A 56906-nucleotide genomic window follows, 5' to 3' on the forward strand; every position below is an offset into this window, starting at 1 on the left:
TTCTTTCGGGCTGTGAGCCCCGGTAAGCAAACGGGCTACCGCTTCCAGTGAACGGAAAGGATCAGTTTCCGGACACTGCAGTCAATATACAAGTAGGCAAAGAAAGCGGGCTCAAACCGCCAGCTTTTAGCAAGTCATCTCTCTTTTTAACCGGAAACGGCCCAATACGAGACGCTCTCTCGCATAACACCCGTTATTGACAAAGCCGTCATTCGCTCCAGCGTCGCGCTGCGCGCCCCGCCGTCGGGCACAACCCCTTCTGCATGCGTCACTTCAGACGCCAGCGTCGTTCACTTATATTGTCCGCCCGCGCGAAAGGCCAAAACCATAATGAAACCATCAATCCCAAAAATCAATAAAACCAAAATCAGAATAGTCACGATAAAATCAAAATCAAAACCAAACCCAAAATAATGGATAAATCCAAAAAAATCAAAAAACCACCACAACATTGATCAGAAAAACGAACAAACCAAATAGTGAACAACAAAAAATCCCACATTTCACCAAATATCGCCATAAACAAACGACAAAAAAGCAAAACTTAACGGCATCCGCTATAGTCACTTTTTCTTACAGCCCAAACAGCGCACAGGCGAGTGAAACGGCGATGAAAATCGCCAATCTCACCGAACCGCGAACGGCACGTCAATCAGAAACACCAGCCCGCGCCGTACGGCAAAAGAAACCCGTTATCAGCCACAGAGCCAGCGGCCAGCACAGCCACCCCGACAAGCAGGAGAATCAATCAACATGAACGCCCGCGAACCCGCTTTTATCGCCGCTTCCCGCAGCAGCCGTCTGCGCCAGATGCTCACCAGCAACCAGCTCGAATTCATGATGGAGGCCCACAACGGCCTCTCCGCGCGTATCGTCCGCGAAGCCGGCTTCAAGGCCATCTGGGCCTCCGGTCTCGCCATCTCCGCCCAGTTCGGCGTGCGCGACAACAACGAAGCCAGCTGGACCCAGGTCGTCGATAACCTCGAATTCATGGCCGATGCCAGCGATCTCCCCATCCTCCTCGATGGCGATACCGGCTACGGTAACTTCAATAACGTCCGCCGCCTCGTCCGCAAGCTAGAACAACGCGGCATCGCCGGCGTCTGTATCGAAGACAAGCAGTTCCCGAAGACCAATAGCTTCATCAACGGCGAACGTCAGCCGCTCGCCGAAATGGATGAGTTCTGCGGCAAGATCAAAGCCGGTAAAGACTCGCAAACCGACGAACACTTCTCCATCGTCGCGCGCGTCGAAGCGCTCATCGCCGGCTGGGGCATGGACGAGGCCCTGCGTCGCGCCGAAGCCTATCGGCAAGCCGGCGCCGACGCGATCCTGATCCACAGCAAACTGTCGCGTCCCGACGAGATCCTCGAATTCGCCCGCGAATGGGCCGGCCGCGGTCCGCTCGTCATCGTGCCGACCAAGTACTACAGCACCCCCACGGAAGTGTTCCGCGAAGCCGGTATCAGCACCGTCATCTGGGCGAATCATCTGATCCGTGCGTCGACCTCGGCCATGCAGGCCGTCGCCAAGGAAATCCACGCCAGCGAAACGCTCGTCGAAGTCGAAGACCGTATCGCGTCCGTCAACGAAATCTTCCGCCTGCAGGACGCCGACGAATACTCGGAAGCGGAAAACCGTTACCTGTCCGCTTCGCGCGCTTCGGCGTCCGCCGTCGTGCTCGCCGCTAGCCGTGGCGCCGGTCTCGAAGCGGTGACGGCGGATCGTCCCAAGGTCATGCTGCCGATCGCCGGCAAGCCGCTCTTGCGCTGGCTCGTCGATGCGTTCAAGAAGCAGGGCGTCAACGACATCACCGTGGTCGGCGGCTATCGCGCCGACGCCATCGACACCGCCGGCATCAAGCTGGTCGTCAACGAACGGCATGCGCAAACCGGCGAGCTGGCGTCGCTCGCCTGCGCCGTCGACGCGCTCAAGTCGGACACGGTCATCTCCTACGGCGACCTGTTGTTCCGCAGCTATATCGTGCGCGATCTGGTGGAAAGCGAAGCGGCATTCAGCGTCGTGGTCGATTCGTCGCTGACCGAACCGGTCAACAAGAGCGTGCGCGATTTCGCATGGTGCTCGGCACCGGACGATCGCGGCCTGTTCGGCAACAAGATTCTGCTGCAACGCGTATCCAGCGAGCTGCAAACCGCAGGCTCGAACGAAGCCCGGCTGCCGGATGGCCGCTGGGTCGGTCTGTTGAATGTGCGTGGCGAGGGTCGTGACCGTCTGCAAGCGGTGCTCACGACGCTGCGCGCGCGTCCGGATTTCGACACGCTCGATATGCCCGCGCTGCTCAATGCGCTGATCGAAGCCGGCGAAGCGATCGAAGTGCAGTACGTACACGGCCACTGGCGCGGCGTCAACGATCTGGAAGACTTCCGTCGTGCCGGCGATTTCGCGCACGCGCAAGCGCCGCTCGCTTCGGGCGCAGCCGGCGGAGAGGCGCAATGATCGAGGCTGCACAGTTTGTCGAAGCGGCGCGCGAGCGCGGCTTCGACTGGTATGCCGGTGTGCCCTGTTCGTATCTGACGCCGTTTATCAACTACGTGCTGCAGGATCCGTCGCTGCACTATGTTTCCGCAGCCAACGAGGGCGACGCGGTCGCGCTGATCGCCGGCGTCACGCTCGGCGCGCAGAACGGCCGGCGCGGCGTCACGATGATGCAGAACTCCGGTCTCGGCAATGCGGTAAGTCCGCTGACGTCGCTGACATGGACGTTCCGTCTGCCGCAACTGCTGATCGTCACGTGGCGCGGCCAGCCCGGCGTCGCCGACGAGCCGCAGCATGCGTTGATGGGACCCATCACGCCCGCCATGCTCGACACCATGGAAATTCCGTGGGAGACCTTCCCGACCGAGGCCAACGCCATCGGCCCGGCGCTCGACCGCGCGATTGCGCACATGGACGAAACCGGCCGCCCGTATGCGCTCGTGATGCAGAAGGGCAGCGTGGCGCCGTACGAGTTGAAGCCAGGCGAGGGCGCCGCGCGTCGCACGCCTTGTGCGCCCGCAGCGCAGTGGCACGACATGGCAGCGGATGCGCTGCCGACCCGTCAGGCGGCATTGCAGCGCGTGATCGCGCATACGCCGCCGGCGTCGACGGTGGTGCTCGCATCGACCGGCTTTTGCGGTCGCGAACTGTACGCGCTCGACGACCGTCCGAACCAGTTGTACATGGTCGGTTCGATGGGCTGTCTGACGCCATTCGCACTCGGTCTCGCGCTGACGCGTCCTGACCTGCACGTGGTCGCGATCGACGGCGACGGCGCCGCGCTGATGCGCATGGGCGTGTTTGCGACGCTCGGCGCCTACGGGCCGGCCAATCTGACGCACGTGCTGCTCGACAACGGCGCGCACGATTCGACCGGTGGCCAGGCAACGGTGTCCGCGCAGGTGTCGTTTGCCGGCGTGGCGGCGGCTTGCGGGTATGCGTCGGCTGTCGAAGGCGACGACCTCGCCCTCCTCGACGAAGTCTTCACGTCGCCGAAGCTCGACGGTCCGCGTTTCGTGCGCCTCGCGATCCGTCGCGGCACCCCCGACGGTTTGCCGCGTCCCACCATTACCCCACCGGATGTGAAGACGCGCCTGATGCGCCACATCGGCACCCCGCAAGGAGCCCAATGATGCTGCTGCTCAATCCCGGTCCGGTAACGTTGACGGAGCGCGTGCGGCAGAGTCTGCTGCAGCCCGACCTGTGCCATCGCGAAAGCGAGTTCTTCGATCTGCAGGAAGAAGCGCGCACGCGTCTGCTGGATATCTACAAGCTCGATCCCGCCGAGTGGCAAGCCGTGCTCATGACGGGTTCGGGCACGGCCGCGGTGGAAAGCATGATTGCCGCGCTGGTGCCGGAGAACGGCAAGCTGCTGGTGATCGAAAACGGTGTGTACGGCGAGCGCATCACGCAGATCGCCAGCCAGTACCGCATCGCGCACGAAGCGCTGAAGCACGACTGGATGCAGGCGCCCGACCTCGAGCGGATTGCCGCGCGGCTCGATGCCGGCGCAGGCTTTACGCATGTGGCGGTGATTCATCATGAGACCACCACCGGCCGCCTGAACGATCTGCAGGCGCTGGCGGGCGTGTGCCGCGAGCGCGGCGTGCGTCTGCTGGTGGACGGCGTCAGCAGCTTTGCCGCCGAGGCGATCGACTTCGCCGACAGCAGCATTGCCGCTGTGGCGGCCACGGCCAACAAATGTCTGCACGGCGTGCCGGGCGCATCGTTCGTGGTGGTGCGGCGCGAGGCGCTGAAGCAGGCGGCGAGCCGGACGTACTATCTGGATCTCGGCCGGCTGGCAAAGCTGCAGGATCAGCGCAACACGCCGTTCACGCCGTCGGTTCACGTTTACTACGCGCTCGTCGAGGCGTTACGCGAACTGGCTGACGAAGGCGGCTGGAGCGCGCGTCACGCGCGCTATGCGGCGCTTGCCGAACAGGCGCGCGCGGGTCTTGCCGCGCGCGGTATCGAGAGCGCGTTGCCGCCGCAGCAGTCGTCGGTGGTGCTGCGGGCCTACCGCTTACCCGCTGGGGTCAGCTACGTGCAACTGCACGATGCGCTGAAGGCGCGTGGCTTCGTGATTTACGCGGGGCAGGGCGGTCTGTCGGCGGAGTTGTTCCGTATCTCGACGATGGGCAACCTCCATCCCGCGGATATCGACCGCCTGTTGCAAGGCTTTACCGAGCTGACGCGCTAAAGGCGCCGCGCCGTCGTCAACCGTCCTGGGCCGGAATCGATCGGATCAAACCGGATCTTTATCCGGCGGCCCGTCGGGCCGCTGCGGCTCGTCGTTGTGGTGGCCCGGCGAGGGCGGCGCCAGCGGGTCGCCCTCCGGGTCGCGCGTCGGGTCCGCCAGCGGGTCGGGAATCGGACTGGTATGCATGCGGTACATCATGGCCTCACCTCGCGGGATGGGAGCGGCGGACGCTCGCTCGGGACACGCTCAACTGCCAGTAGCGTTCGGCGTTAAACACATCCTCGTAGCCTTGCGGCCCGAACGCACGTAACTGGCTTTCGTATGCAGCAACCGCTTCGCGCTTGAGCGACGTCTGGCGCTCCGCGTCGATCGTGTGATCGGCCGACGGATGGGCCGGTGTCGCCACGATGCCGCGTTGCGCCAACTCGTCGAGGCGCGCCTCGACGACGCCCGGCTGACGTCGGTGGATCGCATCTTCGTAGGCAAACCACGTCAGGTGCGACAGCCGCGGCAGAATTTCGCAGCAGGCGTCGTGGACCAGCGCGTGATCGGCATGATGCAGACCGAGCGGCATCACCAGCGTATTCGCGGTCGAGCGGTAAATGATTTCTTCGAGTGCAGCCGCCAGCCGGCTGATCGACGGCGAGTCGAGATACTGGCCGTCGCGAAACGGCATCCTGACCGGGACCGCGTCGAGCAGTTCGAGCGCCCGATTGTCTTCCAGCGTACGCGCATTGACCGATTCCTGCGCGCTCGAAAAGCCGGCCAAGGTGTCCCATTCAGTCTGCATATTCTGCTCGGGCGCTGCTGCGAAGACCGTGCAGACGACGGCGTCGGGATGGGTGGCGAGCAACGCGCCGCAGCTGAACACGGCGTCGTCGAAATGGGGCGAGACGATAAAAAGACGCGGGCTGGTTTCGCTCATGGGCATCGAAATGGGTTCTCGGAGGCGCCTGGCTGCATCCGGGATGACGACGGAACGGCGTCACCTCAGCTTAGACCGTATTGCAGTGTCTTGCGCGGAACCTGCTGGGCTCCGCAAGGCACATGCCTGAGCGCACGCGCCTCTCCGCTATAGGCCTTGCAAATCTTCGCGCGTATCGACATCGCGCAGAATGCCCGGATCGGCGACATCGAGCCGCGCGATCTGATGCGATGCCAGCAGGCCGCGGGCGCCGGTGTCGCCGTCGAGGCCCATCAGGGCGTCACGATGCTCTGGGCCGAAGCCGACCGGGTGTCCCCGTTGCCCCTGATAGAACGGTACGACGATGGAGGCACCGCCGTCGAGTGTGCGCGCCACCGCTTCTACGGTGGTCACGGCAATGCGCGGCATGTCGGCCAGTGCGACGATCCAGCCTTCCGAGTCGGCGCTCGCTTCGATGCCTGCGGCGAGACTTGCGCCCATGCCGCGTTCGGCGTCGCTCGAGAACACCACGTCGCAACCCGCGTCGTTCAACATGCGGGCCAGCGCCTCCGAGCCTGGCCGCACCACTGCCAGCACGCGCGTGACGACCAGCAGGAGCCGATGCGCGGCCTCGTGGGCGACCTCGGTGCCGTCCGGCATGCGGGCCAGCAGTTTGTTGTGCAGACCGTCCGGATCGAAGCGCGACCCGTAGCCGGCGGCGAGCAGCACGCCGGTGGCGAGTGAGGCATAGGCCATGGGGCGGCACCTGGAAGGGGAATGACGCCAATTGTGCGGTGCAACCGGCGAGCAGGCAAGCGGCAATGTGGGCGCATGAACGTGCGGGTGGAGGGCGTCATGCTGGGCGGTTGATTCATACTTGCCGCTCGTTTGCCGCCCGATTGCTTCTGATTCGCCGCCCAATGCCGCCAGTCCCTCCCGCAACGCCTCCCCGCTCAGACGCGAACCGTCGGCATCAACACCTTGTCGAGCGTGATGGGCAAATCGCGCACCCGCACGCCGGTCGCGTGATAGACCGCATTCGCCAGCGCGGCCACCACGCCGGTCAGGCCAATCTCGCCAATCCCCCGCACGCAGAGCGTGTTGATGTGCGGATCCGGCTCGTTGATAAAACTGATGTCGAGCGTGCCGATGTCCGCGTTCACCGGTACGTGATACTCGGCGAGATTCATATTGACGAAGCGGCCGTAGCGTTCGTCCAGCAAGGTGTCTTCTTCGAACGCGGCGCCGATGCCCCACACCATGCCGCCCATCATCTGGCTACGCGCGGTTTTCTCATTGAGGACGCGGCCCACGTCATACACGCCCACGATGCGCGGCACCCGGATCGTGCCGAGGTCGGCATCCACGTGGACCTCGGCGAACACCGCACCGAACGAGTGCAGCGAATACTCGCTGCGTTCCTGGCCAGGTTTCACGCTCACCACGGCCTCGATGGGCTTGCCGCCTGCGCGCGCCAGAATCGCAGCCGCCGGGTCGCGCAGGGACGGATTCGCGCGGCTCACCACCCAGCCGTCCGCCACGCTCACATCGGATGATTCCATGCCGTGCACCGGCGACGCGCTATCGGCTACCGCAAGCGAGATCAACTGGTTGCGCACCTGGAGGCAGGCGTCGTGCACCGCCGGCGACACGCTCGCGGCCGATTGCGAGCCTCCCGAGCCGGGCGCCTGCGGCAAGGTCGAATCGCCTAACGCGAAGTGGATTTTTTCGGGCGGAAAGCCGAGCGCGTCGGCGGACACCTGGGTCATCACGGTATAGGTGCCGGTGCCGAGATCCTGAGTGCCCGATGCGACCATCGCGGTTCCATCGGGCAGAATGCGCGCGATCGCCGCTGCCGGACTGCGGTTGGCCGGATAGGTGGCGGTGGCCATGCCAAGGCCAATCAACGTGTTGCCGGCGCGCATCGATCGCGGCGTCGACGTGCGCCGCGACCAGTCGAATTGTTTCGCGCCAATCTCATAGCATTGACGCAGCGCCTTGCTGGAAAACGGTTTGTTCTCCTGTGGATCGACTTCCGCGTAGTTCTTTAGCCGCAGCGCTACCGGATCCATCTTGAGTTTCCACGCGAGTTCGTCCATCGCGGATTCGAGCGCGAACGAACCGGTGGTTTCGCCCGGCGCGCGCATGAAGGTGGGGGTGCCCAGGTTCAATTGCACGATGCGATGCGTCGTCAGCTGATTCGGCACGGTGTAAAGCATGCGCGTCACCATGCAGCAGGTCTCGGTCCAGTCCTCGATCATGGATGTGTTCGAGAAGCTGGCGTGCCGCATGGCGGTGAGCGTCCCGTCGTGGCGCGCGGCGAGGACGAAGTGCTGCTCGGTGCGCGGGCGTGCGCCCACCGAGCCGAACATCTGCGGGCGCGTCAAGGCGAGCCGCACCGGACGTCCGGTCTGCTTCGACGCCATCGCGCACAGCACCACATGCGACCAGGACGAGCCCTTGCCGCCGAAACCGCCGCCGATAAACGGCGAAATTACGCGCACGTTCTCAGGCGGTACGCCGAGGGTTTTCGCCACTGCGGTGCGGGTTCCGCTCACGCCCTGGGTGGAGTCGTAGAGCGTCAGTTGCGGGCCGTCCCAATGCGCCATGGTGGCGTGCGGCTCCATGGGATTGTGATGTTCGACCGGCGTCGTGTAGACGGCGTCGACGCGCACGCTGCCGCTCGCGAGTCCCGCGTCGAAGTCGCCGCGCTGGGTGTCGGTCTGGCGGCCCTGCGGACTGATCGGCGCGTGCGCATTCGCCTTGGCACTGCTGAAGTTGTGCGTACCGGGTGTGCCTTGATAGGCGATACGCAGTTGCTGCGCGGCGTCCGTGGCGCGTTCGAACGTGTCGGCCACCACCACGGCGACCGGCTCGTTGCTGTAGTGAATCTGATTGTCCTGCAGCAGCGAAAGATGACGGCCGGCCGGCGGCGCAAGCGGTGGATGTCCGCCGTTGGGCAAGCGCGGCGCGTTCTGATACGTCATCACCAGCAGCACGCCGGGCAGCGCTTGCGCGCGGCTCGCGTCGATGGACGCAATGCTGCCGCTCGAAATTGTGCTCGTCACCAGCACCGCGTGCGCGAGACGCCCCTCGGGAAATTCCGCGGCATAACGGGCTTCGCCGGTGACTTTCAGCAGGCCGTCGGTGCGATCGATTGGTTGACCGACCAGTGGGGCATTCATATTCATGCAACACCTCCAGTGCGGCCGGCGGCCTGATTGACGGCGCGCACGATCGAACGTTGCGCGAGCAGCACCTTGAAGCGGTTGCCGCTGAGCGGCTGGGCCTCGCCCATGGCCGCCGCGGCGGCCGCGCGCAGGGTTGCATCAGTGAGCGGCTTGCCGGTCAGCATCTGCTCCGCGATGCTGGCGCGCCATGGTTTGTGTGCGACGCCACCTAGTGCGATATGCGCCGTCTTCACCGTGTTGCCGTCCATTTGCAGGGCGGCGGCGACCGAGACGAGGGCAAACGCGTAGCTCGCGCGGTCACGCACTTTCAGGTAGTGGGAATGCTCGCTGAAAAGCGGCGGCGGCAGATCGACCGCGGTGATCAGTTCGCCCGGTTGCAACGTCGTATCCACCTCCGGACGGTCAGCGGGCAGGCGGTGAAACTCGGCGATGGGAATCGTACGCTCACCGCGCAAACTGCTCACTCGGACCACGGCATCCAGCGCCGCGAGCGCCACGCTCATATCCGATGGGTTGACGGCGACACATTGAGAACTGGCGCCGAGAATCGCGTGAGTGCGGTTTTGCCCTTCTATCGAGGCGCAGCCGCTGCCCGGCTGGCGCTTGTTGCAATGGGTGAAGGCTGTGTCGTAGAAGTAGCCGCAGCGGGTGCGTTGCATCAGATTGCCGCCCACGGTTGCCATATTGCGCAACTGGGGCGACGCGCCCGACAAGAAGGCCTGCGAGAGCAGCGGATACTGTTCGCGCACCAGCGCGTGATTGGCCGCATCGCTGTTGCGCACCAGCGCGCCAATCCGCAGGCCGCCGTCAGGAAGCGTGCCGATCGTGTCGAGCCCACGCAGACGGGTGATGTCGACTACGTGCATTGGTCGCTCCACGCCGCCTTTCATCAGGTCGAGCAGATTGGTGCCGCCGCCAATGAACATCGTGCCGGGCTGCTGGGCCGCACGCAGCGCGCTGCTGACGTCCACCGCGCGTTCGTAGGAGATCGCGTCCATGTCGGTCCTTAGGCGTTGCCGGCATTGCCGCCGTGCGCGGCGCGCACCGCGGCAACGATGTTCGCGTACGCACCGCAGCGGCAGATGTTGCCGCTCATGCGTTCGCGGATTTCGTCGTCGGAGAGTTGGGAGGGCCGCGTACGGACGTCGGCGGTGACGGTGCTGGCGGTGCCGCTATTGAACTCGTTGAGCAGCGCTGTCGCGGAACAGAGCTGCCCGGGCGTACAGTAGCCGCACTGAAACGCGTCGTGTTCGATGAAAGCGCGCTGAACCGGACTCAGGACGCCGTTGCTCGCCAGACCTTCGACGGTCGTGATGCTTTCACCGTCGTGCATCACCGCCAGCGTGAGGCACGAGTTGATACGCCGGCCTTCGACCATCACCGTGCAGGCGCCGCATTGGCCGCGGTCGCAGCCTTTCTTGGTTCCCATCAGGCCGGCGTACTCACGCAGCGCGTCGAGCAGCGTCACGCGCGGCTCCAGTTGCAACGTGTAGGCGCGGCCATTGACATTCAGCGCGACCGGTCGCGGCGGTTCGGGCGCGCGCACTTCGGCAGAGGCGGGCGGCGAGGTTGGCGATGGATCGGCTGGTTGGGTTTGCGCGTGCAGATGCGGCGCCACGCCCACGGTCGCGGCCGCGGCGGCGGATTGCAGGAAGCGCCGGCGCGAGGGTTGTTCGGGGATGGCGGTGGGTTCTTCGTCTGAACCCGGAGGGACACGGTTCCTGGACATAACGTTCTGTTTGCTCCGTGAAAGGTCGATGCAAACTTGCGACAGTTCGGCAGTCCGATCCATACGCGTAGCATCCGTACCATGAATCAGACAGCAATTTTGATGCCGCGACGGCGCGCGGCGCAGCACGTGGCGCTTAACTATATGCAATGTAAAACATGAGCATGCGCCGGTTTCCGGGCCAAACGCGAAACACAGTGTTGTGCAATACAGCGGAGCGCCGCCAGAAGCCTACAACCACGCACTAGACTTTGGCGCCCAGATCCCGCAGGGGCTGACCTGCCATCAGGTTTCGCTCGATGTGCTCCAGCGAGACGCCGCGCGTCTCAGGTACAAAGAGGTATACCACGCCCGCAAATACGATATTCAGTAATGCGTATAGAATGAAGGTATGGGACTCGCCGATGGTCGACAGCAGACTCAGGAAGGTCGCCGCCACGATCATATTGGCCGCCCAGTTGATGAATGTCGAAATCGCGATTCCGAACTCGCGGCCCTGCATAGGCTGGATCTCCGAACAAAGGATCCACACGAGCGGTCCGGCGGACATCGCGAAACCTGCAATGAACACGAGCAGCATGGCAACGGCGAGCATCTGCGAAGCGCCGCCTGCGATCCCCACGTGGAGCAACCAGCCAAGCGTTCCCATGCCCAATGCCATCGTGGCGCAGCCCGTATACAAAATGGGTTTGCGGCCCCAGCGGTCCACGAGGGCAATGGCGCCGAAGGTTGCGATGACATTGACGAGGCCCACGATGACGGTGCACCAGAGTTGTTGTTCGTGCGTAGCGAAACCGGCCAGGCCGAAGATGCGGGGCGCGTAATACATCACCACATTGATGCCGGTGAGTTGCTGCAAGATCTGGAGTGCCGCGCCAAGCGCGATCGAACGACGAAAATTAGCACTGCTGCGAAACAGCTTCCAGCCTTGCGCCGGTTGCGCAAGCTGCGATTTGATCTCCCGAACTTCGGTGTCGACTTCTTCTGCGGAGCCGAGCAGACGTTGCAATACGGTGCGCGCCTCTTTCTCGCCCTTTCGTTGTAGCAGCCAGCGTGGGCTGTCCGGCAATGCCAGCACACCCAGCAGGAACAGGACGGCGGGGATTGCAATCACCCCGAGCATCCAGCGCCAGCTTCCGATGTAACTCAGTCCGATATTGGAAAGGAACGCGCCGAGGATACCTACGGTGATCATCAACTGGTAGGTGGAGATCATCGCGCCGCGAACCTGCCGCGGTGCCACTTCCGAAAGATAGAGCGGCGCCGTAAACGAGGCCACGCCCACCGCGAGCCCAAGGAGCAGGCGCGCGCCGATGATGCTTTCCGGGCTTCCGGAAAGCGCGGACCAGACGGAGCCTGCGACGAACATCACCGCAGCCAGCCCCAATGAATAACGACGACCCATCCGCCACGACAGCCAGCCCGCTCCCACGGCGCCGAATGCGGCACCCACCATCATCGAACTGACAATCCATTCCTGGAGGGTGTCGCTCAGCGCGTACTCCTTGGCGATAAAGGGGAGCGCACCGGAGATGACGCCAATGTCCAGACCAAACAGCAGTCCGGCGAGCGCCGCCATCACGCAGATAAACAATCCGTATCGGGACGAAGATGGGGGATTCAGGGTGAGGGTGTTCATTGGGGTCTCCTGAGACGTGAGCGGTAATGTGGACTCTGCTGAATCGCATTGAACGCATCATGCCGGGCAAGAATGAGGAGAAGATGAGGCGGCTCGCCGCGTTATCGGCAAGCTCCCATAAAAACCGCGATATCGTGGAGCGACAGAACCGTTATCTCTTCGCTAAGCAAGTCAGGCGCGCTCACGCGTTTGTCTGGCTGACGCAGGAAATTTAGCTCCACTACCTAACATTCACCGCCTGCGAACTATACTTTTTAGCGGGATTTCCCTCGCGGAAAAGCGGCGCAATAGTACCTTGTGTACTTCTCGCGGCATACCGTGCGGGCATTCGCCCAAGTCGATGTTGACTTTAGTATGAGGAGAACATCATGACCCGTAAATACATCGATTGCAGGGAGTTTCCGAGCGAGATGAATTGCTCGATTGCGCTCTCTGCAGATTCCGAAAGCGAATTGTTGGAAGCGGCCGTACAGCATGCGATCACGGTTCACAGCCATGCCGATTCTCCGGAACTGCGTTCGCAGTTGAAGACGCTGTTTCATGACGGCACGCCGCCGGTCGAAGCGCCGCGTCACGCATAACGCTTGCGTGGCCGATCAACCCGCGATCGCATCGTCGTATCCAACAGTTCAAGAATAAATTTGCTCTGAGCATTGCTGTACATCCCGCCGTAAACAAGAAACCCCTCGAACAAATTGGCTACACAGGCTCATCCATCTTGACGAGTTTTGTCGGCGCCGCTGAATGAAGGCAAGGCCTTCAAAATTCTCAATCTGCAGCACGTTTACCTCAAGTAACGTCGGCATGTCCGGAGGTGTCACATGGTCAATCTGTCCAGCAATGCAATTGAGGAGCTGAAAGTCGCGACGAGAGGGCAGGTGTTGCGACCTGACGATCCTGGTTTCGACGAAGCGCGTCAGATATGGAATGCGATGATCGATCGTCGCCCGGCGGTGATCGTACGCTGCGCCGGAGTGGCCGACGTCCGCCAGGCGGTGGCATTCGCGCGTGATAACGACCTGCTGCTGGCGGTGCGTGGCGGCGCGCATAACATTGCAGGCAGCGCGGTTTGTGACGACGGGCTGATGATCGACCTGTCGCCCATGAAATCCGTACGGATCGATCCGGTTGCGCGTCGGGCCTTCGTCGAGCCGGGCGCCACGCTCGCCGATTTTGACCATGAGGCCCAGGCTTTCGGTCTCGCGACCCCTCTCGGAATCAATTCGACTACCGGCGTGGCGGGTTTGACGCTCGGCGGCGGATTTGGCTGGCTCAGCCGCCAATACGGCATGACAGTGGATAACCTCGTCTCGGCTGATGTCGTCACCGCAGACGGAGAGCTGGTGCATGCGGCGGCCGATGCACACGAAGACCTGTTCTGGGCGATCCGCGGCGGCGGTGGAAATTTCGGCGTCGTCACGATGTTCGAATTCCAGTTGCATCCGGTCGGGCCGCAGGTGTTCGGCGGGCTCGTCGTATTGCCGCTGGAACAGGCCAAAGATGCGCTCAAAAAGTATCGTGCAGCAATCGATGCATTGCCGGACGCTCTCTCGGTATGGGCGGTGCTGCGCCTCGCGCCACCGCTGCCGTTCCTGCCGCAGGAGGTCCACGGCAAGCCGATCATCGCGTTTGCAAGCTGCTATAGCGGCGCGGTCGACGACGGCGCCGCTGCGGTCGAAGTGGTGCGCGGCTTCGGCACCCCTTACGGAGAACACCTCGGTCCCATGCCGTACGCGATGTGGCAACAGGCATTCGATCCGCTGCTGACACCCGGCGCGCGCAATTACTGGAAATCGCACAATCTCGTCGAGTTGCCGGACGGGCTGCTGGACGTGCTGATCGATGCGATTGGCAAGCTGCCGTCGACGCAATGCGAAATCTTCTTCGGTCAGATCGGAGGGCAGACAACCCGTATTCCGGTCGAAGCCACGGCCTATCCGAACCGCGACGCAAAATACGTCATGAATGTGCACGGACGCTGGAGCGACGCGAGCGAAGACGAGCAATGCATTGCATGGGCGCGCGGATTTTTCGAGGCGTCTGCGCCTTTTGCATTGGGCAGCGTGTACGTCAATTTCATGACGGAGGAGGAGGCCGGGCGTATCGGCGCGGCCTATGGCCCGAACTACGAGCGTCTCGTCGCAGTGAAGACGCGGTATGACCCGCGCAATCTGTTCCGTCACAACCAGAACATCAAGCCTTCTGCTTCGTAACGCGCGTCTGGTTTGCGCAAGCGTCGCAGCGTATTTCACGCTGCGACGCGTCGACGGCTGCCGTTATCAGGCTAAGCAGCGTTCAATGCGAGTGACGCGGCACGTCCGAGCCGCGGCAACCCACCAGGAAGTCGAAGTCGCAGCCCTGATCGGCTTGCAGCACGTGTTCGACATAAAGCTGGCGGTAACCGCTCGAGTCGGCCGGGTTCTTCTGCTGTCCTTCCGCCCAATCGGCGAGGCGCGCAGTCAGCTCCTCCGCGCTGATGTCCAGATGGAGACGGCCGCTGTGGCAATCCAGCTCGATCCAGTCGCCTTCGCGCACCACCGCGAGCGGGCCGCCCGCGCGCGCTTCGGGTGACACGTGCAGCACGACGGTGCCGTATGCGGTGCCGCTCATACGCGCATCCGAGACCCGAACCATGTCGGTCACGCCTTGCGCCAGCAGCTTCGGCGGCAAGCCCATGTTGCCGACCTCGGCCATGCCCGGATATCCCTTCGGTCCGCAATTCTTCATCACGAGGACGGAGTCGGCCGTGACGTCGAGATCCGGATCGCCGATGCGCGCCTTGTAGTCGTCGAAGTTTTCGAACACCACGGCGCGGCCACGATGCTTGAGCAGGGCCGGTGTGGCGGCAGACGGCTTGAGGACCGCGCCGTTTGGCGCGAGATTGCCGCGCACGATGCACAGGCCGCCGTCGGCGACGAGCGGCTTGTCGAGCGGACGAATCACCTCTTCGTTATAGATCGGCGCTTCCTTGTTGTTGTCCCACAGCGACTGGCCGTTCGCGGTCAAGGCATCGGGATGCGGCAGCAGGCCCGCTTCACCGAGGCGCTTAACCACGCCTGGCAGGCCGCCTGCGTAATAGAACTCCTCCATCAGGAAGCGGCCTGACGGTTGCAGATCGACCAGCGTAGGTGTGCCGCGCCCTACACGCGTCCAGTCGTCCAGTTCCAGATCCACGCCAATGCGCCCGGCAATGGCCTTCAGATGGATCGCCGCATTGGTCGAGCCGCCGATCGCCGCGTTCACACGGATGGCGTTCTCGAACGCCTCACGCGTGAGCAGTTTCGACAGGCGCAGATCTTCCATCGCCATTTCGACGATACGCATGCCCGACATATGTGCGAGCACGTAGCGGCGTGCATCCACGGCAGGGATCGCGGCGTTGTGCGGCAGCGTGACGCCGAGCGCTTCGGCCATGCAGGCCATGGTCGATGCCGTGCCCATCGTATTGCAGGTGCCCGCCGAGCGTGACATGCCGGCTTCAGCGGACATGAATTCATGCAGCGAGATCTTGCCGGCCTTGACCTGCTCGCTCAATTGCCAGACCACGGTGCCCGAACCGATGTCGCGACCATGATGCTTGCCGTTGAGCATCGGACCGCCGCTCACCATGATGGCGGGCACGTCGCAACTTGCCGCACCCATCAGCAGCGCAGGTGTCGTCTTATCGCAGCCGGCGAGCAGGACAACTGCGTCGATCGGATTGCCGCGAATCGACTCCTCGACGTCCATACTGGCGAGATTGCGTGTGAACATGGCGGTGGGGCGCAGGTTCGACTCGCCGTTCGAGAAGACGGGGAACTCCACCGGGAAGCCACCCGCTTCGAAGACCCCGCGCTTGACGTGCTCTGCGATCTTGCGAAAATGCGCGTTACACGGCGTCAATTCCGACCACGTGTTGCAGATCCCGATAATTGGTTTGCCCTGAAATTCGTGATCCGGAATACCCTGATTCTTCATCCAGCTTCGATACATGAAGCCATTCTTGTCGGCCGTGCCGAACCACTGCGCCGAGCGCAGTGCTCGCTTTTTGTCTGGCATAGTGCCCTCCTGATCGCACATTATAGTAAGACTATTTACAGGTATTACTAGGGTATTTACGGATATTTGTGCCAAAACGGTGGCAATATAGTGTGACTATTCAAAAATGATGGTGAGCGGTTGCGTCCTCAAAGAGGAGCGTCGCCGGATGCAGCGTGAAAATCATTTGAGGCGAAGACATGCCAAAGCAAATTTCGGTAGGCCTGGTTGGCGTAGGTAAGATCGCACGCGACCAGCATTTCCCGGCTATCGCGGGTAATGACGGGTTCGAACTCGTCGCATGTGCGAGCCGCAACGCGCAGGTCGACGGTGTGCGCAACTACAAGACAATTCAGGAGATGCTCGCCGCAGAACCTGAATTGCAAGCAATCTCGCTCTGTGCCACTCCGCAAGTCCGCTTCGAACAGGCGAAGGCTGCACTCCTCGCGGGCAAACATGTGATGCTGGAAAAGCCGCCGGGCGCCAGCGTGGTCGAGGTGGCCATCCTCGAAGAGCTGGCCCGCGAACATGGCTGCACCCTGTTTGCCTCGTGGCATTCCCGCTACGCGCCGGCAGTGGAGCCCGCTCGCGCGTGGCTCGCGGCGCGCCAGATCAAGGCAGTGACGGTTCTGTGGAAAGAGGATGTCCGCAAGTGGCATCCGAACCAGGACTGGATTTGGCAGCCGGGCGGGCTGGGCGTTTTCGATCCGGGTATCAACGCGTTGTCGAGCATGACGCGCATCTTGCCGCGCGCATTTTTCCTGAAGTCCGCCGAGCTTTGGGTGCCGTCCAACCGGCAGACGCCGATTGCCGCAAACCTGGATTTTATCGACGACCGCGATACGCCGATCCGCGCAGAATTCGATTGGCGCCATGGTCCTGAAGAACTGTGGCAAATCGAAGTGACGACCACCGATGGCGTTCTGCGGCTCTCGCAGGGCGGCAAGGTGTTGCACATCGACGGCGCGTCCGTGGACATCGGCCCGGAACGGGAATACCCCGGCTTGTATGAGCGGTTTCACGAGTTGATTACCTCCGGCCAGAGCGATGTGGATCTCCGGCCGCTCGAGCACGTGGCCGACGCTTTGCTACTCGGCCATCGGCACGCGGCAGAGCCGTTCATCGAATAGGCGACGCCGCTTAAACCACACGCAATAAAACCCACACTGTAAACATTAGGAGACCTACGTGAATCAGAAGCTTCGCCGTTTGACCTTGTCCGCCATCGCGGCGGCTGTCCTCGCGGTACCGTTCGCGGCCCAGATGACGGCGCACGCAGATGAACCGCTGAAGGTCGGCTTTCTGGTGAAGATGCCGGAACAGGCATGGTTCATCAACGAACAGAAGGCCGCGACCGCGCTCGGTCAGAAGGATGGCTTCTCGGTGGTGAACATCGGCACGCCGGACGGCGAAAAGGTGCTGGCTGCAATCGATAACCTCGGCGCGCAGGGTGCCAAGGGCTTTGTGATCTGCGCACCGGACGTGCGCCTCGGACCGGCAATCGAAGCACGCGCCAAGCGTTACAACATGAAGTTCGTCACGGTCGACGATCAACTGGTCGACTCCACCGGCAAGCCGCTCGCCGATGTGCCTCACCTCGGGATGTCGGCTTCCAAGATCGGCAATCAGGTAGGTCAGGCCATCTCCGACGAAATGAAGCGTCGCGGCTGGAATCCGGACGAAGTGGGCGCGCTGCGCATCACCAGCAACGAACTGCCGACGGCCCGTCTGCGTACCGACGGCGCGACGCAATCGCTGCTGGCGAACGGCTTCAAGAAGGACAACATCTTCGACGCACCGCAGAAGACCACGGACGATGAAGGTGGCTTCAACGCCGTGTCGCCGGTGCTCGCGCAGCATCCGAACATCAAGAAGTGGGTGATCTTCGCGCTCAACGAGGAGTCGGTGCTGGGCGGCGTGCGCGCCACCGAGCAGCTGCATATTCCGGCGGCGGATGTGATCGGTGTCGGCATCAACGGTGCCGGCGAAGCGTTCGCTGAATTCCAGAAGAAGCAGCCGACAGGCTTCTACGGCACGATCGCCGTCAGCTCGACGAACCACGGCAAGGAAAGCACGGAGAACCTGGTCGACTGGATCAAGACGGGCAAGCAACCGGCGGCCGACACGCAAACCACCGGCAAGCTGATGGTGCGCAGCAACTGGGAAGACGTGCGCAAGGAACTCGGAATCTAAGGGTTCGCATGAGCGTTAGCGTGAGCATGCCTGCCTGATGGGCAACGCTCGCGGCGCGGGCAGTGGTACAGCGAAGGCTTTAGCGTACCGCCCCGCGCGTTGTGTCCACCAGCAAGAGGCATTCGATGACGGTTTCCCAACCCGACGCAGCGCAGCTGGGTTCCAGCGCCGCTGCGTCCGCTGCTGTGTCCGCCGACACGGAAGCGTATCTCCAGCTTGCCGGCATCACCGTGCAGTTTCCGGGTGTGCTGGCGCTCGATCAGGTCTCGCTCGACGTGCGGCGCGGCGAAGTGCATGGCCTGATGGGCGAAAACGGCGCCGGCAAATCCACGCTGCTGAAGGTGCTCTCCGGCGTGAATCAGCCGGCGGCGGGCACGCTCTCGCTGAACGGCGCGGCCCAGCAGTTCACCACCACCAAGGCCGCCATCGAGGCCGGCGTTGCGATCATCTATCAGGAACTGCATCTCGTCCCCGAACTCACGGTCGCGGAAAACCTGATGCTCGGCGCACTGCCCAACCGCTTCGGTGTGCTTGACGAAAAAGCCCTGCTGGCGCGCGCCATGCGCGAGCTCGAGCGGCTCGGCGAGAAAATCGATCCGGCGCAGCAGGTCAAATATCTGTCCATCGGGCAGCGCCAGATGATCGAGATCGGCAAGGCGTTGATGCGCGATGCGCGCGTCATCGCCTTCGACGAGCCGACTAGTTCACTGTCGTCACGCGAGACGACGCAGCTGTTCCGCATCATCCGCGCGCTCAAGGCTGAAGGGCGCGCGATTATCTATGTCACGCATCGCATGGAGGAAGTCTACGAATTGTGCGATCGGGTGACGGTGTTCCGCGACGGCCACCATATCGATACGTTCGAAGCCGGTGAAGGACTCGATCGCGATCGCCTGATCAGCTGCATGGTGGGCCGCTCGATTGCCGACGTGTACGGCTACCGGCCACGCCCCACGGGCGACGTGCAGCTCGAAGTGAAAGGATTGCTGGGACGCGGTCTTAAGGAGCCCGTATCGTTTTCTGCGCGCGCCGGTGAGATCGTGGGTTTCTTCGGCCTCGTGGGCGCAGGCCGCTCCGAATTGATGAAGCTGATCTACGGCGCGGTGAAGCCGAGCGCCGGCGAGATCGTGCTGAAGGGCAAGCGTGTGAACTTCACCACGCCGCGCGATGCCGTGCGAGCAGGTGTCGCGTTGTGCCCGGAAGATCGCAAGCACGAAGGCATTGTCTCGATCGCGTCGGTCTCGGACAACCTGAATATCAGCTGCCGCCGGCATTTCAGCCGCTTCAACGTGCTCAACAACCGCAAGGAAGCACAGACCGCGAAGGAGTTCATCGCGAAGCTGGCGATCAAGACGCGTAACGGCGAGACGCCCATCGGTACCCTCTCGGGCGGCAATCAGCAGAAGGTGATCCTGTCGCGCTGGCTGGCCGAAGAGATCGACGTCTTTCTCATGGACGAACCGACTCGCGGCATCGACGTGGGCGCGCGCAGCGAAATCTACGGCTTGCTGTATGCGCTTGCGGAAGCGGGCCGTACGGTCATCGTCGTATCGAGCGATCTCGCGGAAGTGATCGGTGTGGCCGACCGCGTGCTGGTGATGAAGGAAGGCCGCATTGTCGGCGATTTGCCGAAAGCGCAAGCGAGCCCAGACGCGCTGATCAAGCTCGCACTCCCGCGCTAAGGCCGGACTTACGGAATGGAAACAGACACAATGCAAACACAAGAGCAACCTGGCAACACGGCCGCCGCACTCGCAACCAGCGGCGCCACGCGTTCGCGCGCCATGCAGGCATGGGATTTCATCAACAAGTCAGGCATTGTGATGGTCTTCATCATATTGTTTGGCGCGTTGTCGCTGACGGTGCCGGACTTCATCAGCTCGCGCAATATTCAGGGGCTGTTGCTGTCGGTCACGCTGATCGGTTCCATCGCCGTCACGATGATGTTCGTGCTGGCGCTGGGTGAAGTGGACCTGTCGGTGGCGTCGATCGTCGCATTCTCCGGCGTCGTGGCTTCGACGTTGATTACCGTGACGCACAGCGTGACGCTCGGCATCGCCGGTGGCGTGCTGGCAGGCGGCGCGGTCGGTCTGGTGAACGGGGTACTGGTTGCGCGCTACAAGATCAACTCGCTGATCGTGACGCTTGCCATGATGGAAGTCGTGCGGGGTCTCGCGTACATCACGTCCAACGGCGACGCCGTGATGATTTCCGAAGAACGCTTCTTCGACCTCGGCGGCGGCTCGTTCCTCGGTATTTCGTATCCGATCTGGAGCAACATCGTCGGCTTCGTGCTGTTCGGATTCCTGCTTAAAAAGACCGTGTTCGGCAAGAACGTGCTGGCGGTTGGCGGCAATAGCGAAGCCGCGCTGCTCGCCGGTTTGCCTGTCACGCGCATCAAGATCGTGGTGTTCGTGCTGCAAGGTCTTGTCACCGGTTTCGCGGGCGTGATGCTGGCCTCGCGTATGAGCCTGGGCGATCCGAAGACCTCGGTCGGGCTCGAACTCGGCGTGATTTCGGCGTGCGTGCTCGGCGGCGTGTCGTTGACGGGCGGTGTGGCGACGATCTCCGGCGTGCTGGTCGGGGTGCTGATCATGGGTTCGGTGCAGGATGCCATGAGCCTCCTGAACGTGCCGACCTTCTACCAATACCTGATTCGCGGCGGCATCCTGTTGCTCGCGGTGTTGTTCGACCGGTACCGCCGCAGCAAGCGCGTGGGATGATTGCGTTTTTCGCCGCGCCGCGCAGACGGCGCGGGCGGCAATCCCCATTGCGCGTCAAAGCAGAATTCGAAAAAAAGCAAAAACGGGGACACACAACATGTTCAGAAACACCAGTATTCGCGGGAACATCACGTTCGTCATCACGGTCTTTAACGCGATTCTATTGATCGTGATCGGTGTCAGCGTCGGCATGCTCAAGCTCAGCAATGACGGCATGAGCAAGATGTATGAAGAGGACACGCGGATCCTGGTGGAACTGAAGACCAGCAGCGAATTGCTGCAACGCGTACGTGTCTCGCTCGACAGTTACCACGCACTCTATGCCATCGGCGACCCGGAGCCGCAACTGCTCGTCAATGCTCACGAAGATATCAAGGAGTCCGACCGGCAATTCGCGGACTATCTCGCGCACCAGCCGGCCGATCAAACGGTAAGGGATTTATCGACGCAGTTGCAGGGCAAACGCAATGCCTTCGTCAAACAGGCCTTGCTGCCTGCTTTCGATGCCCTCGAACAGATGGACTTCAGCACCTTCAAGACGCTGCAAGGCAAGGAAACCAAGGCCTTGTCCGATGCCTACCAAAGCTCGATGTCGGGCCTGGAAGGTGTGCTGGCCGAACGGCAAAAAGCCCGCTATACCGATGCGCAGACGCGTTTTCGCTCCATGGTCGGCGTGCTGGGCGTAGTGGCGCTCGTCGCGCTGTTGCTGGGCTTTCTGGCGCGACGCGTGTTGCTCGGCGCCGTCGTGCAGCCGTTGGCGCACATGATCCGGCATTTCGAACAGATCGCCTCGGGCGATCTGCGCGCCGAAATCACGGTGAAGCGCGAGAACGAAATGGGCGCGGTGTTCACCGGTCTCCGGAATATGCAGCACGCTCTCGTCACCACGGTGGCGACGGTGCGCAGCAGTACGGAATCCATCAACGTCGGCGCGCAGGAAATTGCTAGCGGTAACAGCGACCTGTCTCATCGCACCGAACAACAGGCGGCTTCCCTCGAACGCACCGCGTCGAGCATGGAACAGCTCACTTCGACCGTGAAGCAGAACGCGGACAACGCCCGCCAGGCCAACACACTGGCGTTGAGCGCGTCGGAAACCGCGGTGCTCGGTGGTCAGGTGGTCGGCAATGTCGTCGAGACCATGCAGGGCATTTCCATGCACTCGCGCAAAATTGCCGAAATCATCGGGGTAATCGACGGTATCGCGTTCCAGACGAATATCCTGGCGCTGAATGCGGCCGTCGAAGCCGCGCGCGCAGGCGCACATGGACGCGGTTTCGCAGTGGTCGCGAGCGAGGTCCGTAATCTTGCGCAGCGCAGTGCGTCTGCCGCACGCGAAATCAAGCAGCTGATCAATGATTCGGTCGAGCAGATCGCTCAGGGCTCGTCGCTCGCTGAACGCGCGGGTGCGACGATGAGCGATGTTGTCCGGTCAGTGCAGAAGGTCACGGCAATCATCACTGAAATCTCGCACGCCGCTGGCGAACAAAGCAAAGGGATCGAGCAGGTGAGTCTCGCCGTGGCGGAAATGGATCAGACGACCCAGCAGAACTCGGCGCTCGTCGAGCAGGCGGCAGCGGCTTCGCAGTCGCTGGAAGAGCAGGCGGCGCGGCTGATGGAAGCGGTGTCCGTGTTCAAGGTGGTGGCCGCCTGACGAGCTGCAGACTCGCGCGATAAGACGATGCGTAGCGCGCGAGCGCAGTCCGGTTTGCTTAGGTGTCCCGCTCAATCGATGCCGTGAAACACCGCATCGTCCGGCCCGAGGTAGACCGGCGGACGCCACGCCGCATCGCGCATGGAATGCTGCACCAGTTTCTCGACGCCGAGCAGCACCGCGAAAATTGCCATCCGTACCGGGATGCCGTTATCGGTCTGGCGGAAGATGGCGAGCCGCGAATCGTGATTCAGGTCGACGCTCAGGTCGTTGGCGCCCGGGCGGCTGTCGCGCGGCAGCGGGTGCATGATCAGCGTATCGAGTCCGCACACGCTATCGACCAGCGCCTGGTTGATCTGGAAGTCCGGCGTGTAGCCTTCGAACGATTCGTCGGCGAAACGCTCTTTCTGGATGCGTGTGGCGTACACCACGTCGGCGCCGCGCAGGCCGCCTTTCAGGTCGTGGGTCTGCTCGATCACGTGATCGTTGCGCGAGATCTGTTCGACGATATAGCTGGGCATTTCCAGCGACGGCGGCGAGATCAGCGTGAACTTGATGCCGCGATACAGCGCCAGCAGCTTGACCAGCGAATGCACGGTACGGCCGTACTTGAGGTCACCCACCAGCGCAATATGCGCACCATCCACGATCTTGCCGAGGCGCGAAAATTCGCGCTGGATCGTGTACAGGTCGAGCAACGCCTGGCTCGGATGCTCGCCGGGGCCGTCGCCGCCATTGATCACGGGCACGTTGGTGGCACGCGCGAATTCGGCCACCGAGCCTTGCTCCGGATGGCGGATCACCAAGGCGTCGACGTAGCCGCTCATCACGCGGCTGGTGTCGTAGATCGACTCGCCTTTGGCCATGGACGAAAACGTGAAACCTGTGGTGTCGCACACCGAGCCGCCGAGCCGGCAGAACGCCGCGCCGAAGCTCACGCGCGTGCGGGTGCTGGCCTCGAAGAACAGGTTGCCGAGCACCGCGCCTTCGAGCACGCGGGAGATTTTGCGGCGACGCGCGATGGGCTGCATGATGTCGGCGACGCGAAAGAGCGCTTCGACCGAGTCGCGCGAGAACTGATCGACGGATAGCAACTGCGACTTGCCTTCGAACAGCATCTGGCTGGCGAGCGATTGCGAGTCTACGCTTTGCGTATATTTTTCGCCGGGTTCGCCGTTCACGACGATTTCCGACACGAAACGCTCGACAATCTCCGGCATCGCCCGCGATTCCGCCGAATCGTCCGGCAGCAGCCACGTGTCCAACGCCCGGCGCGATACGCCGATGCGGCTCGCGAAGGTGTCGCGGGTCATATTCAGGCGACGCATGGCATCGCGAAGGAAAGCTTGTTGCGGGACGCTCATGCAGGCACCTCTCGGTCAGGTTAATGTACGCGGTGCGTATATTAGTTCGATGGCAGGAGAAGTCAAGCGATTTTGAGATCGATGCCGTGTGGCTGGGCGGAGCGGCGTCGCGTTCCTGAGCTTTCCGAATTTGAGATGGTGCCCGGCGCGACAGGCGGATAATTTGCGCCCTTGTCTTTTATCTCACGTCGGCGGTTGTCCGACTCACGCGGCATGCCGGTTCGTCCACCTTTCGCTGTTGATGTCTTTCCCGTTGTGCTTCTTCCGGTTAATCCGCTTACTCGGTGTAAGCGCCGGATTCGCCGGTGGCGTGATACGTCCGCATTGCGCGGCGCCTCGCAACAGGGGCGCTGCTGATGTCTTCGATCCTCGGTGCAGGCAGCCAGCTCAGCCGCGGCGAGATCCGCTTCGTCACCCGGCGCAGTGCGTGGACGATCGCCATTGTGACGGCAACCGGCGTCGCGGCGCTCTCGCTCACGGCGGGCATCGTGATTGGCATCCATCTTCCCGCGCATGATGCGGCGGGCCCGGTCAGCCAGGCGGTGAGTCGCGTCGAGCATACCTATGCGATCGATCAGCTTGGCCAGTTGAATGCATCGGTGGCGCAGATCGAGCCGCGCATCGAGCGGCTGACCAACGAGATCGGCGCCCTGCGCGATTCCGAAGCCCGCTTGCACACGCCGAAAGTGCCGCCGCGCGCGCCTGCCGACCCGGCGGATCAGGATAGCGCCGATGCAGACGGCGAGGGCGGCCCAGCGTTGCCACCCCGACGCTGTGTCGAAGCGGCCGCGCGGCCGTCGCGCGGCGATACCGCTTCGACCCGGCAGCAACTCGAGTGCATGAGCGCCACGCTCGCCGCGCTCGAACGCGAGACCGCGGCACACGAGGTCGCCTTTAACGCGTTTCCAGGCCGCATGCCGGCCGACGGCGCGCGTTTCGGCTCGCCGTTCGGCAACCGCATCGATCCGTTCACGCAAAAGCTCAGTTTTCATCCGGGTATCGATCTGGTCGCGCCGAGCGGTACGCCGATTCTCGCCGCCGCCGGTGGTCGCGTGATCTTCGCGGGATCGAAAGGCGGCTATGGCAACGCAGTCGAAATCGATCACGGCAACGGTCTCGTGACCCGCTACGGTCACGCGTCACGCATCCTCGTGCGCGAAGGCGATCTGGTGCTGCCGCGCCAGCCTATCGCCGAGATCGGCTCGACCGGCCGCTCGACGGGACCCCACCTGCATCTCGAAGTGCTGGTGAACGGCGCCCCGGTCGATCCAACCGGCTACCTCGCGCTATTCGGAGCCCATCCGCATGGCTGATCTTCGTTCGACCCGCGACGCGGGCAGTCTGACGCAACGTACCTATACGCTGCAGCCGGTGCGCTCGCGCGCCGTTCGCGCTGCGCTCTGGACCGGCGTGTGTGCATGCAGTGTCGCCGTCGGCGCGGCGGCGATGGGCTGGTATGCAACCCAGCACGCCGGTCTGGCGGCTCAGTGTGCGAGCGCGCCGGTCTCGCCGGACGACATGCAAGCCGAACTCGAACGCAGCCGGCTCGCCTTGGCGCAGGAGTCCACGGCCCGCGCGGCCGTCCAGAAGGCCGCTGACGCCTCGGCCGCCGAAGTCGGCCTTCTGCGCACCGAGTTGCTGTTTCTGCGCGACCAGAGCCAGAAACGTCGTTGAGCGTGTCATGCGAGGCGTGGCTCATCACGCGGCTCATCACGCGGTCTATCGGGCAGTGAATCCATCGAGCCGGCTCGTCGCCCGGCAACGCATGACGCGACGAACCGTTCCATTCATCAGTTAGAGATCATTCATGTTCAAAAAGAAGAAAGCACCGACCATCCAGCATGCCAAGCTCGCGACGTTGATTGCGCATGACGTGCGCATTACCGGCGACCTCGAATTTAGCGAGGGCCTGCGCATGGACGGCTATGTGCTCGGCAACGTCATCGGCAAGGCGGGCACGCAGACGCTGCTGGTCCTGAGCGATCGCGGCTCGATCGAGGGCAACGTGCACGGATATGACGTGGTGGTGAACGGGAAGATCGTCGGCGACGTGATTGCCGATCATTTCGTCGAACTGCAGCCCAACGCGCACGTGACCGGCAACATCCATTACCAGCAACTCCGCATGGATTGCGGTGCATCCGTGGACGGCAAGCTCACCCGGCGCGACCCGGCGCTTGCGCCGACGGTGATTGGCCGTGACGCGGCGGACCCGGAGCCACACATGGTGTGAAGTGAGCGCCGCTCGCTCAGGTCGGATCGGGCAGTTTCGGCAGCTCCTTCACCAGATCGGTGCGCAGCGTCGCGTTGAGCGGATTGGGCCGCCGCGAGGCGCCCCGGTCGAGATGGGCGAGCATGCCTTGTTCGGCGATCAGATGCTGCAAGGCCAGCACGATCAGCCCGATGATCAGCAGCAGATCGCCCGCGAACACAACGGCATACACCGCCGACGTGGTCTGCGGGTTGCCCAGCAGGAGTGACGCGTTGCCCCGGTTCAGCAGTACCAGCATCAACGGCACCGCCGCATTCGAACCCGTGATCACACTGGCGATCGCCACCAGCATGCGGGCCGGGCCGAGGTCCGGGCGGCGTCGGCGGCAAACCTCGTAAAGCGTGAGCACGCGAAACGGCAAAAAGAATAGCGTGAGTAGCGCGGCGCGATAGAGCGGCGGCGCCTTCAAGGCGTGCGCAACCGAAAACAGCACGCAAAACAGCGCGGTCAGGGCCAGGCCTTCGCGCATCAACGCGGGCGAGCCGAACAGGACGCGCGTGCCGGACCAGACCAGAATTCGCGAATGCAGACCCAGGGTGGCGGTGGCGATCAGCAACAGGGTGGACGGCCACACCGCGTGCAGTCCGAAGCAGCCTGCTGCCGCGCTCATCAGAAAGAACGATGCCGACCAGAGGCGAAACGCCGCGACCCGCGCGAAGATGCGCGAGAGCGCAGCCGTCACGATGCCGCTGCAGAGAAAGGTGATCAGGCAAATCGAATTGAACGTCGCTACATCGAATTTCATGAAGTCTCCAGCGGGCGAATCCTGCGCTGCACGCGCGGTGCAGTTCCGGTTCGCGCGGATCTTTGGTCTACGCCACCGCCATGTGGGTCTTCAGCAACGCGCCGAAAGCCTCCGCCTCGAGCGGTTTGCCCAGCAGGAAACCCTGCATTTCGTCGCACATCAAGGATTTGAGCTTGCCCAGCTGCGAGGCGGTTTCGACACCTTCAGCCACCACGTCCATGTCGAGCGAATGCGCGAGCGCAATGATCGCGGATACGATCGCCGTGCCTTCCGGGCCTTGGTCATCGAGACCATTGGTAAAAAAGCGATCGATCTTCAACTGCTTGACGCGGAAGCGTTGCAGATAGGCCAGGCTCGAATAGCCGGTGCCGAAATCGTCGATGGCGATTTCAAAGCCGTTCGTCTGAAATTCGTGAATCATCTCGATCGTGCGCGGGGCGTCCTGCATGGCGACGGTTTCGGTGATCTCGAACATGATGCGGTCGCTGTCCACCTGTTCGGCCTGGACGATCTCCAGCACGTTGGCGACCAGATTCGGCTGCGATAGCTGACGCGGCGACAGATTGATCGCCACCTTCATCGACGGTAGACCCGCGTCGGCCCAGCGACGGATCTGCCGGCAAGTCTCGCGCACCACCCAGTAGCCGATCTGCACGATCTGGCCGGAGCGTTCGGCAATCGGAATGAACTCCATCGGGGCCAGCGCGCCCAGCACCGGATGATTGAGGCGGATCAGCGCCTCGGCGCCGGCAAGCTCATTGCTGTCGCCGCGGAACTTAGGCTGGAAATGCAGTGTGAAATGACCGGCGCTGAGTGCTTCGTGCAGCGCGTGCTGGATTTGCAGCGTGCGCGTCGCCGCTTCGTTCATGCTCGCTTCGAAGAAGCGATAGGTGCTGCGGCCCGCGCGCTTGGCTTCGTACATCGCGGCATCGGCGTGCTTGAGCAGGGTGTCGACGGTGTCGCCGTCCTGCGAGAACAGCGCAATGCCGATACTCGGCATGACCTGTAACGGCTCGTTGTCGTTCCACACCCCTTCGCGCATGCGTTGCAGGACGCTTTCGGCAATCAGTCCCGCGTCCTCGCGGGCCACCAGATTCTCGGCCAGCACGACGAATTCGTCGCCGCCCAGGCGCGCCACGGTGTCGGTGGCGCGAACGCAGGACTGCAGACGCTGCGCGAAGGCGGCGAGTACCTGGTCGCCGGCCGAATGACCGAGCGAATCGTTGATGGTCTTGAAGCCGTCCAGATCCATGAACAGGATCGCGAACACGTTGTTGCGGCGGCGCGCCAACTGGATGGCTGTTTCGATCCGTTCGGTGAGCGTCGCGCGGTTCGGCAGACCGGTCAGCGTGTCGAGCGTAGCAAGGCGCACGATCTGCCCGTTCAGGTTCGATACGGCGCCTGCCAGGAAGCTCGTGCGCGCATCGAAGCGCGACAGCATCAGCGTGACGATCAGAATAACGAAGGTGGAGAGCGACACCGCCGTGGCGAGCCACTCGGTGTTGACGCCGCTGGCTGCGCCGCAAATGGCGCCGACGGGAAAATCGACCGCCATCATGCCGGCGTAGTGCATACCGCAAATGGCCACCGCCATGACGAGCGCAGCGCCGAAGCGGATGCGGGTGACGTGGCGCGCGGCGTTGTCGCGCAGCTTGCGGGCGATCAGCAGCGCGGCCAGGGAGGCGGCGATCGCAATGACAAGCGACGCGACAAACCAACCCGTCCGGTAGACAAGGCCGGGATGCATGCGCATGGCGGCCATGCCGGTGTAGTGCATCCCCGAAATGCCGAGTCCCATCAGCACGCTGCCGCTCACGAGATGGCTTGCCGTGACCCGTGCACGCGTGGTGACGAAGAGCGCGAAATACGACACCACGACCGCGATGGCGAGCGAGTCACCCGTTAGCGTCAGGTCGTAGCCGAGTGGAATCGGCAGCGACAGCGCCAGCATGGCGATGAAATGCATGGACCAGATGCCGACGCCCATCGCGGCTGCGCCGCCGGCCAGCCATGCTTGCCGCAGGCGTGCCGAGGCCTGCAACGCGATGCGTCCGGTGAGGTCGAGGGCGGTGTATGACGCCAGCGCCGCGACGCTGAACGAGATCGCCACAAGCCAGAAGTTGTAAGTGCCAAGCATGTTTAGTCCAACCGAAAAAAAGGAGGGGCGGCTCCACTGGTTATCGGCTGTCGGCAGATTTTATTTAATCAAATTGTAGGGTTCGATGGCTGGTTTGCCGCTGAGACCTCGTGGGAACTGACATGGGTCAATTTGAGGCGCTCATCTAATCAGCCGGTGATGCAGCCCATCATCGACAATGAGCAGCACGAAATGACCTGTGCCGTTGGCCGATGCGGTAAAAACGTCCGGGCAAGTATCGGCGGCACGTCGTGGCGCTGTATTCGTTGTGTTCGCTCGCAAAACGCGATGTCCACAGTACGGCTCGCGTAAGCGATCGGATGCAGCAGTCGGGTGAAGTCGTGATCGCGCACTTATCAATTTTCTGTCAGCATCACTGGCAGCGGCCCAACCTGTGAAGACGCCCTCGCGTGGCGGACGCAGCGCCCAGACAGGGCGTTTGTTATCGAGTGCGTGATCAACAGCCTTTTCACACATGCGTGCAAAGCCATTCGCCGTTGTAGCTGCTCTTGTCATGCTCGTGCCGTCGCTCGCTGCCGCCCAGGCGTTCGAGAGCGGTTCGCGCGCCGAGTTGTACCGGCGCGCCGTGCTCGAGGGGCGGGACGTGCAGTGCCGCACCAACGCCTCGTGCGCGGCGCTGGGTGTGGCCGCGCTGGACGCGGGACGCATCAAGGATGCGCAGTCCCTGGTGGATATGGAATCCATGCTGGCGGACGCTGCCACCTTGCAAGCCGAAGAGGAAAACTCACCGAAGGCGATCAACTCGGCGCATGCGCGTGTGGCGATGGCGCTGATTCATCAGGGCGATGTGCAAGCGAGCCTCGAAGCGTTTTCAAACGCACGTGCGTATTACCGGACTGCCGCAAGCCGCGGCATGGAAGCCCCTGACGATGTCATGCTGGGTCGCGTGGGCGAACTCGCGCAACAACGTCTTGCCGGAATCGCGGACAAGCAGGTGGTGGAGGGGTTGCCTGCATCCGGCGTGGAGTTCGCGCGCTATCTGAAGCTGGGCGGATGGAGCAACATCACGCTGACGCCGCTCAAGGGACGTCGCGGCGTGTACCGGCTGCTGGCTGAGTTTCTTTATCCGAGCGTCAGCAGCACTGGCCAGCCGGTGGCCAGCACCGGCACCGTGTTGGCAAACGTGCGTTTTTACGGCGCCATCGCGCGGATCGTCGTTTCGGGTCAGCCGTCCGGTGTGCCGATCGAGGCCACCGCGAAACTGGCCAATCTCGACGCATACGACGGACACGCGGACAAGTGTCTGATCGAGTTGAGACTCACTGAACCCGAGACGCTCGACGTGACCACACACGGTTCCGCCGCCGCATGCGGGTTCGGCCCCAAGGTGATGGCCGACGGTCAATATTATCTAAAGACGGGTTCTTGACTGCATGGTGGAACGCCCCACGCAAATGTGCTTCGACGCGTGAGAAGTCTCCCGCCGCAAGCGCTACTCAAAACGGATTTCGCTTGCTACAAGCGACTGCCCGTCGCATGACGGGCAGTCGTGACGCGCTTAGTGCGGATGGTCGTCCTTATGCTCGCCTTCCTGCTTGTGCTCCGGCTCTGAATGCTGCTGTTGCGCCGGATGCGGCGCCGGTTCCGGATGCGCAGCGGCATGCTGTTGCGGCGGCTGCGGAGCCGGATGCGGGTTCTCGCGCGGGGCGGGTGCGGCTTGCTCTGCGCGTTGCTTCGGCGGCGCTTCTTCCGCATGCTGCGGTTCACTGCGCGGTGCTTCACCATGAGGCGCTTCAGCATGCGGCGCCTCGGCCGCGCGTTGCTGCTCCGGCTGCGCGTGCTGTCCTTCCGGTGCGCGCGGCGGCTGAGGAGCGGCTTCGGCTGGCCGGGCGTCATGCGTTTCCGGTTGAGCATGCTCGGCCGCTTCGTTCTGCGGACGCGGCACACCATTCTCGTGCGCTTCGTTAGCCTGATTGGCACGCGGCGGCTCTTTGGCATTCGGTTTCGGCGCAGCGGCATTCGGCGCGTGGGCTTGCTGCTCAGCCGGGTTCGGCGCATGGGCTGCTTGCGCTTCATTGCCGTGTTCCGGCGCACCTTGCGCAGTCACGGGACGAACCTGCGTCCGGTTGATCACGCGAAACCCTGCCGGCACCGCTACCGCACCCGCTTTGCCCGGATGGGCAGCCTCTGTGAACGCAGCGGGCGCGGCGCTGCGCACCACCGGTTCGCCCGCACCCGCCACCTTGCCGCCGCTTGCGGCGAAGCGTTGGGCAAGCGTGTCGTGATAGGCCGCCGGCACCACTGGTGCGCGGGTCGCCACGACCTCACGCTGGGCGAGCGCCGCTGGCGCGCCGACATGGGCAGGCCGCAACGCGCCCGCGAAGCTCTGCTGAACCGGTGCGATGGCAGGCGCGCCGGCACCGATCTGTGCATGAGCGAGCGCCTGCGCATTGAACGGACGAGCCGCCTTGGCGACTGATTCGCCATGCACGAACGCATTCGCCGGCACGGCGGCAATCGCGCCCGGCGCGTTCTGGTTGATGTACGTGTTGTGGACGTTGGTGACGTTGTTGATGATCGTCGTGTTGTGAACGTTGGTGATGTTCACGTTGTTGATGCGGCTGTAGTACGTCGGGCTGGTGTGATAAGCCGGATGCCACGGCTCTCCCGGTCCGAGTGCGAACCACGCCACCCCTGCGCCGACTGCGCCGCCAATCGCGAGATCGACGCCCCATTGCGCGCCACCGCCACCGCCACCGCCGCCGCCGACAAAGGCCACCAGCGCCGGCGCGTACACGGGCGCTTGCGTCACCACGACCGGACCCGGCACCCATGCCCACGAGCGGTCGATATACGCCCAGCGGCCATAGTGGAAAGGCGCAAAGCCCCAGGGTGCATCGTCCACCCATGTCCAGCCCCACGGCGCGACCCATGCCCAATGACCCTCGTGATATGGCGCCCAGCCCGTTGTCACGGTGGTCGGCACCCACACTTCGCCGTAGTTGGGAACGCTGCGCCATGTACCGTTGGCGTCGAGGTCCTCGTAACCGGGGATTTCGCGCGACACGTAGTGCGCGGAGACCGAATTGTCTTCCGCGCGATCGCGCGTGGCGATCCACTGGTCGAACGCGTCGAGCGCCGGTGCGGAGCCACCGGTCTGCTGCTGCAAAGCCGTGCCGACGAACTGGATCTGCTGACCCGCGCTCATCTGGAACGAACCGCCGTCGCCGTACAACGTGGCGCTGCCCGCGCGCAGCGTGACGGTAGTCGAATTACCGTCGGCCGCTACGTCGACGCGGAACAGACCTGGGCCACTCGCCACGAGCGCCACGTTCGGCGTGTCGATCTCGAAGTTCTGACCAGCCGGCAGCGCGCGTACATGCGCGGACAGCGTGCCTTGTGTGACCTTCAACTGCGTGCTCGTGTCGCTCAGATTGACGATGTCGAGAGCGGTCTGCTGATCGAGCCGCAGCGCAGTGGAACCGGCGTGCAGCTCGGCGCGTGCATTGGCGTCGGCCCACAACTGGTCGCCCGTCGTGAGCGGCCGGTTGAGCGCGGCGTAAGACCAGTCGCTCAGGCCGGCGGGTTCCAGCGTAACGGTGCCGGCAAAATAATTCAGACGTGCCACACGATCCGGCGGATCACCCGCCGCTGTAGCAGCGGGGGCCGTGGGTGAGGGCACCTGGGCGAGACCTGCAAGGGGGAGCATCGCAAGAACGGCGGAGACCGAGACTGCAGTGGCGCGGATGCGGTGGAAGGTTGTTGTCATTGTCAGCTGCTCCGAAGGTTTCATTTTGTCAGGCCCGAAGACGGCCCTTATGCATACGTCCAACTGGCTAACGTCATGGACGTGGCAGCGGATGACATTCGCGTTGTAACCGGGACGCGAGTTTGCAACGAAATGTGAGCGTTGCATAGTGACTGTGGGCGAGTCGTCAGGGCGGCCTTCGAAGCAAGGTGTTTTGTTCGTCAGAATCGGTGCGATGGCGTGGGCTGAATCGTAAGGACATGCAATCATCGTGTAATGGAATGAGCCCGTTGCGCTGTTTGCGAGGCGTATGCCGTGTGACGTTGCGATTCGTTTGAAACGCTGCACGACGATCGCATGATGGTGGTATGGGCGACGACCTGAGCGCAGCGAAGAACGTTCGACAACGCATAACGAGGCGCATTGAAACAGATGAAGGGAACGGGACATGATCGATATCGTCAAGGAGATTGCAAGCTTCAAGGCAGGCCGTGAGCCAGAGCGTCTGGCGATGAAATATCCGCTCATGCGCACTTCGCCGTTCGTCTTTCTACGCGGTACGTGTCATCTTTTCTATCAACGTTTGCCGCACGGCAGTGTGCTGGAAGCGGCGCCCCCGGCGTGGATCTGCGGCGACATGCATCTGGAAAATTTCGGCAGCTAAAAAGCCGATAACCGTCTTGTTTATTTCGACATCAACGACTTCGACGAAGCGTGCCTCGCGCCCAGTCTGTTCGAACTGATTCGCTTGCTGACCAGCGTGATGATCGGTGCGGCCGATTTGCATGTGAGTCGCGCCGAAGCACTCGCGCTCTGTCACACTGCGGTCGATGCGTATGCCGCCGCGTTGAGCGACGGTCACGCGCGTTGGGTCGAAGAGGAGACGTCGCAAGGCATGGTGCGCGATCTGTTCGATGCACTGCGCAAGCCGTCTCGGCGTCGACCGCTATGTGATGCTGGTGGAGGGGAAAGGCTCGCCGGACGGCAATTATCTGCTCGACCTGAAGCAGGCTTTGCCGTCGTCAGTCGCACCCCACGTCAAAACGACACAGCCCGTCTGGGCCACCGAAGCGCAGCGTGTGGTGGCCATCCAGCGGCGTGCCCAGGCGGTCTCGCAGGCCTTTCTGCATGCCGTCGAGTTCCATCAGCAGCCGTATGTCTTGCGCAGCTTGCAGCCTACGGAGGACCGTGTCGCATTGAGCGACTGGGACGGCAAGTTGCCGCGGCTCGAGGCCGTCGTCAACACCATGGCGCAACTGAGCGCGTGGGCGCAGTTGCGCAGCAGCCGCCGCGACTGTGAAGCCGTAGAAGATTTTTCGAAGACGCGGGGAAGGCAGGAGGTCGAGCGCGCGGGACAGGAAGCCGCCCCGCGCGGATGACTCAGTTCGCAGCGTCAGTCGTACCCGGTGCGTAAGCGCGCCGGCCGCTCAAGCGTGCCGCGATGCGGCCGAACGCAAGCCACTGCTGCGCGAGCAGGCCCTCACCGTAGGGGCGATTGTCGCCATGCGGTGCAGGCAACTGATCGCGGATGCCGGTCGGCTCGACCGTGCGGTTCCACGACGCAGTACGGAACATCATGTCCCACCACGGAAACAGCACGCCGAAGTTACAGCCGTATGCGGTGCCTTCATGACCGTAACCCACCGCGTGATGACGGCGATGAAAAATCGGGCTGACGATAAGCCGTTCGAGCAGCCAGCCATACGGCAAGCGGGCGTTGACGTGCTGAAGGCTCTGCATGAAATTGCTGACGGCGATCAGCACCACGAACTGGTTCGGCTGCACGCCGATAAACAGCGAGATCGCCGCAAAAAACGCCGCCTGGATGATGTCGTCGAGAAAGTGATTGCGGTCGTCGTTCCACAGTGACATCTGCTGCTGGCTGTGATGCACCGCGTGCAGTTCCCACCACACGCCGAAGCGGTGTTGCCAGCGGTGATACCAGTAGCCGGCCAAATCGAGCACGATCAGGTAGATCAGGAACGAGACGATCGGCTGATCGGTCACGCCGGGCCAGAGACCGTCGATATCGATGTTCGGGATGTTGTAGATCGCGATCATGCTCTGCCAGTGATCGAACAGCGGCTGCAGCACGAAAAAGAACGCGATATTGATGACGCCCAGCTTGGCGATCCAGGTATAGATCACGTCGGCACGCAGTGCCTTGCGGTCCTTCCACTCCTCGATGGGCCGCAGCGCTTCGAGCGGCCGCAGCGCCAGATACATGACGACGATCTCGAGCGCACCGATGATGACCCAATAGAGCGCGTCGTACGTGTCTTCGTCGTAACCCATGAGGCCGAAGCGATAGAAAAACGGCTGCACCACGTCGACATACAGCAGCGTCTGCAGCGCCGACACCATATTGTCGAGTTGCGCGACGATTTCATGGAACATCAGAATCCCCGTGAGTAGCGAGTCATGCAAGGCTTGCGGCAACAAGCGGTTGAGCGTTTAGTCCGGGTTCGGCGCGACGACCGGCGCGCGGTTGTCGAAATAGATACCGTGCGGCGAGCGGCCCACCGCAATGGTTTCGATCAGCTTGCGCGTGCTCAGGTCGATGATGCCGACGTGCTTCGCAAAGCGGAACCCCACCCATAGATAGCGCTTGTCCGGAGTTAGTTCCATGTCATCCGGTCCGGGCATCAGGCCAGTGATGTCGCCGACGTTGGTGAGCGTGGTGTAATCGATGATGCTGATGGTGCTTTCAACGCGATTCGAGACCACGACGTGCTGGCCGTCGTCGAGATTGCGGAAATTGTGCGCGCCGCGACCGGTGTGGATTTTCTTGACGATCTGCTGCTTGCGCCAGTCGACCACGGCCACGTCGTCCTCGCCGGTCATGCCGACCAGCAGGTATTTGTCGCCTGGCGTCATCCAGAGACCTGCCGGCTCGTTGCCCACATGCATTTTCCACAGCACGGTTTGCGTGGGCAGGTCGATGGCGGCGAGTTCGCCCGAATCCTGCAAGGTCATGAACACCGTGCGGCTATCGGAGGCGAACGTCATGTGGCTCGGCGTCTTCGCCAGCGGAATATGCTTGACGAGCGTCATGTTGGTGCCGTCGTAGTGGTAGATGTCGGCGCGGTCCATGCGCAGCGCAGCCGTGACAAACCACTTGCGATCGGGCGAAAAGCCCAGTTGGTACGGATCTTCGATGCCCTCGACGGTGCGCTGCACCTGGCCGCTATGCGGGTCGATGAACATTAGGTTGTTCGAGATCGAATCGGCGACGATCAGCGATTTGCCGTCCGGCGTGATCATCAGGTGATGCGGTTCCTTGCCGGTCGGCTCGGTGCCGATGACCTTATGGGTGGCTTCGTCGATCAGCGAGAGTTCGGACTCGCCCGAGTCGAGCACGATCACGCGGTCGGCGGCGCTGGCGGTATTCAGGTGACCGATCAGGGAGAAAACGACCGCGGCGGATAGGGTAGCTCTCGAGAGAAATGTAACCGGCGAATAGGGCATTCTGTAAAGTATCCGAAGATGTAAAGCGACACCAAAAAGCGCGTGCCTTCAAGGAAGGGCAGCCAGGCTGCCCTTGATTAACGCTCCGCATGCGGTTTTCGATGACGCACGCTCGCGGCAAATGTGAGAAATTAGCACGCATAGGCCGATTCAAAACGCCCGGATACGTTCTTTTACTGTCCGGACGAACCGAACGAGGCACGGATGGACCAACGCGTGCGCGACAAATCCGCTTCCACGAGCCTCACGGCGCGCACGGCTATGGCGATCCGCGAGGTGCTGGAAGGCCGGCGCCGTGGCGCGGCCATGGTCCTGCCGTTCGCGGGGCCGGCGGTGGTGGTCTCGGTGGCCTATATGGATCCGGGCAACTTCGCCACCAACATCCAGGCGGGCGCCCGCTACGGCTACGCCTTGCTGTGGGTGGTCGTGCTGGCCAATGTGGTGGCGATGCTGTTTCAGGCGCTGTCGGCCAAGCTGGGGATTGTCACGGGCCGCAATCTCGCCGAATTGTGCCGCGAACATTTTCCCGCGCCGCTCGTATTCGTCATGTGGGCCGTGAGCGAAGTCGCCGCCATGGCGACCGATCTGGCCGAGTTTCTGGGCGGCGCAATCGGCCTCGCGCTGCTGTTTCACATGCCGTTGCTGGCCGGCATGATCGTGACGGCCATCGTCACGTACGGGCTGCTGCTGTTCGAAAAGGCCGGCTTCCGACCCCTCGAACTGGCCATTGGGGCGCTGGTGGGCATCATTGGCCTGTCGTACCTGGCGGAGCTCTTCATCGCGCCGGTCGCGTGGCCCGGTGTCTTCCGGCACCTTTTTACGCCGCAATTGCCGGATGCGGATGCCGTCACGATCGCGGTCGGCATCATCGGCGCCACGGTCATGCCGCACGCGCTGTTTCTGCACTCGGGACTCACGCAAAACCGCACGGTTGCCAGAAACGAAGCCGAGCGGAGCAAGCTGATCCGGTTTTCCCATATCGAAGTGGTGATCGCCCTCACCATTGCCGGTTTGGTCAATATGGCCATGGTCATCATGGCCTCAGGCGCGTTTCACGCGGGCCATCCGGAAGTGGCGGAAATCGAAACGGCCTATCAGACGCTCGGTCCGCTGCTTGGCATTGGCGCGGCGGGGATTTTCCTGCTGTCGCTGATTGCGTCGGGCATCTCCAGTTCGGTGGTCGGGACCATGGCGGGCCAGATGATCATGCAGGGCTTCGTCGGTTTTCAGATCCCCTTGTGGTTGCGACGCCTGATTACGATGGTGCCTTCGTTCGTCGTCGTCGGAATGGGGATCAATGCGACGCACGCGCTCGTGATGAGCCAGGTGGTGCTGAGTTTCGCGCTTCCGCTTCCGATGGCGGCTCTGGTATGGTTCACCTGCCGCGCGAGCGTCATGGGCCGGTATCGCAACGGCCGGCTGATGATCGTGGCGGCCAGCGTCTCGGCGATCGCCGTGCTGGTGCTGAACGTCGTGCTGCTGCTGCAAATCTGAAACCAGACCACCATGAAGTTGAAACCAGATGTGCTCACGCGCGCGGCCACGTCCGCCGATATCAGTGGTGTCACCGACGTATTTCTCAGGGCCCGCAAGGAATTGATGCCGTTTGCGCCGCTTGCGTACACCGATTACGCAGTGTGCCGGTGGATCGCGGACTGGTTGATCCCAACCGGCCGCGTCACGGTGGCGATCGGTGCCGAGGGGTTGATTGTCGGGATGGCGGCGACCTCCGAAGCGGACGGCGTGCTGTGGCTCGATCATCTCTATGTTTTCCCGCCCAGGGTGGGTCAAGGGATCGGCACGCGTCTGCTGGGCGAGGTCGTGTCGAACGCACGCTTGCCCGTGCATCTGCATTGCTTCGCTGAAAACCGGCGGGCGCGGGCGTTTTACGAGCGCCATGGATTTGTTGCGATCGCGTTCGGCGACGGCAGCGATAACCAGGAAGGTTGTCTCGACGTGGTGTATGCGCTGCAACCGGGTGAGGCCCCGCGCGTCAACGGAGCAGGTATGCCTGCCTGAGACGCATACACAGGCATGCCCGCGTGACGGCGTCACATATTCCGGAGTCCGAAGCCATCCAGCGAAATGGCCGGTTCGCGCCGTCCGACGAGGTCGCCAATCAGGCGGCCTGAGGCCAGCGCCAACGTGAACCCTAGCGCGCCTTGTCCCAGGTTGAGCCAGAGATTGGCAAAGCGCGTGCCGTCGATGATCGGCATGCTCTTCGGCGTTGCGGGGCGCAGGCCGCACCACACGGCGGCGCTTGCGAAGTCGGCGGCACCGGGGAAGGTCGCGGCGGATTGCGCGCGAAGCGTCGCCACCCGGTTGGGGTCGATGTCGGCCGGCCGGCCGGTGATGTCGGCCATGCCGGCGATGCGCAGCCGGTTGCCGAGCCGCGCGTAGACGATCTTGCGTTCGAAGTCGGTGATGCTGACGCGCGGGGCGGCCGCGTCGGCCACGACCGGCGCTGTCAGGCTGTAACCCTTGAGCGGGTAAAGCGGCACGCGAATCCCTAGGGTTCGCAGTAGCGGCACGCTCGGCGCAGCGGTGGCGAGCACGATGCGATCCGCGTCGAGCGGTTCGTCGCCCGCGTAGGCGGTGACCTTGTGCGCCGCGACCTCACGCAGTTGCGTGACGGTCGTGCCGAAGCGGAAATCGACCCCGCGCTCGCGCAGTAGCCGCATCATGCTCACGCAAAACTGGTAGCAGTCGCCGCTGTCTTCACTGCGGGTAAAGATGCCGCCTTGCAACTGAGTGCCGAGATGGGCAAGCGCGGGCTCTCTGGCGACACACGCGTTCGCATCGAGCGCTTCCTGTTCGCAGCCGAGCGAGCGCTGGTAGTCCAGCAGACGCCGCGCGGCATCGAAGGCAGCGGCCGTGCGAAACACCACGAGCTTGCCCGCGTTGGTATGGTCGAAACGTAACGTAGGTTCGCGCACGAGCAGTTCATGCATCAGGTCGCGGCTGAAAAACGATAGCGACAGCAGCTTGCGGGTGCACGCTTCGCTTTGTTCGAGCGTGCAGGCGCGCACGAACTGCAGTAGCCAGCGCCACTGTTCCAGATCGGCGCGTGGACGAAAGCGAACCGGAGAATCGTCGCGCAGCAGCCAGCCGGGCAGCTTCGCGAGTACGCCGGGGCCGGCGAGCGGGGCGACGTAGCTATAAGAGAGTTGGCCGCCGTTGGCGAAGCTGGTTTCGAGCGCGACGTCCTGATTGCGTTCGATCACGGTGACCTGATGCCCGTCCGCGCTTAGATACCATGCGCTGGCGAGTCCGATGACACCGGCTCCGATAACAAGTACATGCATGGCGACAGGTGACAGACCCAGATGAAGGAGCAGTCATTGTTCCGCAGCGTCGTCGGGGCCGTCCAATACCGTTCAGCAGGTGGGCTATAGCCAAGGGTTATAGGTAGGCCTGCGTGCGCCTGCTTTCAGATGTCGAGCGCTCCGCTATCTTCGCGCAGCAGTTCGATCAACCGCTCAGCCGTTTGCGATGGCGGATGCGCGTGCTGGGTCACGGCGTAGACGGTGAGCGTGGCGTCGATATCGAGGGGCCGCACCTGGATATCCGCGTCATGCGGCGGGTAGTGGGCGGTAAACGCGTCGACCAGCGCGACGCCGGCACGCGCTTGCACCAGCGACTTCGCGAGCGGGTAGGTCTGGACGGAGATGGCGCTCGCGGGGCTCTGTCCGGCATCGGCCAGCCAGTTGGACAGAATGGCGCCGAGGTAGTCGTGAGTGTCGATCGTAATGAATGGCTGCTGGGCCAGTTCGTTCGCCTGTAGCGGCTGCGAGAGCAAGGCCTTGGACCACCAGCCGGCCGGAGCGATCGCACACAGGCCGCACTTGCGCAGCGGCGAGAGCAGAAGGTTCGGATGCGAAACCGGGCGCATGGTGAGGCCCAGTTCGATTTCGTCGAGCAACAAGGCCTGCTCGATTTCACGCGTATGGGAGACGGACAACTCGCAACGCGCTTCCGGAAACACTCGCGACCAGCGCACCACGGCCTGCGGCAACAGATGATGCGCGAGAGCGGGTGTCGCCGCGACACGCAGCGGACGCACCGCGCCTTGTGAAAGATTGCTGACGAGCCGCCGGATGCGCTTTAACTGATCGTCGAACGGCGTGAGTTCCTGCTGCAGGCGCAAGGCTTCCTGAGTCGGCACGAGTTTGCCTTTGCTGCGCAGAAAGAGGGGAAACCCCACCGTGCGTTCCGCGTGCTGAAGCATCTTGCTGACAGCCGGTTGCGAGATGTGCAGGAGGCGCGCCGCAGCATTGGTGGAACCTGTCAGCATGATCGCACTGAAAACTTCGATATGTCGCAAACGCACCCGAGGCTCCTCTTGAGTGGCCCGAAACGCGAAAGGGAACGCGCCTATAGCCCGAGGTTATATTACAGCGGATGCAAGGCGGGCAGCGAATTTCGCTCCTGCCCGTCACGCTTGCGACTTCTTCATGTGCTCCTCTGCGCGGCGGTCGTGAGCCGATGCCACTGTCACAAAGCGCGCTCAAAATCGGTTGTCAGCCGCTTCTCGAGGCCGCTTGACCGGGCCGTCCTCCTCCTGCAATACGACGACTATATCCATGCCATCCAGAGGTCAACGCGTTTCGTGCATCATCTGCGCCTATAACGAGGCCCCGCGTATCGCAGCGGTTCTCGCGGTGGCGTCGGTCCATCCACTGTTGGGCGAAGTCATTGTCGTGGACGATGGTTCGACCGACGGCACGGCCGACATCGTCAGACGCTTCCCTTCGGTGCGTCTGATCGAATGCGCGTCGAACGGCGGCAAGAGTGCAGCGATGGCCGTGGGCATCGCGGCTGCCGAACATGCATGGCTGATGTTGCTCGACGCCGATCTGAAAGGACTGGCGGCGGATCACATCAGCGCGCTTGCCGCGCCGGTGCTGAGCGGACGCGCCGATATCAGCATGAGTCTGCGGCAAAACTCGCTATTGATTTTCCGCTTCATCGGCCTCGATTTCGTTTCCGGGGAGCGTGTGGTCCGCAAGCAGTTGCTCGACGAAGCGCTCAAGGAAATTCACGGCTTGCCGCGCTTTGGCATTGAAGTGTTCATGAACCGGCGCATCATCGCGCGCCGGCTTGCCGTTGCGGTGACGCATTGGCCGCACGTCACGCAGGCGCGCAAGACCGAAAAGCTCGGTTACTGGAAAGGTGTGCGCGCGGAATGGCGCATGATTGCCGATCTGCTGAAGGTCACCTATCCGCTGGCGCTCATTTCGCAGACGCTGCGGCTATTCGCGCTGCGGGTCGATCATCCGGGCCGTGCCCGGCTTTCCGTACGCATCAGGAAACCGCGCGATACGGCGGCTTGATGCGGCGCCGCCATGCCAGTGCAATGAAGCCCGCGGCGCCGAGCAGCAACGGGCAATAGAGCGTGGCGAAGCGCCATAGCACCAACGCGGTTGCCATCGCCGCGCGCGGCACCCACGGCGCGAAGGCGGCCGCCAGCGCCAGATCGCCGCCGCCTCCGCCGGCCGGCACGCCGGTCCAGAGCGCGGCGTGCAGGACCACGGCTTGCACGGCGAGGACGAACCCGAGCGGCAGCCGGTAACCGAGTTCACGCAGGATAAACCACAACGCGCTATAGCGAAGCAGCCATTGCAGGGTGGTCAACGCGAGCAGGGCGGCAAGCCGCCAGCGCGGTCCCGTCAGCAAGAGCCGCCATTGCTGGCCCACGCTCTGACGAAACCGGGTCCAGCGAGCCCGCCGTGCCCGCAGCCAGACAATGCGGCGTCCCGCTGCATCGAGAGCCGCCGCGGCAGGACGACGGCAGAGCCACAGCACACTGGCGAGGATCGCGAGACCCGCCAACGTGCCGACGATGATCGGCAAAGGGAGGTTGGGTGTGATCTGGTGGAGCGGACCGAGTGCGAGAAGAAACGACACCGGCACAGCGACGGCGAAGAACGTGAGGTCGAGCGCCTGATCGGCGCCGACCACGGTCGTGGCAAGCGCCCACGACGCCCCCGCCCGTTGCAGCAAACCCATGTTGACGCCGTAGCCCGCTGCGCCGAGCGGCGAGACGAGAAAAGCGAAATCGGTGACGACGGTCAGGGTGAACGTGCGCACGAAGCGCAACTTCAGTCCAAGCGCCGTTTGCATCAGGTGCAGCTTGCCGGCCTTCGCCGCGGCGCTCAAGGCGGCACTCGCCGCCAGCATGGCAAAGAGCGGCAGGGAAATGTGACGCAGTCCCGCCAGCACAGCATGCGCGCCAAGGATGAAGGGCGCAGCCATCGCCAGTCCCACGCCCAGTACGGCCAATAGGGTCGCCGCATGGCGCACGTGGAATCGTGTCATGAGGTTCGTCCAGACGCTTGCAGGACGCCTTTTGGGTTGTGCGGAGCCGGCGCCGCGCGCGCGCTCGTTGTCAGAAATTGGGGTTCGCAAGGAAGTAAAATAAGCCAGCAGAAAGCAGGATGGTGACAGGCAGGGTGACTGCCCACGTGAGCGCGATACGCCATAGCATGGCGCCCTGCACACCTTCGCCGCCCGCGACCATGGTGCCGGCAATTCCCGAGGTAATGATGTGAGTGGTACTGACCGGTAATCCAGTGAATCCGGCGGTGCCGATCAGTAGCGAGCCGACCAGTTCCGCACTGACCCCCTGGCCTGGTGTCATGTGCTGCTTGCCGAGCCGCTCGCCTAACGTGCGTACCACTCTTTTGTAGCCGATCATGGTTCCGACACCCAGGCAAAGGGCGCTCAAGACGCGGACCCACAAGGGCGCGTATTGCACGGGTGGCGCCATTTTCTTCAACAGGTCGGCTGCCTTCGCCTTGTCCGCTGCGCTGACGTCGGCAAGCTCGCCGACGTGCTTGAGTTCCGAGAGAACGTCGTAGACGGCCCCGCGCAATTGGGCGCGCACGGCCACGGTCTGCGGCGTATCCGCTGTTTTTTCGTGAGTCTTCAATTTGCGGGCCTCTCCGTCGAGCTGCGCGCCGGCATTTTGCAGCAGCGTTGCGGACTTCATTGCCTGGGCTTTTACGTCGTCACCATACTGCTGAATCAGTGGAAGCGCGGCGGCCGCGTTCTGGCTGAGTTCGGTCATCTGGCCTGTCGCCTGCGGGTTGAGTGCGTACGCGGCTGGCAGCAAGCCGATAATCGTCAGCATGATGAGGCCGATGCTCTTCTGGCCGTCGTTGGTGCCGTGCGAAAAACTGACGGTCGTGCAGGTCAGGATCAGTAAACCTCGTAACCACCAGACCGGAGGTTCGCCTTTTTTCGGTGTCTCGAACAGATGTCCATGACGCACCACGAGTCGCAGAATGCCGTACATCCCACCGGCCAGCAGCAATCCGAGGACGGGAGAAACGGCAAGCCCCTTCAGCACCGTGACGATCTGTTTCCAGTCCACCCCTTGAGTCACGCCGCGCGCCTTCAGGAGCGCGTCCGCGGCGGCGACCCCGATCAGCGCACCGATGATGCAATGCGAACTGCTGTTGGGTATCGCAAACGCCCACGTCAGAATATTCCAGAACAACGCGGCCGCGAAAATAGACACCAGCATGGGGACGGCAGGCGATCCGTCGGGCGGCGTCAGCACATCGGGCGGCAAGATCTCGACCAGCGCATAAGCAACAGAAATCCCTCCGACCAGCACACCGATGAAATTCATGAGGCCGGACCAGATCACAGCGGGAACCGGGTTGAGCGACTGCGTGTAGATGACTGTCGCGACTGCGTTAGAGGCGTCATGAAAACCGTTGGTCGCCTCGAAGGCGAGCACCATCACGAGACAGACGATCAGCATGGCAACCACAATGCCCGATGACGGCATGAAGTGAACGAGCATGTGCGCTCCCGGAAGCGGTGGGGAGCAACCATCGCGGATGCCGGTCTGCTGCTCCGTGAGTGCGAACGTTTCATGCTAGGTCGCCCCTATGAACCTTTTAAGTCAGCGACGCCGGCATCATGTTGCCGTTGCATGCGCGCGTCCACTTCGGCAGCAGGGAGCATGCCCGGAGAGTGCAATTTCCGGCCTATTGAACACGCCGTAATATTCCGGTGACAAACTTTGTGGAGAATGTTCCAGAGAGAGCCTTGCCTGCCGATGGCAGAGGTAGCGTTTGGGGTGTCCGCTATCACGCAGCAGCACACGTTCATAAGAAATTATTGTCTGAGGGGCGTTTGAACCATTTTGCCAAATCGATTTCAACGCGTTCTCCGATGCATAGGAGTGTAGAGGAGTTGTCGTTTGCGTTTGTCGTTCTGTTGAATGAACCACTCGCGCGGGCAGAGGCCGCGGATCGTTTCGAGCGCTTGTGGAACGAAACGAACGAGGCCGCCAGTGCGAGCCTCGGCACGGAGCGCGCCGTGAGCTATATCGAACTGTTGAAAGACATGGACACGCGCTGGCGCCGGCTGAGGGTGTTGAACTAGTTTTCGACCGCCAGCTTGCGCGCATAAAAAAACGACGCCAACGTTTAACGGCAGAGATGAGGAGAACTTTAAGGAAATCGCTATAAAAATAGCGCTGATTCCGAATGCGCAACAATGACATGCTGCATTCTGCACATTCCTCGGTGGATTGAAGTGGGGTTCGACCTTTAGTCATCGATCGGTCACATACCATCCACGATAATCGTGGCGCTCGACAAATCGACAAATCGACCAACACCAAAAAGTCGAGCAGCTCTCATGAAGAGCAGGCCACGCACGTTACACCCGGGGAATTGCAGAAATGACTATCCGTCATCGCATTACGCTATTGGTAATCCTGATGTTCGTCGCACTGTCCGCGATTGGCGGCTATGCGGTCTACCAGACCCGGCACAGCGCCGCCGAGGTCAAGCAGGTGACGGAAGGGGTGGTGCCGAGCGCACTCGCGTCAGCCGATCTGGTTTCGCAGGTCAAGGACGTGCAGCTTGCGATCATGACGCTGGTCTATGCGCCCGACGGCAATGTCGTCGCACAGGCGCAGGACGAACTCAAGGCGAGGAAAGCTGCCGTGCAGCAGGCGCTGGCCCTGCAGGCGCGTGATGCAGCGAGCCACGCACAGAAGGGTCTCGTTGCGCAGGCCGCTGATAGCCTCGCCAACTATTTCTCCGCCATCGACGACACGGCCGGCATGAAGGCCGCCGGCAAGAACGAACTGGCGCAGGCTTACCTGTTCGCCAATGTGGCGCAGTATCGCGACGAACTCGAAGGCATCGTCGAGACGCTGCGCATCGAAAAGAATCGCGAAAAAGACGAGGCGATCACCACGCTCAACGGCACGCTCGCGACCACCACCACCGCGATTGCAATCGTCACGGGTATCGCGATCATCCTGCTGACTTCGATTGGCTCGCTGCTGTATCGCCAGATCACGCGTCCGCTCACGCGCATGCAAGCCATGATGAGCGAGATCGCCGCCAGCCAGGACTTCACACGGCGGGTGCCGGTGGGCCGCATGGACGAGATCGGTCATTCGATCGTGGCGTTCAACGGCATGATCGAAAAAATTCAGGAAAGCTCACTTCAGCTCAAGCAGAAGACCGCGGACATTCAGGCGATGTTGCAGAACATGCAGCAAGGCATCCTGACGGTTGTCGAAGGCGCGCTGGTCCATTCCGAGTACTCGGCGTATCTCGAAGCCATCTTCGAGACGAATGACATTGCCGGTCGCCGTCTGATGGATCTGGTGTTTGCCGATACGGAGCTGGGTGCGGACGTGTTGTCGCAAGTCGACGCCGCGAGCTACGCGTGCCTCGGCGAAGATGCGATCAACTTTGCGTTCAACGAACACCTGCTGGTCACGGAAATCTCCAAACGCATGCCGGATGGCCGCGTGAAGATTCTCGACCTGAACTGGTCGGCCATCACCGACGATGGCGACACGATCGTGCGCCTGATGCTGTGCGTGCGCGACGTGACCGAGTTGCGCAAGCTCGCCGCTGAAGCGGGCGAGCAGAAGCGCAGACTGGAAATGATCGGTGAGATTCTCGCGGTCAGCGAAGAGAAGTTCCATCACTTCATCGAAAGTTCGGCGGGCTTCATCAACGAGAACGAGCGCATCATCCGCCAGCATTCGCAGGCCGATCGCGAAGCGATCTCCGAACTGTTCCGCAACATGCATACCATCAAGGGCAATGCGCGGACTTACAACCTGCAACATCTGACCAACATCGTTCACGAGACGGAGCAGCGCTATCACGAGTTGCGTCACGCCGAGGCCGACGAGCCGTGGGATCAGGACAGTCTGATGCAGGAACTGGCGCGCGTGCGGGCGGCGGTAGAAAGCTACGCGACGATCAACGAAGTGAGCCTTGGCCGCAAGGGCGCGAGCCGTCGCGAGAGTGCAGAGCGTTATCTGATGGTCGACATTGCGCATATCCAGGAGAGTCTGCGTCTCATCGATGCGGCCAGGTCCGACGATCTGCATGCCTTGCAGTCGATGCGTGACGATGTGCGCAGAACGCTGCGCGTGCTGGGTACGGAAACGCTTGGCGAGGCGCTGTCCGGCGTGCTCGAATCGCTGCCGTCGCTAGCTGTTGAGTTGGGCAAGGCCGCGCCGGTGGTGCGCATCGACGAGCGCGGCTACCGCTTGCGTCGTGAGGCAGGCAGTGCCTTGAAGAACGTGTTCATGCATCTGCTGCGTAATTCGGTCGATCACGGGCTTGAAACCGCTGAGGTGCGCCATGCACAAGGCAAGGCCGCTGCGGGTGTGATCGACATCGACGTGAGCGTCGCCGCAGGCGCGCTGCAGATCGCACTCGGCGACGATGGCCGTGGCCTCGCGCTGAAGCGTATTCGCGACATGGCGATCGAGAAAGGCTGGATCGAAGCGAACCAGCATCTGGACGACGAGGCCATCGCCGAACTGATCTTCCGCCCGGGATTTTCCACGGTGGATAAGGTGACCGAAGTCTCGGGGCGCGGCGTGGGCATGGATGCAGTGCGCGACTTCCTCAAGCGCGAACATGGCAGCATCGCGCTGCGCTTTACGGACGACCACAGGGGCGCGGATTTCCGGCAATTCCAGACAATCGTGAGTTTGCCGGAACGACTCGCGGTGGATACGGCCGGCATGCCGGTGCGCGACAACGCGAACGAACGGCCACTCGATACGCTGGCTGATTGAGCGGCAAACCGGGCGACATCACTTGACGCCCACTGCAACGATGGGCAATTGGAAGGAAGGGTTGTGATTCAACAGTATCTTTTAGGCGCACTGGCTGGCGGAGCCGCTAGTGCCGCCGTGGCGCTGGCGGTGCACAGGGTGACAGGCATGCAGTCAGTGCGGCGGCTACGCGCCGATGCGGATCGTCAGGTAGACACGCTGACGCAGACGAATGTCGCGCAAAACGAGCTGATCGCATTGCAGGAGCGGCAGAAGCAGGAACTGGATGCTTCGATCGCGCAATTGCGCGACGATCTGCTGCAGCAGTCGAAAAGCGGCGACACGGTACGGGCGGAACTGAAAGCGGCCCTCGACGGCAGGGATGCGTTGGCGCATAAGGCGGCGCAGCTTGCGGCCGAAGCCGCGCGCTTGAAGGGGCTCGTGAGTACCTTCGAGCGCTGGCACGAGCAGATGATTTCGTTGATGACGCAGAACCAGGATATGCACGCGAAGAATCGCGAGTTGTCTTCGATTGTCCGGCATGTGGTCATCGTCTCGTTGAATGCTTCAATCGAGGCGGCTCGCGCGGGCACCGCGGGCCGTGGCTTTGCGGTTGTGGCGAGCGAGGTGCGAGCGCTGGCGGGACGCTCGGAGGAACTGTCGAAAAGCTACCGCGACAGTCTGCATCGCAGCGACCTGACGACCACTGCGACCTTCCAGGACATTCAGGCGGGCGGCAAGATGATTACCGCCTCGCTCGCGAGCGTCGAGTCGCTTGCCAACCAGGTTCAATCCACGCTTCATCAGGCATCGACGTGATCAGTACGCATGCGAAGGACAGTATCGAACGGATATTTTTCAAGGCGGCAAAGTCGCGCCTGACGATGAACGCAGGCGACGTCTGCGAGATCGTACCGGCCGGCGCGCATGGCGCGCACAGCCTGCCTGATGCAAACCTGGTGGTGCTGACGATCTCGGGCATGGCGTTCCGCTTGCTCCTGATCCTCCATTTCGATGACAGCGAAAGCACTCACCGGTACTTCGTCAAGGAAGAGTCGGAGCGTGCGTTCCTGGAAGTCTTTCTCGAGACTTGCAACCTGTGCTGTGGTGCCGTGAATCAGGAACTGCACCATTACTTCCCGGATCTGGGCATGTCGACGCCCTATGTGCTGAGTGCGCGTTGCATGCCGTATCTGGAGGTGCTCAAGCCGGAGTTTCTGGCGTCGTATGCGGTCACGATCAACGATGCAGTCAGTCTGGGCGCGACGATCTGCGTGTGTGCCCATGCGCCCATGGACTTCGTCGCCGAAGTCAGCGCCGTCGAAGATACCAGCGGTGAACTCGAGCTGTTTTGAGCGCGGCAGGAGGCACGAAGCAGGAAACAGCGAGCGCGGCGCCGGAAGATTGTCAGGAATTCGAACCAGCCGCCGGCGCAACAGGAGTCGCCGGTGGGCTCGTTTTATTTTGATTGATGCTATAGGGAACAGACATGTCGAAAATTCTGGTGGTGGATGATTCGAGCACGGTGCGTGACGAGGTGGCCGGGTTTCTGAAAAAGAATGGGCTGGACGTCGATACGGCGGTGGACGGCAAGGACGGCCTCACCAAGCTCAAGAGCAGCCCCGGCATCAAACTCGTGATCAGCGACGTCAACATGCCGAATATGGACGGATTGACGATGGTCGAGAAGATTCGTGGTGAACTCGGCAACAGCACGGTCAACGTGATCATGCTGACCACGGAAAGCAGCCCGGCCATGAAGGAGCGCGGCAAAGCCGCAGGCGTCAAGGGCTGGATCGTGAAGCCGTTCAAGGGCGATGCCGTGCTGGAAACGTTCCGCAAGCTGGCAAGCTGATTGAAGCAAGGAGGTACGGAGGTCGGCAATCCTGCTGGACAGGATCGATTTCCGCGCCGTGAAGCCATGGATTCGGTGTGTCGACGTAGAATTGGCGCATTCTGAATCGAGGAACACACGCCATGGCTCGTGATGGACAAGAGATGGAACCGGTCATCAGCGGTCGCGACATCGTGCTCGAACCGCTGCAACCGGCTCATGAAAGCGCCCTGCTCGATGCGGCGGCAGACGGCGCTTTGTGGAACCTGACCTTCACCGTCGTGCCTGACGCCCACACCATGGCGCGCTACATCGAGCATGCGATCGCCGGGCGCGTCGCCGGCACGGTGATGCCGTTTGCGATCGTCAGGCGTGCGGACAATCGGGTGGTCGGAAGCACCCGCTTCTGGAAAATCGACCGCAGCAACCGCAAGCTCGAAATCGGCCATACGTGGCTCTCCGCATCGGTTCAGCGCAGCGGCGCGAACACCGAGGCCAAATACCTGCTGCTGCGCCACGCATTCGATGTGATGAACTGCGTCCGTGTGCAATTCACAACCGACGAACTGAACGAGAAGTCCCGTGCAGCCATCCTGCGGATAGGCGCGAAGCAGGAAGGCATTGTGCGGCACGAACGCATCATGCCGGACGGCCGTAAGCGCAATTCCGTGCGCTTCAGTATCATTGACGCCGAGTGGCCCGAGGTGCGCGCCGCTTTGGAGCAGAAAATGGCGCGCACGGACGGCTGAGGAATGCAACGCGCAATAAGCTACGTTAAGCCGCAACAAGCTGCATTAAGCCGCCCTGTCCCGCACTTAGGGGCAAAGGACGGCACAAGCAGCGATAAAACCGGAGAATCGATTTGACATCCGAGCAAATGCTGGAGACATGGCTCGCCGAGGAGGCGGAAGTGCGCAGCCGGCAGGAGGCGGGACCGGGGCCTGGACTCGCGAGCCTCGAACAACTGGCCGGTAAGACGGGCCTCGAAGTCTTGCAGGGCATTGTGCGCGGCGAGCTACCTTATGCAGCAATCGCCAAGACTCTCGAATTCACGCTCATAGAGGTCAGTGAAGGGCGGGCCGTGTTTCAAGGTACGCCGCTGACGCAGCATCTGAACCCGCTCGGCACGATTCATGGCGGCTGGTTCGCCACGCTGCTCGACTCGGCGCTCGGCTGCTCCGTGCACACCATGATGCCGCCGGGTCGTGGCTACACCACGGCCGAACTCAGCGTGAACTACGTGAAGGCACTGACCCCGCGCGTCGCACGTGTGCGCGCGGAGGGCAAGGTGATCCATTGCGGCCGTCAACTGGCGACCGCCGAAGCACGTCTGGTCGGCGCCGACGGTACCTTGTATGCCCACGCCACGACAACCTGTCTCGTGTTCGAGATGCCCAAGCGATAACCTGACCGTGTCCTCCATGCAGCCTATAGTCTCCGTCACCCAGCTTTCCAAAACTTACGCTTCCGGCTTTCACGCGCTAAAAAACATCAATCTGGCGATTCGTCGCGGCGAGATTTTTGCGCTGCTGGGACCGAACGGCGCGGGCAAGACCACGCTGATCAGCATCATCTGCGGGATCGTCAATGCGAGCGAAGGCGCGGTGATAGTGGATGGCCATGACATTGCCACCGAGTATCGGGCGGCGCGCTCGCTGATCGGGCTCGTGCCGCAGGAACTGACTACCGATTCCTTCGAAACCGTCTGGGCCACCGTATCGTTCAGCCGCGGATTATTCGGCAAGCCGGCGAATCCCGCTTACATCGAGAAGGTCCTCAAGGATCTCTCACTATGGGACAAGCGCAACAGCAAGATCATCACGCTCTCGGGCGGCATGAAACGGCGGGTTCTGATCGCCAAGGCGCTTTCGCACGAGCCGCGTGTGCTGTTTCTCGACGAGCCGACTGCGGGCGTCGACGTCGAACTGCGGCGCGACATGTGGCAACTGGTGCGCTCGCTGAGCGAAAGCGGCGTGACGATCATCCTCACCACGCACTATATCGACGAAGCTGAAGAGATGGCCGATCGCATCGGCGTCATCAACGGCGGCGAAATCATGCTGGTCGAAGAAAAAGCCGAGTTGATGCGCAAGCTCGGCAAGAAGCAACTGACGCTGCAACTGGAAAGTCCGCTGCAACAGCTGCCGGCCGAACTCGCGGACTATCGCCTCACGCTTTCAGCCGACGGCAACGAGTTGATCTATACCTACGACACGGAACGCGAGCGCAACAGCATCATCGCCTTGCTGAAGGCGCTGGACGACGCAGGCATCCGGTTCAAGGATCTGCACACCACGCAGAGTTCGCTTGAAGACATTTTTGTCAGCCTGCTACGAGGTGACCAATGAACATTCACGCTATCAAGGCCATCTACAAGTTCGAGATGGCGCGCACCTGGCGCACGCTGATGCAGAGCATCATCGCACCGGTGATTTCAACCTCGCTGTATTTCGTCGTGTTCGGCGCGGCAATCGGCTCGCGCATCAAGGAAGTGAACGGCATCAGCTACGGCGCGTTCATCGTGCCGGGTCTCATCATGCTGTCGCTGTTGTCGCAGAGCATCTCGAATGCGTCCTTTGGGATTTATTTTCCAAGGTTCACCGGCACGATCTATGAGTTGTTGTCCGCGCCGGTGTCTTACGTCGAGATCGTGGTGAGTTATGTGGGCGCCGCCGCGACCAAGTCGATCCTGCTGGGGCTGATCATTCTCGCGACTGCAGGTCTTTTCGTGCCATTGCAGGTGCTGCATCCGTTCTGGATGGTGCTGTTCCTTGTTCTCACAGCGGTCACGTTCAGCCTGCTCGGCTTCATCATCGGCATCTGGGCGGACAGTTTCGAAAAGCTGCAACTCGTGCCGCTGCTGATCATTACGCCGCTGACGTTCCTCGGTGGGAGCTTTTACGCCGTCAATATGCTGCCGCCGTTCTGGAAGGTCGTGACCCTGTTCAATCCGATCGTGTACCTGGTAAGCGGTTTTCGCTGGAGTTTCTACGGCATGGCGGATGTGAACATCCGCGTGAGCCTTGGCATGACCGCGCTATTTCTCGCGGTATTTCTGGCGATCGTCGCGTGGATCTTCAAGACGGGCTACCGGCTGAAGACGTAGCGCACCCGGGCGGACTCCGTGTCCGGTTTGCAGGGCCGGTTGAGCGCAACGTGAGACACTTTGAGCGCTCCTGACTCCGATAGAAGAGGTCCCGCTCATGTCCGCCGATGCCACCCTTATCGACCAATCCGCGCACGACATTGTCGGCCTGCTGCAGCGCGAAGAAGTCACCCCGCACGACCTGCTCGACACGCTGGCGTGGCGCGTCGGGCAAGTCGAGCCGCGCGTCAATGCGCTGCCTACGCTCTGTTGGGAACGCGCGCACGCGCATGCCGACGCGTTGCTGAAACGTCCAGTGGCCGAACGCGGTTTACTGTGCGGCTTGCCGGTGCCGATCAAGGACCTGACCGACGTGGCCGGCGTCCGCACGACGCGTGGATCGGCGATCTACGGCGAGCGGATACCGGAACGCTCCGATCGCCTGGTGACCTCGCTCGAAGCGCGCGGCGGGGTGGTTTACGCGAAATCCAATACGCCGGAATTCGGCTCGGGCGGGCACACCTACAACAGCGTTCTGGGAATCACGCGTAATCCGTGGAACCTGTCGCGCTCGGCCGGTGGGTCTTCCGGCGGTGCGGCGGCGGCACTCGCCTCAGGGACGGCATGGGTCGCGCACGGCTCGGATCTGGCCGGATCGCTGCGCACGCCTTCGGCGTTTTGCGGCGTAGTTGGCTTGCGGCCGACGCCGGGCCGGATTTCCACCGGACCCGCTGCCAATCCGTTCGAGACGCTCGGGGTGCAAGGCCCGATGGCGCGCAACGTCACCGATACCGCGCTGCTGTTCGACGCAATGTGCGGAGAACATCCCAGCGCGCCCTTGGCGCCGGCCGAACCCGCCCGGCGCTTTCTCGACTGTGCGCTACAACCGCGGCGTCCGGCGCGCATTGCGTTTAGCGAGGGGCTTGGCATTGCGAAACCTGAGCAGGAGATTCTCGACGTCTGCCGCAAGACGATGGATCGCCTGGCGGCAGCGGGCATCGGCGTCGAGACGCTGGACCTCGATCTGAGCGCCGCGCACCGCGCATTTCACGTGTTGCGCGGCGTGTCGTATGCAATGAACTACGAAGACGTGCTCGCGCAGCATCGGGACGCGTTGAACCCGAACGTCATCTGGAATATCGAGTACGGTCTGCAACTCGAGGGCCGTGCGGTGTCCGCCGCATATCGGACGCGCGGCGAACTGTTCAACCGGACCACGGCGCTGCTGGAAAGCTACGATGTACTAATCTGTCCTGCGACGATCGTTCCGCCATTCCCGGTTGAAGAGCAATATGTGAAGGAAGCAGCGGGGCAGCAGTTCGAGACGTATATCGACTGGCTTGCGATTGTCTATAGCCTGACGATGCTCGGCGTGCCTGTGATGGCGATTCCATGCGGGATGACCGCCAGCGGTTTGCCGGTGGGCATCCAGATCGTCGGCAAGCCGCGTGGCGAGGCGGCACTGATTTCCGCGGCGCGCGCCATCGAGGAGATCATCGGGACCTGGGCAACGGGCGCCCCCGCGCTTTGAGCGCCATGACCGGTGTTTTCAAGGCATAGAAAAGGGACGACCCGCATGACTCTGGGCGGCTTGCGCTGCCGGCAACTGGCCTGACGGGTGCTGCGAGAACTGTATCTGTCGGGGAAAGGCCGGTGCCTACAGAATGGGCACCGGCCGACCATCCCGTTCAACCTGACCAAATGGACAGACTGCAATGACGCGACTTCGCATTACCTCCTGCGGCCACGAATTTATCGCCGAAACCCATCCCGACGCGCCACTGACGGTGGCCGCCTTCCTGAAGCTTCTGCCGTATCGCCAGAAGCTGATCCACGTCCGCTGGAGCGGCGAAGGCTGCTGGGTGCCGCTCGGCGACTTCAAGCTGGAAAACGACGGCAAGGAAGTCGGTTTCGAGAACCACACGAGCCATCCCTCGGTGGGCGACATCCTGTTTTATCCCGGCGGCTACAGCGAAACCGAGATCATCCTCGCCTATGGCTCGTGCTGTTTCGCCAGCAAGATGGGGCAACTGGCCGGTAATCATTTCCTGACTGTCGTCGAAGGCAAGGAGCATCTGCGCGAACTCGGCACCAAGGTGCTGTGGGAAGGCGCGCAAGACGTCCTGTTCGAACGGGTCTAGTCACGGCTCGCCTGCGGGCGGCGAGCGGATTTTTCACGTAATCGTATGACGTAACGATTCGCCTTTGACGCGCGACCGCCCGGCCGTCTGCCCGGCCGGTGAAATCGCGACCGGCCGCGCTACGGGGCGGCACGCGCACGGGCGTAATTGATGTTTGCCGATCACATCGCGCATACTAAGGCGTGCCGGTCCCGCCCTATGCGCCAGATCTTGCGCTCGGCATGCTGCCGGCCACATGTCACCATCTCCCTTCTTCGTAGCGGCAGGCCCTGACTAATGTCTGATATCTCACTCCGTCCGCTCCGGGCATTTGCCGAGAGCCTTCGTCTGGACCAGGTCAATCTGACCGAGCGCTGGATGAGGGCCGTGTTTCAGGACACCGAACTGAGCGATGCCGACCGGCTGACCTACGAGCAGCTCTCCGACCATATTCCGGTCATTCTCGAGGAAATCTGCAGCGCGCTGGAAGAGCAGGATCTCGATCGGGTCGAGCCGGCCATCGAGCGCAACGCGCGCAAGCACGGCAAACTGCGCTGGCGCCAAGGGTATCGGATCGACGAACTGGTGCGCGAACTCGACCTGTTCCGGCAGATGCTGGCCGGCCAGATTGTGGTGTTCAGCGAATCACGGCCGCATTTCACGCGGCGGCATGAGGAACGGGCGCGGCATTTCATCGACGAGGCAGTCAGCTTTGTCACGCTCACGTCGATACGCGAAGTGCTCACCGAGCGCGACCGTAAGATCGATGAATATACCGGCCAGCTGGAGCGAGCCAATCACGAGCTCACCTTGAAGCAGGAGCTGGTGGGCGACCTGTACGAATCGCGCATGCAGATCACGCGGAGCGTCGTGCACGATCTGCGGAATTTCCTGAATGTCTTTTCGATGGCGCTGCAACTCATGTCGCGGGCACCGGCGAAAGTCGAAGCGGCGCTGGCGCTCGCCAACCGCCAGGCGGCCGACATGAAGACGCTAGTGGATGAACTGGTCGAATATTCAGTCATACTAGGCGAGAGTCATCACGCGGCAATCGAGCGTTTCGACTTGCGTGGTTTGTTCGACGAACTGGTGGCTGCGTGCGGTCCGGCTATCGAAGCGAAGGGCTTGCGTCTGAACCCTACGTTCGATGACGCCTTGAGCACGATCGCGTCGAATCGGCTCAAGCTGAAACAGGTGGCGCTGAACCTGCTGACCAACGCCGCGAAATACACCAAGGTGGGCCAGATCGAACTGGCGATGATCGCGGACGGCGCCGACCACTGGCGTTTGCGGGTCTCAGACACCGGTGTGGGGATCGGGGCGTCTGATCGTGAGCGGGTGTTCAAGGAGTTCGAGCGGGCCGCGGAGGACGACATCCCCGGTGCGGGTCTGGGACTCGCGATTGTCCGCGAGTTGACGCGCGTGCTGGGCGGACAGATCCGTTTCGATTCGAATGAGGGCGAGGGGACGATCTTTGAAATTACGTTTCCCGTGACCCTGGAGGTCAGGGAGTGAGGCGTGAGTTCGCATCCTGCGCAAGGTGTTCGGAGCGAACGCGGATACGGTGTGTTACTGGCCTGCGGCAGGCAGGACCCCACGTCGTTTTACGTGGGGCCGTTCCCCGCTAAGTGCTGCAATCAGTTAAACAATTTCATTGCTTGCAGCAGCGTATTCACCACACCCCATGCAAGCGGAATCAGCACATACAGCCAGAAGACTGCGAGCTTGATCGTGGAGGTAGGTCGGCTAGTCTGAATCGTGCTCATTTCGGTCTCCTTCATTGTCCGCTTTTGAGTTGTGCGTCGCTCATATGGTGCTTTTCGTCTACGCGTTTGATCAGCAGGTTACATACAAAGCCCACCACCAGCAGGACCGCCATGATGTGCACCGTCATCGTGTACGCGTCGGCTTTGGCCACACCATGCGCCACTTCATAGGCGCGGATGTAGTTCACCAGCACCGGGCCGGCCACGCCAGCGGCCGCCCATGCGGTCAGCAGACGGCCGTGAATGCCGCCGACGAAAGCCGTGCCGAACATATCGGCCAGATAAGCCGGTACGGTTGCGAAACCACCGCCGTACATCGACAGAATCACACAGTAGGCGAACACGAACAGCGCAATCTGCCCTGATGTGGCGAACGTCGGCACGAAGTAGTACAGCACAGCGCCTAGTGCAAAGAAGATGAAATAGGTGTTTTTACGGCCGATCCAGTCGGACGCGGAGGCCCATACAAAACGTCCGCCCATGTTGAAGAGCGACAGCAAGCCGACAAAGCCCGCTGCCGCCGCGGCCGTCACCGTATTCTTGAAACTCTCCTGAATCATCACCGATGCCTGGCCGAGAATGCCGATGCCCGCCGTCA

The 56906-nt window shown here is 62.4% G+C and carries 51 protein-coding genes and 1 pseudogene (1 of these 52 running past the window's edge); 32 read left to right on the top strand and 20 right to left on the bottom strand.

Annotation, left to right across the window (positions count from 1 at the left end; genetic code table 11):
* Positions 1 to 451 precede the first annotated feature (451 nt).
* Genes P3T43_RS26460 through P3T43_RS26475 form a run of 4 tightly spaced genes read left to right on the top strand, consistent with a single transcriptional unit; the run spans position 452 to position 4696 of the window.
* A complete protein-coding gene (locus P3T43_RS26460) occupies positions 452 to 757 on the top strand; it encodes a hypothetical protein (protein ID WP_429283963.1) in 306 nt (101 codons plus the stop codon).
* Complete coding sequence (aepX, locus tag P3T43_RS26465) at positions 754 to 2457, top strand: phosphoenolpyruvate mutase (protein ID WP_429283964.1); 1704 nt, start codon at positions 754 to 756, stop codon at positions 2455 to 2457. The genes P3T43_RS26460 and aepX overlap by 4 nt, the downstream gene beginning before the upstream one ends.
* Positions 2454 to 3629, top strand: coding sequence for a phosphonopyruvate decarboxylase (gene aepY / locus P3T43_RS26470; protein WP_429283965.1), 1176 nt, complete (start codon positions 2454 to 2456; stop codon positions 3627 to 3629). Before aepX ends, aepY begins: the two co-directional genes overlap by 4 nt.
* Positions 3629 to 4696 carry a 2-aminoethylphosphonate aminotransferase gene (locus P3T43_RS26475; RefSeq protein WP_429284075.1) on the top strand — a complete coding sequence of 356 codons (1068 nt, stop codon included), beginning with the start codon at positions 3629 to 3631 and terminating at the stop codon, positions 4694 to 4696. The genes aepY and P3T43_RS26475 overlap by 1 nt, the downstream gene beginning before the upstream one ends.
* Before the next feature lie 45 nt (positions 4697 to 4741).
* Here the strand turns inward: P3T43_RS26475 and P3T43_RS26480 are convergent, their stop codons facing one another.
* The 7 genes from P3T43_RS26480 to P3T43_RS26510 form a co-directional block, all read right to left on the bottom strand.
* Positions 4742 to 4882 carry a hypothetical protein gene (locus tag P3T43_RS26480; RefSeq protein WP_429284083.1) on the bottom strand — a complete coding sequence of 47 codons (141 nt, stop codon included), beginning with the start codon at positions 4880 to 4882 and terminating at the stop codon, positions 4742 to 4744.
* 16 nt (positions 4883 to 4898) lie between these two features.
* Entirely contained in the window at positions 4899 to 5621 is a 723-nt protein-coding gene (locus P3T43_RS26485) for a PIG-L deacetylase family protein (protein ID WP_429283966.1), read from the bottom strand.
* Positions 5622 to 5768: 147 nt separating this feature from the next.
* Positions 5769 to 6356: a nucleotidyltransferase family protein gene (locus P3T43_RS26490; protein WP_429283967.1), complete on the bottom strand. Its 588-nt coding sequence runs from the start codon at positions 6354 to 6356 to the stop codon at positions 5769 to 5771.
* Positions 6357 to 6553: 197 nt separating this feature from the next.
* A complete protein-coding gene (locus P3T43_RS26495) occupies positions 6554 to 8785 on the bottom strand; it encodes a xanthine dehydrogenase family protein molybdopterin-binding subunit (RefSeq protein WP_429284076.1) in 2232 nt (743 codons plus the stop codon).
* Positions 8786 to 8787: 2 nt separating this feature from the next.
* Positions 8788 to 9789, bottom strand: a complete 1002-nt coding sequence (locus P3T43_RS26500) for an FAD binding domain-containing protein (RefSeq protein WP_429283968.1) — start codon at positions 9787 to 9789, stop codon at positions 8788 to 8790.
* 8 nt (positions 9790 to 9797) lie between these two features.
* Positions 9798 to 10520: a 2Fe-2S iron-sulfur cluster-binding protein gene (locus tag P3T43_RS26505; RefSeq protein WP_429283969.1), complete on the bottom strand. Its 723-nt coding sequence runs from the start codon at positions 10518 to 10520 to the stop codon at positions 9798 to 9800.
* 244 nt (positions 10521 to 10764) lie between these two features.
* Positions 10765 to 12159, bottom strand: coding sequence for a sugar porter family MFS transporter (locus P3T43_RS26510; protein WP_429283970.1), 1395 nt, complete (start codon positions 12157 to 12159; stop codon positions 10765 to 10767).
* A 26-nt stretch (positions 12160 to 12185) separates the two neighbouring features.
* Here P3T43_RS26510 and P3T43_RS26515 point away from each other — a divergent pair, with 26 nt between their 5' ends.
* From P3T43_RS26515 to P3T43_RS26525, 3 genes are all read left to right on the top strand, one after another.
* Entirely contained in the window at positions 12186 to 12374 is a 189-nt protein-coding gene (locus P3T43_RS26515) for a hypothetical protein (protein WP_429283971.1), read from the top strand.
* A gap of 153 nt (positions 12375 to 12527) precedes the next feature.
* Positions 12528 to 12740 carry a DUF1059 domain-containing protein gene (locus P3T43_RS26520; RefSeq protein WP_429283972.1) on the top strand — a complete coding sequence of 71 codons (213 nt, stop codon included), beginning with the start codon at positions 12528 to 12530 and terminating at the stop codon, positions 12738 to 12740.
* Positions 12741 to 12980: 240 nt separating this feature from the next.
* Positions 12981 to 14372, top strand: coding sequence for an FAD-binding oxidoreductase (locus P3T43_RS26525; RefSeq protein ID WP_429283973.1), 1392 nt, complete (start codon positions 12981 to 12983; stop codon positions 14370 to 14372).
* An 82-nt stretch (positions 14373 to 14454) separates the two neighbouring features.
* Here P3T43_RS26525 and P3T43_RS26530 read toward each other — a convergent pair whose 3' ends face one another.
* Complete coding sequence (locus P3T43_RS26530; RefSeq protein WP_429283974.1) at positions 14455 to 16197, bottom strand: IlvD/Edd family dehydratase; 1743 nt, start codon at positions 16195 to 16197, stop codon at positions 14455 to 14457.
* A gap of 179 nt (positions 16198 to 16376) precedes the next feature.
* Here P3T43_RS26530 and P3T43_RS26535 point away from each other — a divergent pair, with 179 nt between their 5' ends.
* From P3T43_RS26535 to P3T43_RS26555, 5 genes are all read left to right on the top strand, one after another.
* Positions 16377 to 17306: a Gfo/Idh/MocA family protein gene (locus P3T43_RS26535; RefSeq protein WP_429283975.1), complete on the top strand. Its 930-nt coding sequence runs from the start codon at positions 16377 to 16379 to the stop codon at positions 17304 to 17306.
* 58 nt (positions 17307 to 17364) lie between these two features.
* A complete protein-coding gene (locus P3T43_RS26540) occupies positions 17365 to 18369 on the top strand; it encodes an arabinose ABC transporter substrate-binding protein (protein WP_429283976.1) in 1005 nt (334 codons plus the stop codon).
* A gap of 125 nt (positions 18370 to 18494) precedes the next feature.
* Positions 18495 to 20051, top strand: a complete 1557-nt coding sequence (gene araG / locus P3T43_RS26545; RefSeq protein WP_429283977.1) for an L-arabinose ABC transporter ATP-binding protein AraG — start codon at positions 18495 to 18497, stop codon at positions 20049 to 20051.
* A gap of 102 nt (positions 20052 to 20153) precedes the next feature.
* Positions 20154 to 21092, top strand: coding sequence for an L-arabinose ABC transporter permease AraH (gene araH / locus P3T43_RS26550; RefSeq protein WP_429284077.1), 939 nt, complete (start codon positions 20154 to 20156; stop codon positions 21090 to 21092).
* A 97-nt stretch (positions 21093 to 21189) separates the two neighbouring features.
* Entirely contained in the window at positions 21190 to 22746 is a 1557-nt protein-coding gene (locus P3T43_RS26555; protein WP_429283978.1) for a methyl-accepting chemotaxis protein, read from the top strand.
* Positions 22747 to 22817: 71 nt separating this feature from the next.
* Here the strand turns inward: P3T43_RS26555 and P3T43_RS26560 are convergent, their stop codons facing one another.
* On the bottom strand, positions 22818 to 24110 hold the full coding sequence (locus tag P3T43_RS26560; protein WP_429283979.1) for an aspartate carbamoyltransferase: 1293 nt from the start codon (positions 24108 to 24110) through the stop codon (positions 22818 to 22820).
* Between the two features lie 356 nt (positions 24111 to 24466).
* Here P3T43_RS26560 and P3T43_RS26565 point away from each other — a divergent pair, with 356 nt between their 5' ends.
* The 3 genes from P3T43_RS26565 (at position 24467) to P3T43_RS26575 (ending at position 26343) form a co-directional block, all read left to right on the top strand.
* The gene (locus P3T43_RS26565; protein WP_429283980.1) at positions 24467 to 25423 is read left to right on the top strand and encodes a M23 family metallopeptidase; all 957 of its coding nucleotides are present in this window, start codon (positions 24467 to 24469) and stop codon (positions 25421 to 25423) included.
* A complete protein-coding gene (locus P3T43_RS26570; RefSeq protein ID WP_429283981.1) occupies positions 25416 to 25784 on the top strand; it encodes a hypothetical protein in 369 nt (122 codons plus the stop codon). The genes P3T43_RS26565 and P3T43_RS26570 overlap by 8 nt, the downstream gene beginning before the upstream one ends.
* 133 nt (positions 25785 to 25917) lie before the next feature.
* Positions 25918 to 26343: a bactofilin family protein gene (locus tag P3T43_RS26575; protein WP_429283982.1), complete on the top strand. Its 426-nt coding sequence runs from the start codon at positions 25918 to 25920 to the stop codon at positions 26341 to 26343.
* A 16-nt stretch (positions 26344 to 26359) separates the two neighbouring features.
* Here P3T43_RS26575 and P3T43_RS26580 read toward each other — a convergent pair whose 3' ends face one another.
* Positions 26360 to 27127 carry a hypothetical protein gene (locus tag P3T43_RS26580; RefSeq protein ID WP_429283983.1) on the bottom strand — a complete coding sequence of 256 codons (768 nt, stop codon included), beginning with the start codon at positions 27125 to 27127 and terminating at the stop codon, positions 26360 to 26362.
* A gap of 67 nt (positions 27128 to 27194) precedes the next feature.
* On the bottom strand, positions 27195 to 29264 hold the full coding sequence (locus tag P3T43_RS26585; protein ID WP_429283984.1) for a putative bifunctional diguanylate cyclase/phosphodiesterase: 2070 nt from the start codon (positions 29262 to 29264) through the stop codon (positions 27195 to 27197).
* 514 nt (positions 29265 to 29778) lie between these two features.
* On the opposite strand from P3T43_RS26585, the gene P3T43_RS26590 reads away from it, so the two are divergent.
* Positions 29779 to 30654 (top strand): hypothetical protein, encoded by an 876-nt coding sequence (locus tag P3T43_RS26590; RefSeq protein ID WP_429283985.1) that lies wholly within the window; start codon positions 29779 to 29781, stop codon positions 30652 to 30654.
* A 129-nt stretch (positions 30655 to 30783) separates the two neighbouring features.
* Here P3T43_RS26590 and P3T43_RS26595 read toward each other — a convergent pair whose 3' ends face one another.
* A complete protein-coding gene (locus tag P3T43_RS26595; RefSeq protein WP_429283986.1) occupies positions 30784 to 32994 on the bottom strand; it encodes a DUF6600 domain-containing protein in 2211 nt (736 codons plus the stop codon).
* Positions 32995 to 33421: 427 nt separating this feature from the next.
* On the opposite strand from P3T43_RS26595, the pseudogene P3T43_RS26600 reads away from it, so the two are divergent.
* Positions 33422 to 34286 (top strand): annotated as a pseudogene (locus P3T43_RS26600) (DUF2252 family protein); the annotation flags it as partial.
* A gap of 67 nt (positions 34287 to 34353) precedes the next feature.
* Here P3T43_RS26600 and P3T43_RS26605 read toward each other — a convergent pair.
* Together P3T43_RS26605 and P3T43_RS26610 are read right to left on the bottom strand one after the other, a co-directional pair.
* Complete coding sequence (locus tag P3T43_RS26605; RefSeq protein WP_429283987.1) at positions 34354 to 35370, bottom strand: sterol desaturase family protein; 1017 nt, start codon at positions 35368 to 35370, stop codon at positions 34354 to 34356.
* 57 nt (positions 35371 to 35427) lie between these two features.
* Positions 35428 to 36441, bottom strand: coding sequence for a beta-propeller fold lactonase family protein (locus P3T43_RS26610; protein ID WP_429283988.1), 1014 nt, complete (start codon positions 36439 to 36441; stop codon positions 35428 to 35430).
* A gap of 204 nt (positions 36442 to 36645) precedes the next feature.
* Between P3T43_RS26610 and P3T43_RS26615 the strand changes: the two genes are divergently transcribed.
* Both P3T43_RS26615 and P3T43_RS26620 read left to right on the top strand, forming a co-directional pair.
* A complete protein-coding gene (locus P3T43_RS26615) occupies positions 36646 to 37935 on the top strand; it encodes an Nramp family divalent metal transporter (RefSeq protein ID WP_429283989.1) in 1290 nt (429 codons plus the stop codon).
* Positions 37936 to 37947: 12 nt separating this feature from the next.
* Entirely contained in the window at positions 37948 to 38460 is a 513-nt protein-coding gene (locus P3T43_RS26620; protein ID WP_429283990.1) for an N-acetyltransferase family protein, read from the top strand.
* Positions 38461 to 38492: 32 nt separating this feature from the next.
* Here the strand turns inward: P3T43_RS26620 and P3T43_RS26625 are convergent, their stop codons facing one another.
* Entirely contained in the window at positions 38493 to 39746 is a 1254-nt protein-coding gene (locus P3T43_RS26625) for a D-amino acid dehydrogenase (RefSeq protein WP_429283991.1), read from the bottom strand.
* A 125-nt stretch (positions 39747 to 39871) separates the two neighbouring features.
* On the bottom strand, positions 39872 to 40771 hold the full coding sequence (locus tag P3T43_RS26630; protein WP_429283992.1) for a LysR family transcriptional regulator: 900 nt from the start codon (positions 40769 to 40771) through the stop codon (positions 39872 to 39874).
* Between the two features lie 253 nt (positions 40772 to 41024).
* Here P3T43_RS26630 and P3T43_RS26635 point away from each other — a divergent pair, with 253 nt between their 5' ends.
* Positions 41025 to 41774, top strand: a complete 750-nt coding sequence (locus P3T43_RS26635; RefSeq protein ID WP_429283993.1) for a glycosyltransferase family 2 protein — start codon at positions 41025 to 41027, stop codon at positions 41772 to 41774.
* On the opposite strand, the gene P3T43_RS26640 is transcribed toward P3T43_RS26635, so the two are convergent.
* Together P3T43_RS26640 and P3T43_RS26645 are read right to left on the bottom strand one after the other, a co-directional pair.
* Positions 41746 to 42759, bottom strand: coding sequence for a lysylphosphatidylglycerol synthase transmembrane domain-containing protein (locus P3T43_RS26640; protein ID WP_429283994.1), 1014 nt, complete (start codon positions 42757 to 42759; stop codon positions 41746 to 41748). The genes P3T43_RS26635 and P3T43_RS26640 overlap by 29 nt on opposite strands.
* A 70-nt stretch (positions 42760 to 42829) precedes the next feature.
* Positions 42830 to 44212, bottom strand: coding sequence for an inorganic phosphate transporter (locus P3T43_RS26645; RefSeq protein ID WP_429283995.1), 1383 nt, complete (start codon positions 44210 to 44212; stop codon positions 42830 to 42832).
* Between the two features lie 416 nt (positions 44213 to 44628).
* Between P3T43_RS26645 and P3T43_RS26650 the strand changes: the two genes are divergently transcribed.
* The 12 genes from P3T43_RS26650 (at position 44629) to P3T43_RS26705 (ending at position 56057) form a co-directional block, all read left to right on the top strand.
* Positions 44629 to 44841 carry a hypothetical protein gene (locus tag P3T43_RS26650; protein ID WP_429283996.1) on the top strand — a complete coding sequence of 71 codons (213 nt, stop codon included), beginning with the start codon at positions 44629 to 44631 and terminating at the stop codon, positions 44839 to 44841.
* A 301-nt stretch (positions 44842 to 45142) separates the two neighbouring features.
* Positions 45143 to 47524, top strand: coding sequence for a HAMP domain-containing protein (locus P3T43_RS26655; protein WP_429283997.1), 2382 nt, complete (start codon positions 45143 to 45145; stop codon positions 47522 to 47524).
* A gap of 63 nt (positions 47525 to 47587) precedes the next feature.
* A complete protein-coding gene (locus tag P3T43_RS26660; protein WP_429283998.1) occupies positions 47588 to 48322 on the top strand; it encodes a methyl-accepting chemotaxis protein in 735 nt (244 codons plus the stop codon).
* Positions 48319 to 48858: a hypothetical protein gene (locus P3T43_RS26665; protein WP_429283999.1), complete on the top strand. Its 540-nt coding sequence runs from the start codon at positions 48319 to 48321 to the stop codon at positions 48856 to 48858. The genes P3T43_RS26660 and P3T43_RS26665 overlap by 4 nt, the downstream gene beginning before the upstream one ends.
* Positions 48859 to 48992: 134 nt before the next feature.
* Positions 48993 to 49358 carry a response regulator gene (locus P3T43_RS26670; protein ID WP_429284000.1) on the top strand — a complete coding sequence of 122 codons (366 nt, stop codon included), beginning with the start codon at positions 48993 to 48995 and terminating at the stop codon, positions 49356 to 49358.
* A 122-nt stretch (positions 49359 to 49480) separates the two neighbouring features.
* Positions 49481 to 50086: a GNAT family N-acetyltransferase gene (locus P3T43_RS26675; protein ID WP_429284001.1), complete on the top strand. Its 606-nt coding sequence runs from the start codon at positions 49481 to 49483 to the stop codon at positions 50084 to 50086.
* Positions 50087 to 50214: 128 nt separating this feature from the next.
* Positions 50215 to 50742: a PaaI family thioesterase gene (locus tag P3T43_RS26680; protein WP_429284078.1), complete on the top strand. Its 528-nt coding sequence runs from the start codon at positions 50215 to 50217 to the stop codon at positions 50740 to 50742.
* Between the two features lie 16 nt (positions 50743 to 50758).
* On the top strand, positions 50759 to 51685 hold the full coding sequence (locus tag P3T43_RS26685; RefSeq protein WP_429284002.1) for an ABC transporter ATP-binding protein: 927 nt from the start codon (positions 50759 to 50761) through the stop codon (positions 51683 to 51685).
* The gene (locus P3T43_RS26690) at positions 51682 to 52443 is read left to right on the top strand and encodes an ABC transporter permease (protein WP_429284003.1); all 762 of its coding nucleotides are present in this window, start codon (positions 51682 to 51684) and stop codon (positions 52441 to 52443) included. The genes P3T43_RS26685 and P3T43_RS26690 overlap by 4 nt, the downstream gene beginning before the upstream one ends.
* 97 nt (positions 52444 to 52540) lie before the next feature.
* A complete protein-coding gene (locus P3T43_RS26695) occupies positions 52541 to 53953 on the top strand; it encodes an amidase (RefSeq protein ID WP_429284004.1) in 1413 nt (470 codons plus the stop codon).
* 184 nt (positions 53954 to 54137) lie between these two features.
* Positions 54138 to 54563: a DUF3830 family protein gene (locus P3T43_RS26700; protein WP_429284005.1), complete on the top strand. Its 426-nt coding sequence runs from the start codon at positions 54138 to 54140 to the stop codon at positions 54561 to 54563.
* Between the two features lie 276 nt (positions 54564 to 54839).
* Positions 54840 to 56057, top strand: a complete 1218-nt coding sequence (locus P3T43_RS26705; RefSeq protein ID WP_429284006.1) for a sensor histidine kinase — start codon at positions 54840 to 54842, stop codon at positions 56055 to 56057.
* 122 nt (positions 56058 to 56179) lie between these two features.
* On the opposite strand, the gene P3T43_RS26710 is transcribed toward P3T43_RS26705, so the two are convergent.
* Together P3T43_RS26710 and P3T43_RS26715 are read right to left on the bottom strand one after the other, a co-directional pair.
* Positions 56180 to 56308, bottom strand: a complete 129-nt coding sequence (locus P3T43_RS26710) for an MFS transporter small subunit (RefSeq protein WP_429284007.1) — start codon at positions 56306 to 56308, stop codon at positions 56180 to 56182.
* 11 nt (positions 56309 to 56319) lie between these two features.
* Positions 56320 to 56906: the 3' portion of an L-lactate MFS transporter gene (locus P3T43_RS26715; RefSeq protein WP_429284008.1), read on the bottom strand. Its footprint extends 817 nt past the window's final position; 587 of the gene's 1404 nt are visible here — the last part of the coding sequence; its start codon lies beyond the right edge, outside the window; it ends in the stop codon at positions 56320 to 56322.

It is taken from the genome of Paraburkholderia sp. GAS41, from assembly GCF_050436545.1.
Lineage (GTDB): Bacteria > Pseudomonadota > Gammaproteobacteria > Burkholderiales > Burkholderiaceae > Paraburkholderia.

Excerpts from the sequence above, each read along its gene's own strand:
- aepX (WP_429283964.1), top strand. The coding sequence starts at position 754 with ATGAACGCCCGCGAACCCGCTTTTATCGCCGCTTCCCGCAGCAGCCGT.
- aepY (WP_429283965.1), top strand. The coding sequence starts at position 2,454 with ATGATCGAGGCTGCACAGTTTGTCGAAGCGGCGCGCGAGCGCGGCTTC.
- P3T43_RS26475 (WP_429284075.1), top strand. The coding sequence starts at position 3,629 with ATGCTGCTGCTCAATCCCGGTCCGGTAACGTTGACGGAGCGCGTGCGG.
- P3T43_RS26480 (WP_429284083.1), bottom strand. The coding sequence starts at position 4,882 with ATGCATACCAGTCCGATTCCCGACCCGCTGGCGGACCCGACGCGCGAC.
- P3T43_RS26485 (WP_429283966.1), bottom strand. The coding sequence starts at position 5,621 with ATGAGCGAAACCAGCCCGCGTCTTTTTATCGTCTCGCCCCATTTCGAC.
- P3T43_RS26490 (WP_429283967.1), bottom strand. The coding sequence starts at position 6,356 with ATGGCCTATGCCTCACTCGCCACCGGCGTGCTGCTCGCCGCCGGCTAC.
- P3T43_RS26495 (WP_429284076.1), bottom strand. The coding sequence starts at position 8,785 with ATGAATGCCCCACTGGTCGGTCAACCAATCGATCGCACCGACGGCCTG.
- P3T43_RS26500 (WP_429283968.1), bottom strand. The coding sequence starts at position 9,789 with ATGGACGCGATCTCCTACGAACGCGCGGTGGACGTCAGCAGCGCGCTG.
- P3T43_RS26505 (WP_429283969.1), bottom strand. The coding sequence starts at position 10,520 with ATGTCCAGGAACCGTGTCCCTCCGGGTTCAGACGAAGAACCCACCGCC.
- P3T43_RS26510 (WP_429283970.1), bottom strand. The coding sequence starts at position 12,159 with ATGAACACCCTCACCCTGAATCCCCCATCTTCGTCCCGATACGGATTG.
- P3T43_RS26515 (WP_429283971.1), top strand. The coding sequence starts at position 12,186 with ATGTGGACTCTGCTGAATCGCATTGAACGCATCATGCCGGGCAAGAAT.
- P3T43_RS26520 (WP_429283972.1), top strand. The coding sequence starts at position 12,528 with ATGACCCGTAAATACATCGATTGCAGGGAGTTTCCGAGCGAGATGAAT.
- P3T43_RS26525 (WP_429283973.1), top strand. The coding sequence starts at position 12,981 with ATGGTCAATCTGTCCAGCAATGCAATTGAGGAGCTGAAAGTCGCGACG.
- P3T43_RS26530 (WP_429283974.1), bottom strand. The coding sequence starts at position 16,197 with ATGCCAGACAAAAAGCGAGCACTGCGCTCGGCGCAGTGGTTCGGCACG.
- P3T43_RS26535 (WP_429283975.1), top strand. The coding sequence starts at position 16,377 with ATGCCAAAGCAAATTTCGGTAGGCCTGGTTGGCGTAGGTAAGATCGCA.
- araG (WP_429283977.1), top strand. The coding sequence starts at position 18,495 with ATGACGGTTTCCCAACCCGACGCAGCGCAGCTGGGTTCCAGCGCCGCT.
- araH (WP_429284077.1), top strand. The coding sequence starts at position 20,154 with ATGCAGGCATGGGATTTCATCAACAAGTCAGGCATTGTGATGGTCTTC.
- P3T43_RS26555 (WP_429283978.1), top strand. The coding sequence starts at position 21,190 with ATGTTCAGAAACACCAGTATTCGCGGGAACATCACGTTCGTCATCACG.
- P3T43_RS26560 (WP_429283979.1), bottom strand. The coding sequence starts at position 24,110 with ATGAGCGTCCCGCAACAAGCTTTCCTTCGCGATGCCATGCGTCGCCTG.
- P3T43_RS26565 (WP_429283980.1), top strand. The coding sequence starts at position 24,467 with ATGTCTTCGATCCTCGGTGCAGGCAGCCAGCTCAGCCGCGGCGAGATC.
- P3T43_RS26570 (WP_429283981.1), top strand. The coding sequence starts at position 25,416 with ATGGCTGATCTTCGTTCGACCCGCGACGCGGGCAGTCTGACGCAACGT.
- P3T43_RS26575 (WP_429283982.1), top strand. The coding sequence starts at position 25,918 with ATGTTCAAAAAGAAGAAAGCACCGACCATCCAGCATGCCAAGCTCGCG.
- P3T43_RS26580 (WP_429283983.1), bottom strand. The coding sequence starts at position 27,127 with ATGAAATTCGATGTAGCGACGTTCAATTCGATTTGCCTGATCACCTTT.
- P3T43_RS26585 (WP_429283984.1), bottom strand. The coding sequence starts at position 29,264 with ATGCTTGGCACTTACAACTTCTGGCTTGTGGCGATCTCGTTCAGCGTC.
- P3T43_RS26590 (WP_429283985.1), top strand. The coding sequence starts at position 29,779 with ATGCTCGTGCCGTCGCTCGCTGCCGCCCAGGCGTTCGAGAGCGGTTCG.
- P3T43_RS26595 (WP_429283986.1), bottom strand. The coding sequence starts at position 32,994 with ATGACAACAACCTTCCACCGCATCCGCGCCACTGCAGTCTCGGTCTCC.
- P3T43_RS26605 (WP_429283987.1), bottom strand. The coding sequence starts at position 35,370 with ATGTTCCATGAAATCGTCGCGCAACTCGACAATATGGTGTCGGCGCTG.
- P3T43_RS26610 (WP_429283988.1), bottom strand. The coding sequence starts at position 36,441 with ATGCCCTATTCGCCGGTTACATTTCTCTCGAGAGCTACCCTATCCGCC.
- P3T43_RS26615 (WP_429283989.1), top strand. The coding sequence starts at position 36,646 with ATGGACCAACGCGTGCGCGACAAATCCGCTTCCACGAGCCTCACGGCG.
- P3T43_RS26620 (WP_429283990.1), top strand. The coding sequence starts at position 37,948 with ATGAAGTTGAAACCAGATGTGCTCACGCGCGCGGCCACGTCCGCCGAT.
- P3T43_RS26625 (WP_429283991.1), bottom strand. The coding sequence starts at position 39,746 with ATGCATGTACTTGTTATCGGAGCCGGTGTCATCGGACTCGCCAGCGCA.
- P3T43_RS26635 (WP_429283993.1), top strand. The coding sequence starts at position 41,025 with ATGCCATCCAGAGGTCAACGCGTTTCGTGCATCATCTGCGCCTATAAC.
- P3T43_RS26640 (WP_429283994.1), bottom strand. The coding sequence starts at position 42,759 with ATGACACGATTCCACGTGCGCCATGCGGCGACCCTATTGGCCGTACTG.
- P3T43_RS26645 (WP_429283995.1), bottom strand. The coding sequence starts at position 44,212 with ATGCTGATCGTCTGTCTCGTGATGGTGCTCGCCTTCGAGGCGACCAAC.
- P3T43_RS26650 (WP_429283996.1), top strand. The coding sequence starts at position 44,629 with ATGCATAGGAGTGTAGAGGAGTTGTCGTTTGCGTTTGTCGTTCTGTTG.
- P3T43_RS26655 (WP_429283997.1), top strand. The coding sequence starts at position 45,143 with ATGACTATCCGTCATCGCATTACGCTATTGGTAATCCTGATGTTCGTC.
- P3T43_RS26670 (WP_429284000.1), top strand. The coding sequence starts at position 48,993 with ATGTCGAAAATTCTGGTGGTGGATGATTCGAGCACGGTGCGTGACGAG.
- P3T43_RS26675 (WP_429284001.1), top strand. The coding sequence starts at position 49,481 with ATGGCTCGTGATGGACAAGAGATGGAACCGGTCATCAGCGGTCGCGAC.
- P3T43_RS26680 (WP_429284078.1), top strand. The coding sequence starts at position 50,215 with ATGCTGGAGACATGGCTCGCCGAGGAGGCGGAAGTGCGCAGCCGGCAG.
- P3T43_RS26685 (WP_429284002.1), top strand. The coding sequence starts at position 50,759 with ATGCAGCCTATAGTCTCCGTCACCCAGCTTTCCAAAACTTACGCTTCC.
- P3T43_RS26690 (WP_429284003.1), top strand. The coding sequence starts at position 51,682 with ATGAACATTCACGCTATCAAGGCCATCTACAAGTTCGAGATGGCGCGC.
- P3T43_RS26695 (WP_429284004.1), top strand. The coding sequence starts at position 52,541 with ATGTCCGCCGATGCCACCCTTATCGACCAATCCGCGCACGACATTGTC.
- P3T43_RS26700 (WP_429284005.1), top strand. The coding sequence starts at position 54,138 with ATGACGCGACTTCGCATTACCTCCTGCGGCCACGAATTTATCGCCGAA.
- P3T43_RS26705 (WP_429284006.1), top strand. The coding sequence starts at position 54,840 with ATGTCTGATATCTCACTCCGTCCGCTCCGGGCATTTGCCGAGAGCCTT.
- P3T43_RS26710 (WP_429284007.1), bottom strand. The coding sequence starts at position 56,308 with ATGAGCACGATTCAGACTAGCCGACCTACCTCCACGATCAAGCTCGCA.